The sequence below is a fragment of the Bacteroides sp. AM32-11AC genome (assembly GCF_003603515.1).
Taxonomy (GTDB): Bacteria; Bacteroidota; Bacteroidia; order Bacteroidales; family Bacteroidaceae; genus Bacteroides; species Bacteroides uniformis.
The window spans coordinates 1113-58783 of record NZ_QTNH01000021.1 but is presented as its reverse complement, the minus strand read 5'-3'; the positions used below and the strand labels follow the sequence as shown (position 1 = coordinate 58783).

At 46.9% G+C, this 57671-nt stretch carries 46 protein-coding genes (1 of these 46 only partly in view); 19 read left to right on the top strand and 27 right to left on the bottom strand.

From position 1 onward, the window contains the following. Positions 1–1592, top strand: partial view of an MGH1-like glycoside hydrolase domain-containing protein gene (locus DW800_RS18620; protein WP_117704100.1) — the 3' portion only. Its footprint begins 337 nt before the window's first position; only the last 1592 of its 1929 coding nucleotides appear in the window; its start codon lies beyond the left edge, outside the window; the stop codon is at positions 1590–1592. A gap of 154 nt (positions 1593–1746) precedes the next feature. Here DW800_RS18620 and buk read toward each other — a convergent pair whose 3' ends face one another. Together buk and DW800_RS18610 are read right to left on the bottom strand one after the other, a co-directional pair. Continuing rightward, on the bottom strand, positions 1747–2829 hold the full coding sequence (gene buk, locus DW800_RS18615) for a butyrate kinase (protein ID WP_005830498.1): 1083 nt from the start codon (positions 2827–2829) through the stop codon (positions 1747–1749). Between the two features lie 44 nt (positions 2830–2873). Beyond that, the gene (locus DW800_RS18610; RefSeq protein WP_117704101.1) at positions 2874–3794 is read right to left on the bottom strand and encodes a phosphate acyltransferase; all 921 of its coding nucleotides are present in this window, start codon (positions 3792–3794) and stop codon (positions 2874–2876) included. A 258-nt stretch (positions 3795–4052) separates the two neighbouring features. On the opposite strand from DW800_RS18610, the gene DW800_RS18605 reads away from it, so the two are divergent. The 3 genes from DW800_RS18605 to DW800_RS18595 are packed head-to-tail and all read left to right on the top strand — an operon-like array spanning position 4053 to position 6469. Continuing rightward, positions 4053–4991 carry an LD-carboxypeptidase gene (locus DW800_RS18605; protein ID WP_117704102.1) on the top strand — a complete coding sequence of 313 codons (939 nt, stop codon included), beginning with the start codon at positions 4053–4055 and terminating at the stop codon, positions 4989–4991. Further along, positions 4988–6001: a M20 family metallopeptidase gene (locus tag DW800_RS18600; protein ID WP_117704103.1), complete on the top strand. Its 1014-nt coding sequence runs from the start codon at positions 4988–4990 to the stop codon at positions 5999–6001. Before DW800_RS18605 ends, DW800_RS18600 begins: the two co-directional genes overlap by 4 nt. Before the next feature lie 45 nt (positions 6002–6046). Then, complete coding sequence (locus DW800_RS18595; RefSeq protein WP_034523308.1) at positions 6047–6469, top strand: SufE family protein; 423 nt, start codon at positions 6047–6049, stop codon at positions 6467–6469. Positions 6470–6709: 240 nt separating this feature from the next. On the opposite strand, the gene DW800_RS18590 is transcribed toward DW800_RS18595, so the two are convergent. From DW800_RS18590 to DW800_RS18545, 10 genes are all read right to left on the bottom strand, one after another. Continuing rightward, positions 6710–6913: a helix-turn-helix domain-containing protein gene (locus DW800_RS18590; protein WP_005830522.1), complete on the bottom strand. Its 204-nt coding sequence runs from the start codon at positions 6911–6913 to the stop codon at positions 6710–6712. Positions 6914–6956: 43 nt separating this feature from the next. Next, positions 6957–7598: a DUF2975 domain-containing protein gene (locus DW800_RS18585; RefSeq protein WP_005830526.1), complete on the bottom strand. Its 642-nt coding sequence runs from the start codon at positions 7596–7598 to the stop codon at positions 6957–6959. Positions 7599–7613: 15 nt separating this feature from the next. Then, the gene (locus DW800_RS18580; protein ID WP_005830530.1) at positions 7614–8219 is read right to left on the bottom strand and encodes a DUF2975 domain-containing protein; all 606 of its coding nucleotides are present in this window, start codon (positions 8217–8219) and stop codon (positions 7614–7616) included. 23 nt (positions 8220–8242) lie between these two features. Beyond that, positions 8243–8911 (bottom strand): DUF2975 domain-containing protein, encoded by a 669-nt coding sequence (locus tag DW800_RS18575; RefSeq protein ID WP_005830532.1) that lies wholly within the window; start codon positions 8909–8911, stop codon positions 8243–8245. Then, complete coding sequence (locus DW800_RS18570) at positions 8908–9702, bottom strand: CPBP family intramembrane glutamic endopeptidase (RefSeq protein ID WP_016272429.1); 795 nt, start codon at positions 9700–9702, stop codon at positions 8908–8910. Before DW800_RS18570 ends, DW800_RS18575 begins: the two co-directional genes overlap by 4 nt. 181 nt (positions 9703–9883) lie before the next feature. Next, positions 9884–10369, bottom strand: coding sequence for a DUF3836 domain-containing protein (locus DW800_RS18565; protein WP_117704104.1), 486 nt, complete (start codon positions 10367–10369; stop codon positions 9884–9886). A 225-nt stretch (positions 10370–10594) separates the two neighbouring features. Beyond that, positions 10595–11536 (bottom strand): bifunctional riboflavin kinase/FAD synthetase, encoded by a 942-nt coding sequence (locus DW800_RS18560; protein ID WP_117704105.1) that lies wholly within the window; start codon positions 11534–11536, stop codon positions 10595–10597. Next, positions 11520–12140, bottom strand: a complete 621-nt coding sequence (locus tag DW800_RS18555) for an HAD family hydrolase (protein WP_005830542.1) — start codon at positions 12138–12140, stop codon at positions 11520–11522. The genes DW800_RS18560 and DW800_RS18555 overlap by 17 nt, the downstream gene beginning before the upstream one ends. Positions 12141–12142: 2 nt before the next feature. Beyond that, the gene (locus tag DW800_RS18550; RefSeq protein WP_117704106.1) at positions 12143–14827 is read right to left on the bottom strand and encodes a calcium-translocating P-type ATPase, PMCA-type; all 2685 of its coding nucleotides are present in this window, start codon (positions 14825–14827) and stop codon (positions 12143–12145) included. A 90-nt stretch (positions 14828–14917) separates the two neighbouring features. Beyond that, positions 14918–16084: a sensor histidine kinase gene (locus tag DW800_RS18545; RefSeq protein ID WP_022402160.1), complete on the bottom strand. Its 1167-nt coding sequence runs from the start codon at positions 16082–16084 to the stop codon at positions 14918–14920. Between the two features lie 107 nt (positions 16085–16191). Here DW800_RS18545 and rd point away from each other — a divergent pair, with 107 nt between their 5' ends. Next, positions 16192–16353 carry a rubredoxin gene (gene rd, locus DW800_RS18540; protein WP_005830549.1) on the top strand — a complete coding sequence of 54 codons (162 nt, stop codon included), beginning with the start codon at positions 16192–16194 and terminating at the stop codon, positions 16351–16353. On the opposite strand, the gene DW800_RS18535 is transcribed toward rd, so the two are convergent. Next, complete coding sequence (locus DW800_RS18535; protein ID WP_005830551.1) at positions 16350–18047, bottom strand: Na/Pi cotransporter family protein; 1698 nt, start codon at positions 18045–18047, stop codon at positions 16350–16352. The two genes, rd and DW800_RS18535, sit on opposite strands and share 4 nt — an antisense overlap. 83 nt (positions 18048–18130) lie before the next feature. Between DW800_RS18535 and DW800_RS18530 the strand changes: the two genes are divergently transcribed. The 9 genes from DW800_RS18530 to DW800_RS18490 all read left to right on the top strand — a co-directional run bounded on the left by DW800_RS18530 (position 18131) and on the right by DW800_RS18490 (position 31293). Beyond that, a complete protein-coding gene (locus tag DW800_RS18530; RefSeq protein ID WP_005830553.1) occupies positions 18131–19804 on the top strand; it encodes a nucleoside kinase in 1674 nt (557 codons plus the stop codon). Between the two features lie 42 nt (positions 19805–19846). Further along, on the top strand, positions 19847–21352 hold the full coding sequence (locus tag DW800_RS18525) for a sensor histidine kinase (RefSeq protein WP_119958259.1): 1506 nt from the start codon (positions 19847–19849) through the stop codon (positions 21350–21352). 615 nt (positions 21353–21967) lie between these two features. After that, positions 21968–23662 (top strand): tetratricopeptide, encoded by a 1695-nt coding sequence (locus DW800_RS18520; RefSeq protein ID WP_008662642.1) that lies wholly within the window; start codon positions 21968–21970, stop codon positions 23660–23662. A 106-nt stretch (positions 23663–23768) separates the two neighbouring features. Beyond that, positions 23769–24182 carry a DUF3244 domain-containing protein gene (locus tag DW800_RS18515; RefSeq protein WP_008662641.1) on the top strand — a complete coding sequence of 138 codons (414 nt, stop codon included), beginning with the start codon at positions 23769–23771 and terminating at the stop codon, positions 24180–24182. Between the two features lie 143 nt (positions 24183–24325). Then, the gene (locus DW800_RS18510) at positions 24326–24526 is read left to right on the top strand and encodes a TIGR04149 family rSAM-modified RiPP (protein WP_080782247.1); all 201 of its coding nucleotides are present in this window, start codon (positions 24326–24328) and stop codon (positions 24524–24526) included. A 322-nt stretch (positions 24527–24848) separates the two neighbouring features. Beyond that, positions 24849–26174: a TlpA family protein disulfide reductase gene (locus tag DW800_RS18505; protein ID WP_371413548.1), complete on the top strand. Its 1326-nt coding sequence runs from the start codon at positions 24849–24851 to the stop codon at positions 26172–26174. Between the two features lie 9 nt (positions 26175–26183). Further along, on the top strand, positions 26184–27785 hold the full coding sequence (locus DW800_RS18500; RefSeq protein ID WP_057256692.1) for a vitamin K epoxide reductase family protein: 1602 nt from the start codon (positions 26184–26186) through the stop codon (positions 27783–27785). 9 nt (positions 27786–27794) lie between these two features. Next, positions 27795–29981: a peptidase domain-containing ABC transporter gene (locus DW800_RS18495; protein WP_057256693.1), complete on the top strand. Its 2187-nt coding sequence runs from the start codon at positions 27795–27797 to the stop codon at positions 29979–29981. 16 nt (positions 29982–29997) lie between these two features. Then, positions 29998–31293, top strand: coding sequence for an HlyD family secretion protein (locus tag DW800_RS18490; protein ID WP_008662637.1), 1296 nt, complete (start codon positions 29998–30000; stop codon positions 31291–31293). A 134-nt stretch (positions 31294–31427) separates the two neighbouring features. Here the strand turns inward: DW800_RS18490 and DW800_RS18485 are convergent, their stop codons facing one another. Then, entirely contained in the window at positions 31428–32801 is a 1374-nt protein-coding gene (locus DW800_RS18485; protein WP_057281410.1) for an aminopeptidase P family protein, read from the bottom strand. Positions 32802–33128: 327 nt separating this feature from the next. Here DW800_RS18485 and rpoN point away from each other — a divergent pair, with 327 nt between their 5' ends. The 5 genes from rpoN (at position 33129) to DW800_RS18460 (ending at position 38440) form a co-directional block, all read left to right on the top strand. Continuing rightward, on the top strand, positions 33129–34619 hold the full coding sequence (rpoN, locus tag DW800_RS18480) for an RNA polymerase factor sigma-54 (RefSeq protein ID WP_005830563.1): 1491 nt from the start codon (positions 33129–33131) through the stop codon (positions 34617–34619). Positions 34620–34712: 93 nt separating this feature from the next. Then, positions 34713–35375 carry a hypothetical protein gene (locus DW800_RS18475; protein WP_119958258.1) on the top strand — a complete coding sequence of 221 codons (663 nt, stop codon included), beginning with the start codon at positions 34713–34715 and terminating at the stop codon, positions 35373–35375. Between the two features lie 75 nt (positions 35376–35450). Further along, complete coding sequence (gene gcvH / locus DW800_RS18470) at positions 35451–35831, top strand: glycine cleavage system protein GcvH (protein ID WP_005834498.1); 381 nt, start codon at positions 35451–35453, stop codon at positions 35829–35831. Between the two features lie 116 nt (positions 35832–35947). Next, positions 35948–36457 (top strand): 5-(carboxyamino)imidazole ribonucleotide mutase, encoded by a 510-nt coding sequence (gene purE / locus DW800_RS18465; protein WP_008662630.1) that lies wholly within the window; start codon positions 35948–35950, stop codon positions 36455–36457. A 114-nt stretch (positions 36458–36571) separates the two neighbouring features. Continuing rightward, positions 36572–38440, top strand: coding sequence for a 4-hydroxy-3-methylbut-2-en-1-yl diphosphate synthase (locus DW800_RS18460; RefSeq protein WP_081029006.1), 1869 nt, complete (start codon positions 36572–36574; stop codon positions 38438–38440). A 3-nt stretch (positions 38441–38443) separates the two neighbouring features. On the opposite strand, the gene DW800_RS18455 is transcribed toward DW800_RS18460, so the two are convergent. The 13 genes from DW800_RS18455 to DW800_RS18400 all read right to left on the bottom strand — a co-directional run bounded on the left by DW800_RS18455 (position 38444) and on the right by DW800_RS18400 (position 57582). Beyond that, positions 38444–39445: a metallophosphoesterase gene (locus tag DW800_RS18455; RefSeq protein ID WP_005830571.1), complete on the bottom strand. Its 1002-nt coding sequence runs from the start codon at positions 39443–39445 to the stop codon at positions 38444–38446. Beyond that, positions 39442–40185 carry a prolyl oligopeptidase family serine peptidase gene (locus DW800_RS18450; RefSeq protein WP_369738710.1) on the bottom strand — a complete coding sequence of 248 codons (744 nt, stop codon included), beginning with the start codon at positions 40183–40185 and terminating at the stop codon, positions 39442–39444. The genes DW800_RS18455 and DW800_RS18450 overlap by 4 nt, the downstream gene beginning before the upstream one ends. 47 nt (positions 40186–40232) lie before the next feature. Then, positions 40233–40472 carry a hypothetical protein gene (locus DW800_RS19995; protein ID WP_229095737.1) on the bottom strand — a complete coding sequence of 80 codons (240 nt, stop codon included), beginning with the start codon at positions 40470–40472 and terminating at the stop codon, positions 40233–40235. Between the two features lie 16 nt (positions 40473–40488). Continuing rightward, the gene (locus tag DW800_RS18445; protein WP_243634929.1) at positions 40489–41892 is read right to left on the bottom strand and encodes a sulfatase; all 1404 of its coding nucleotides are present in this window, start codon (positions 41890–41892) and stop codon (positions 40489–40491) included. A gap of 19 nt (positions 41893–41911) precedes the next feature. Next, positions 41912–43648: a family 43 glycosylhydrolase gene (locus DW800_RS18440; protein WP_119958256.1), complete on the bottom strand. Its 1737-nt coding sequence runs from the start codon at positions 43646–43648 to the stop codon at positions 41912–41914. Positions 43649–43732: 84 nt separating this feature from the next. After that, a complete protein-coding gene (locus tag DW800_RS18435) occupies positions 43733–45466 on the bottom strand; it encodes a family 43 glycosylhydrolase (protein ID WP_119958255.1) in 1734 nt (577 codons plus the stop codon). 56 nt (positions 45467–45522) lie between these two features. Beyond that, the gene (locus DW800_RS18430) at positions 45523–47088 is read right to left on the bottom strand and encodes a sulfatase (protein WP_034532747.1); all 1566 of its coding nucleotides are present in this window, start codon (positions 47086–47088) and stop codon (positions 45523–45525) included. 33 nt (positions 47089–47121) lie between these two features. Continuing rightward, positions 47122–49392 (bottom strand): glycoside hydrolase family 3 N-terminal domain-containing protein, encoded by a 2271-nt coding sequence (locus tag DW800_RS18425; RefSeq protein ID WP_057281414.1) that lies wholly within the window; start codon positions 49390–49392, stop codon positions 47122–47124. Positions 49393–49403: 11 nt separating this feature from the next. Then, entirely contained in the window at positions 49404–50255 is an 852-nt protein-coding gene (locus DW800_RS18420; RefSeq protein WP_117704111.1) for an endonuclease/exonuclease/phosphatase family protein, read from the bottom strand. 62 nt (positions 50256–50317) lie between these two features. After that, positions 50318–51649 (bottom strand): glucoamylase family protein, encoded by a 1332-nt coding sequence (locus tag DW800_RS18415; protein ID WP_057256703.1) that lies wholly within the window; start codon positions 51647–51649, stop codon positions 50318–50320. 67 nt (positions 51650–51716) lie between these two features. Continuing rightward, entirely contained in the window at positions 51717–53225 is a 1509-nt protein-coding gene (locus DW800_RS18410; protein WP_227239046.1) for a RagB/SusD family nutrient uptake outer membrane protein, read from the bottom strand. A 25-nt stretch (positions 53226–53250) separates the two neighbouring features. Then, positions 53251–56256: a SusC/RagA family TonB-linked outer membrane protein gene (locus DW800_RS18405; protein WP_119958254.1), complete on the bottom strand. Its 3006-nt coding sequence runs from the start codon at positions 56254–56256 to the stop codon at positions 53251–53253. 174 nt (positions 56257–56430) lie between these two features. Beyond that, positions 56431–57582, bottom strand: coding sequence for a glycoside hydrolase family 172 protein (locus tag DW800_RS18400; RefSeq protein ID WP_064774935.1), 1152 nt, complete (start codon positions 57580–57582; stop codon positions 56431–56433). Between the last annotated feature and the right edge of the window lie 89 nt (positions 57583–57671).

The following is a 57671-nucleotide window of genomic DNA, read 5'->3' as shown; positions in this document are numbered from 1 at the left end:
GCTATTACCCCGGCGAGCTCTATATGTCGGCACATTCCACCCACGGGAGCATCACGCAACGGCTCAACTTCACAAGTGCCTCGACCGCCTTGCTGCGCATCGAAGCCGACACGGCTGAAGACCTGCTGCTCTCCGGTAGCCAATGGGGCAAAGACATCACCGTCAGCGTAGAACAGAACTCCGTCATCGCCCGTCATCCCAGTGGCGAAACCGTAACCGTGACCTTCACTCCTAATGTAGAGCTGGCCAAGACCGACAATAACTATACAGCCCTCGTCCGCTCTCCGCGCTACCCTGTCAACGTAGCCATCTCTTTCTTCACTTCCGAAAAAGAGATGACTGCCAACCTGCAAAACCTGCCGAGCCTGCTCAACAATCCCGCCCCCGCCCTGCAAGCCAATGCCGAACGTTGGGAAGGTTACCTCACCAAGATACTGCGCAAGGACATGAAGCCCGAATATGACCGTATCGCCGTGAAAGCCGTCACCACGCTCATCTCCAATTGGCGGACACACCGCGGTGGATTGCTTCACGAAGGTATCATCCCGAGCCATGCCGTAGGCTATTTCGTCGGCTTTTGGGCATGGGATAGCTGGCGCTTCAGTGCCGGAACCGCCAAATTCGACCCCGAACTGGCCAAGAACAACATCCGAGCCATGTTCGACTACCAGCAACCGGACGGCATGATTATCGACTGTATCTACACTGACCCCTCCGAGAACAATGCCCGTGACAGCAAACCTCCCTTGGTATGCTGGGCTGTCGATGAAATATTTATCCATACGGGTGACACCGCCTTCGTTGCCGAGATGTATCCGCAACTGCTCTCCTATTATAAATGGTGGTACGAGAAGCGCGACCACAACCGCAATGGCATGTGCGAATACGGTGCTACCGACGGAACACTGGAAGCTGCCGCCTGGGAAAGCGGCATGGACAACGCCATCCGTTTTGACGGCGCCGTGATGCTGAAAAACGAAGGCTACGAGGATGCCTGGAGTATGGATCAGGAGAGTGTGGACTTGAACGCTTATCTGGCACTGGAATGCAAACTGCTGAAGAAATTCTCCAGCCTGCTGAAGATACCTTTCGACGCACCGGACTACAGTAGTCAGGTAGCCGACTATTTCTTTGACAAGAACATCAACTTCTTCTGCGATCGCCGCCTGAAGGACGGTTCATTCATCGAAGAGCCGGGCTGCGAAGCCTACACTCCGTTGTGGACCCGGATTGCCACACAAGCGCAAGTGGACAGCATGCTGCCCATGCTTCAAGATACGGCAAAGTTCTCCACGTATATCCCCTTCCCGACCATTGCCGCCGACAATCCCAAATACAATCCGCGCGGCTACTGGCGTGGCCCCATCTGGCTGGACCAGACCTACTTTGCCATCCGTGGACTGCGCAACTACGGCTACAACCAGCTGGCAGATGAATATACGCTGCAAGTCTTCGACCGCCTGAGTGGGCTGAAAGAGGGTGCTCCCATCCACGAGAACTACGGAACCCATACCGGCGAACGCCTGAAAGCTCCCCATTTCAGCTGGAGCTCCTCACATCTGTTGATGATGTACGACGATTACGGTAAGTAAACCGGGATTCCATATATGTCATAACTCACCACAGATTACACAGATTCACACAGATAAATATGTCAGATATCAATAAACTAAAAAAATCTGCGTGAATCTGTGTAATCTGTGGCGAGTTATGACACTTTCATGAAGAACAAAAGCGATATGATTATTATCGGTAAACCTGCACCGGAAGCTCTCCACGCAAAGCTCCCAGCGCATTCATTACCAATGCTTCCAATTCGTCTTCTCCGGGATAGACGTGGACGGGAGCAAGGAAAGACACGCGCTCCTGCAACCGCGAAGTGATGTACTCGGAATGTGCCATACCTCCCGTAAGCAGAATGGCGTCCACCTTGCCATAAAGCACAACAGCAGCACCGCCTATCTCCTTGGCAATGCGGTAAATCATGGCATCAAGCACCAAAGCGGCATGGGTGTCTCCCTCAGCGATGCGCCTCTCTATGGCGGGAATGTCGGTAGTACCCAAATGGGCGGCAAGTCCCGCCTTGCCGGAAATACGTTTCTTCAGTTCTTCGGTAGTGTAACGCCCCGAGTGACAAAGGTCTATCAGCTGCCCGGCGGGCAGGGTACCTGCACGTTCGGGCGAAAAAGGACCGAAACCGTCGAGGGCATTAGGCACGTCCACCGCACGGCCGTGGCGGTGGACTCCTACGGAAACGCCTCCACCCAAGTGACAGACAATCAGATTGAGGTCTTCGTAATGCACGGGAGCTTCGGGCTGCAGGGCACTACGCTCGGCAGCATAGCGCCGGGCGATGGCTCGCTGGTTCAAGGCGTGCCAGATGGTGATGCTGGGCATCAGAGGCGAACCGGTGATGCGTGCCACATCGTCCAGTTCGTCCACCACGCCGGGATCGGCTATGAAAGAGGGGCAGCCGGGCAGCATGGCGGCAAGTTCGTGGGCTATCAGACAACCTAAGTTGCAGGCGTGGGTACGCATGGCGTGGAGCATATCGTCCAACATGGCATCGTTCACGGCATACACACCGCCAGGAATGGGTTTCAACAATCCCCCACGGCCGACGATGGCATCGAACTTAAAGGGAATGTCATTGGCCTCCAGCGCTTCCAGCACCAAGTGCTTGCGGAATTCGAACTGGTCGATGATGCGGGGAAATTGGGAAAGCTCCTCCACCGAATGCCGGATGTTGAGTACCAGACGGGGAGTTTCATCCTCATAGACAGCAATTTTTGTCGAGGTGGAACCGGGATTTACTGCCAGTATTTTCATTGATTACGATTTACAAATTACGAACTACAAATTACTAATTACAATCAAGGTTCTTTCACCCCGCTGGTCAGGCAAGCCATGGCAATGCTGTAATATTTGGACAAACCGGAATCGCTACGCGACGGTAATACCACCGGACATGAGGGTCCTTGCAGCAACCCGGCCATATCGGCATGAGAAAACAGAGATACAGCCTTATAAAAAGCATTGCCCGATTCGATGTTTGGGAATATCAACACATCCGCCTCCCCGTCAATCGGTGATACAATGCCTTTGATGTTGCCGCTCGTCTTCTCACAAGAGGTCTTCACATCCAGCGGGCCGTCGATGATGACATTGCCGAACTCTCCGGCTTCCGCCAGTTCCACAATATTCACATAGTCCAATGAATGGGGGAATTTGGCGCTGACCTTCTCTGTGCAATGAATCAGCGCGATACGTGGCTGCTCTATCCCGAAATGGTGGCAAGTATGGATGGCATACCAAATCATTTCAATGCGCTGTTGCAGCGTCGGGCGGGGAATGACCGCAGCATCGGAGAAAAAGAGCAGTTTATCGTAAGTAGGTATCTGCATCACGGCCAGATGGGTCAGAATCTTTCCTTTAGGCAACAAACCATGTTCCTTGTCCAGAATGGCACGTAGCAAATTGTCGGTATTGATGATGCCTTTCATCAGGATGTCCGCTCCACCCTCGCGTACGATACGCACCGCCTCACGTGCAGCCTCATCGGAATCTTCTATATGCAAGGTACTGACATATTGAGGATATTTCTTCAAGGTGGGATATTTTTCCAATATGGCAGAATCGCCAATCATCAAGAATTCCGCAATCCCTTCCTCCAAGGCACGGGATATGGCATATTCTGTATTAGGGTCATTGGCACAAACTACCGCAATACGTTTCCTCTTATTCAAGGTTTTCAGGTGGGCTGTTAACTGGGCAAAGTTCCGTATCGGTTCCATAACGTTAGATTTTTAGCAAATATCTAAAAAAATGTCGAGAAATACAGCATTTGCCCCGTTGAAATTTTACATGTTTAATATCATTTTGATATGTTCACCACAGATTACACAGATTGACACGGATTTGAACAGAATTTGAGTTACTCTGTTGATTATATATCATATATAACCTCCCCCTCTTCTGTTAAAAATCCGTGTTAATCTGTGATATCTGTGGTGAATTGTGTACTTTTGCCCAAAATAGATTGATAATATAATATGGGTAGTCTTATTTTCCCTCCGTATCTGCAGGAAGGTGATCGTGTCATTGTTCTCTCCCCTTCCAGCAAGATTGACAAATCTTTCCTGAAAGGCGCCTACAAACGTTTGAAGTCCTGGGGGCTGGAAGTCGTATTCGCAAAGCATGCGGGGAATTCCAACGGAACGTATGCAGGAAGTATCCGGCAACGCCTCGAAGACCTGCAGGAAGCCATGGACGATGAAGAAGCCAAAGTCATATTCTGTAGCCGGGGCGGTTACGGAGCCGTGCATCTGATAGGCAAACTGGATTTTACCAAGTTCAGGCAGCATCCCAAATGGCTCATCGGATTCAGTGACATCACCGCCCTCCATAATCTGTTCCAGCAGAATGGCTTCGCGTCGTTACACGCCCCCATGGCGCGCCATCTCACAGTAGAACCGGAAGACGACTTCTGCACACAAGCACTAAAGGATGTACTGTTCGGGCAGGCATTGGGAGGAACGGAAGCATTCAGTTATGTCTGCCCGGGGCACAAACTAAATCATAAAGGAAAGGGAAAAGGCGTGTTGCGCGGTGGCAATTTGTCAGTGTTCTACGGGCTGCGCGGCACTCCGTACGACATTCCCGCCGAAGGCACCATTCTCTTCATCGAAGATGTGGGAGAACGCCCGCATGCGGTGGAACGCATGATGTACAATCTCAAACTGGGCGGTGTCCTCGACAAGCTTTCCGGCCTCATCATCGGACAATTCACCGAATACGAGGAGAACAAGTCCCTGGGAAAAGACCTATATGGTGCATTGGCCGATTTGGTGAAGGAATACGATTATCCGATATGTTTCGATTTTCCCGTCGGACATGTCAGCATGAACGTACCGTTGATAAACGGTGCTGCGGTAACATTGGAAGTTGGAAAGAAAGAAGTGAAACTAAGTTTTAATACAGAAAGAGAATGAAACGGAATTATACATTCATCCCGTTGCTGCTGTTGCTGATTGTAGCGATAGTGGCATGCAGCAACAACAGCAGCAAGTCTGCAGCCGATAATAACAGTGAGGGCGATGCGACCCAAGCGACTGTCCAAGTGCCTCAGTTCAGTGCAGACAGTGCATACCAATACATACAGACCCAAGCGGATTTTGGTCCGCGCGTGCCCAACACCGCCGCCCACAAAGCCTGCGGAGAATTCCTTGCCAAGAAACTGGAGGAATTCGGCGCCAAAGTATACAACCAGTATGCCGACCTGGTGGCTTACGACAACACCATCCTGAAGGCGCGCAATGTTATCGGCGCCTATAATCCGGAAAGCAAAAGGCGTGTACTGCTCTGTGCCCATTGGGACAGCCGCCCTTATGCCGACCAGGATGCCGACAAGACGAAGCATCACAACCCCATCCTGGGTGTGAACGATGGAGCCAGCGGTGTAGGCGTATTGCTCGAAGTGGCCCGCCAACTGCAACAGCAGGCTCCAGCCATCGGCATCGACATCATCTTCTTTGACGCTGAAGACTATGGCATCCCCTACTTCTATCAAGGTGCATACAAGAACGACACTTGGTGCCTGGGCTCGCAATATTGGGGACGAGTACCCCATGTAGACGGCTATAATGCCCGCTACGGCATCCTGCTCGACATGGTAGGTGGAAAGAACGCCACCTTCTACAAGGAACAGTTCTCTCAAAGAACCGCCGGTAAGTACGTGAACAAGATATGGAACACAGCCCACCGCCTGGGCTTCGGCAACTTCTTCCCCAAAGAAAAAGGCACCGAAGTGACAGACGACCATATGTATGTATACAACCTGCGGCAGATTCCCTGCGTAGACATCATCAACTATGACCCGAACTGCGACACCGGCTTCGGTGACTTCTGGCACACGATAGACGACACCATGGACATCATCGACAAGGGCACTCTCAACGCAGTGGGACAGACCTTGCTCGAAGTCATCTACAATGAGAAATAGACAATCAAATAGTAAATCGTAAATAGTAAAATAGTAAATTCAATGATAAGTATCAACGAAGTACAAGATGAAGTAATTGCCGAATTCAATGATTTCGACGATTGGATGGACCGGTACCAACTTCTTATTGATTTAGGAAACGAGCAGGAACCGCTCGACGAAAAATACAAGACGGAACAAAACCTGATTGAAGGTTGCCAGAGCCGCGTATGGCTGCAGGCAGACGAAGTGGACGGAAAAATTATTTTCCAGGCCGAAAGCGACGCACTGATTGTGAAAGGAATCATTTCACTGCTTATCAAAGTACTCTCCGGGCACACACCGGATGAGATACTGAACGCCGACCTCTATTTCATTGATAAAATAGGACTGAAGGAACACTTGTCGCCCACCCGTAGCAACGGACTGCTGTCTATGGTAAAGCAGATGCGAATGTATGCGCTGGCCTTCAAAGCAAAAGGCATCTAAAGGTTACGACCGACAATATATAAGCTAATAATCAGCAGATTATATTTACCGGATGTTTACCCTATAATGTAAAAGCCGTTACTCCAGAATGTAACGGCTTTTACATTATGAAGTAACGACGTTTACCATAGTATGTAAAGGCGTTTACTGTAGTATGTAAAGGTGTTTACTATAGTACGTAAACGGAGTTTCTTAAGGCGGTAAGCATTTCAACCTCTACTTGCGCCTTCTTCTCCCTATTTATCCCTCCTTAAACTCCAGTATATCCCCCGGCTGGCAATCAAGTTCCTTACAGATTGCTTCCAGTGTAGAGAAACGGATGGCCTTAGCCTTTCCGGTTTTGAGAATAGAGAGATTGGCAGGCGTAATATCAATCTTCTCCGCCAGTTCGCCCAAAGATATCTTTCTTCGGGCCATCATTATGTCAAGGTTTACTATAATCATATAATTGTGTTCTATTTATCAATTATTCTTTTCCCACTCACACCTAAATAGTTAAGTCCTGTTCTTCCTTTATCTTCACCCCGGCGGCAAATATCTCGGTGAAAAGAATTATAATAACCAGGGATGTGAAATCCGTATCATGCGATGCAACCACTTCATAGCCCAGCAGAGCCACTTGCTTCACTGCTTCAAGATGATTCAGCCAATCGTGCAAAGTCATCAAGCCGTACAATGCAGCAAACGAATAAGTAAAGAAACGCAACCGGGCTACATTATCCGAAGTAAACACTTCCCGCTTTGAGATGGATACCAGCAAACGTATCAGGCAATAGATTCCTACAAAGAAAGGAATGATGGCAAACATGGCAAAGAAGTTCACTATGGAACTCCAGACAGTGGGGACAATCACAGTGCCTATTCTCTTTACCTGATAAGGTACTGACTTATCGGCAAAACGATTCGTCAAGGAATCGACTGCTGTCGTTTCCAAAGGTCTTACATCCACATATACCTTATCAAATAAACCGGAATACTCCGGCTGTGGAGTTCCCGAATGCACATTTACACTATTGTAACCCTCAAGAAAACTATTCTTCATATCCACCCAGCCCGCTATCATCGCATAGGTAAACTCTGCAACAATGACCAATATAGCCAGGATACCCAATATACTTATCTTTTTCATAATCCTCCCCCCACATTAAACCGTTAAATCCTGCTCTTCCTTTATCTTCACGCCGATGGCGAATATCTCGGTGAACAATGCCAACAGCATATAATTGAACCAAGCATACTTGAAAGAATAAGGCAACACCTCGTATCCCTCCAGCCGCACTTGAGAAGCCAAGTCATGATAGATGCCCCATTGCTGCAACTCGAATAAAAGACTCACCGAAATCAGCGCATAGACAAAGATGCGCATCCGACGCACATTCTTGTGCACAAACACCTCGCCTTTCGTGGCAGTAAGCACCAGCCGCGCCACACTATAGAACCCGTAAAGCGCAAACAGTCCCGCAGGAAACAGCAAGAACGATACCCACCGCCACTTCGTACTACGGAAACCTTGCACCGATACCTCACTTGTATTGCAATACATGGGCGTATCCTGTGCCGCACTAATCAAAGTATCAGCAGGCAGCGTATCATCTGCCCGCACCAAAAGTGACACAGAGGGTAAGGCATGAAAATCCTTCTGGTCGCCCGCCTCATTCCAGCCGTCCATAAATCCACTAAACATATCCGTTACAACACTACCAATAAACACTACCAAAGCCAGGAAGGCACATACTCTGATTTTATTCATATCTCTGTCCGTTCTTCTTATTATTAAATCGTCAAATCCTGCTCTTCCTTCATTTTCAATCCAATGGCAAACACTTCACCTACAATCAGCGAACAAAGCCCAAGTACCAGCGTGGTAGTGCTCACCAATTCTGAGAGGCTCAGCTCGTAACCATGCAGCGAGAATACGGTATCGATACCTATAAAATCAAGATATGATGACGCAAAGGTACAGCAGAAGCTGACAACCAGTGCCATTCCCAACCGACGCAGCCGACGTACATTCCGCCAGTTGAAGATGTCGGACTTGTTGATAGAGATTATCAAGCGGATAAACAATACTACCGCCCAAAGGGAAAAGCCCAAATGCAGATATATCAGCAAATACTTTGCCACCACTTTCCCGACAGAATCATGAGAATCTACGCTGACCATCAACGAAGAGTAGGCTGCAGGCACATAACTCCTGCTTTTCTCATTGTAGACGGAATCCCTGAAGAAATCAAACGACTCCATGGAAGAAGGTATCAGGTTGACAACCTTCAGGTTCATCAGTTCCTTGTAGGCAGCAATGTCACTCCCTTTCTTTCCCAGCTCCAGTCCGGTCTGCGCCCCCATCTTGGCTCCCAGAAAGATATAGTACCCCTGCTCCAATACCGAGTAACTCAGTACAAGCATTACCACCAGGCAGAGAATGTTCAATCTTCTTTTCATAATTCAGTTGTTGTTGTATTAGTATCAGATATATTATATTTATTCAGTTGTTTCAAGGAGAGTAGAAGCAACAATATGAAAACCACTGCCCAAACCAGTACATACGGGTTACTCAGCAGATGTGTCACATCCTCCATTTCAGGATGTTTCAGGCTCAGATAGACAGACAAGCCGTTATTCATGATATGTATCAGAATACATGCCATAAGACTCCGTGTCTTATAATAAAGCCAGGCAAGCAAGAAACCGATGAGGCAAGCACCTATTATCTGAACCGGATTCAGATGAAAGATACCGAATATCAACCCGGAAAACAAGATAGCCTTTGCCGGGCTATATCTGCGAAGCAGCTCCTTGGTAATGGCACCACGGAAAAGCAGTTCTTCCAGTACGGGTCCCAAAACAGAAATACAGAGAATACCCAGCCAACCGGATTGCAGTATATCAAATGTCTGGTCCAACAAATTGGGCAAAAAAGTAAGTTCGGACATCAGAAGACCTATTATACATATGGAAGTCATTCCGGCAAGCAGGCTCCATGCCAGATAAGGGACTGACACCGGAGAATACAGATGCTTGTCTCCCGTCAGGTAGTTCTTGCGCCACAAGTACAGTCCCATGAAAACAAAGCCCAGCAGCATGGTAGGCGCCACAGCAATCTGACCAGCCTTGTCCATGTCGAAAGTTCCATAAGCGAAATACGTATACAGCAGACAGAAAGGTCCTGCAAACAGTGCTCCTATAAGCTGCATCAAAAAGTAAATCAATACTAGTTTTATTGCCGTTTTCATTGTTCTATTCGTCTAAAAGTTCGCAAAGATACACATTTTCTCTGTCAATCCGTCAAGCTGTGGCAACAAGTCCCATCAGCAGCACCATCACTGTAGAAAGTGACAATACCAATAGTGTAATACTCATAAATGCTCTTCTCATAACCTAAGCCCCTCCCTCATTTCTATATTTGTTCTTCATTTATTTCACTGCCAGGAGCAATACGTCTTCCTCTGCAGTGGCATGTTCCACCAACAGATTCCAGTCGTTGTCCTTCTTACTCCATTTGTAACTCAAGTAGTTGATGTCATCTCCCGCCTGCAGATAAACTGCTTTTTCTTTCACATCGGAGTAGGCATGCGTCTTGTTGTCCCACAAGGCATATTCCACATCCGTACCGGTTTCTGTATAATTGTAGTTCAAGCAATAGAAGCGTTCAAACGCCTGCTCAATCTCGTTCCATTTCAACGCTTCCTTCTGTATCGTACGCCCTTGGGTATCATAGATGAAATTGTATTTCAAATGGTTCTGCAGAAACTTACCGTTCTCTACTTTATATACAATCTGGGACTCCACCTGATTTCCGTTCATCACTTCATTATAGGCAAAGTTTTCCTGGATATTACCACCAAAAGCATTTATCACTACTGTCACTACAAAGATTGTTGTCATTACTAAAGTTTTCATACCGTTATTGTTTTATTAGTTCTTTATTTTGTTTTTCGATAATCATTTATCGTTTTTCGATATGCAAATAAAAGACCTTTTTTTGGTATGACAAAGAAAAACAGAAAATATTTATCGAAAAACAATAAAAAAAACGCGTTTTACGATAAATATACAGAAAGCAAACACTTCAAACGGGAAAATACATAGAACTGCAAGGGGATAAATGACCTTATTGCCTTATGTTTATAAAGCAAGAATGGATTTAATCTCCACCTCGTCACGGTGAAGCTGGGCAATAAGTTCTTCTATACTGTCGAATTTCAGTTCAGGACGGGTGCGGCGCACAAAGGAAAGACGCATCGGCTGCTGATAAATGTCAGCATCAAACCGGAATATATGGACCTCAATACTGCGATCGGGGCCGTTCTCCAACGTAGGTCGGTAGCCAATGCTTAGCATACCGCCGTACTCCTTGCCTTCAACACAGACACGGACGGCATACACACCATCGCAGGGAATCAGCTTGTCAGAATCGGAAACACGGAGATTAGCCGTAGGAAAACCTATTTTACGCCCCACTTGATAGCCGCCGACAACCGTACCGTCCAAAAAGAAATCATATCCCAGATACTCGGCAGCTTCCGAAACGTTTCCCTCCAGCAACAGACCGCGAATAGCCGAGGAGCTGACAGTAACCTCCGTTACCGATGTCTCCTTACTATAAGAATACGCGCGCGCAAGAAGCACCTCCATACCCAATTCGCGACCATAGTGCACATAGTCTTCAAAACCCTCGCTGCGGTTATGCCCGAAACGATGGTCGTACCCCACTACCAAAGCTTGTATCTGATAGCGATCCTTCAGTATGGACATGAATTCCCGTGCCGAAAGCCGGGCTATTTCAGGAGTAAAATCAAGCATCATGCAATAATCCACCCCAGTCTTGGCAAGCAGGGAAACTTTCTCATCACAAGTGGTCAATAACTTCGGATGATAATCGGCCTGCATCACTTTACGCGGATGTACCGGAAAAGTCACGACCGACGAAGCAAGCCCACGCCCGGCAGCTACCGCACACACTTGCTCTATCAGGTAGCGGTGTCCCCGATGTACTCCGTCAAAGAAACCGATAGTGGCTACACTTGGACGGGAACCAATGTCCGATGTTTCACAAAACAACTGCATGTCTCCAATCCTCGTGGGCCTTTGGCGTATAGGTAGAAATACCCAACGCCTCCGCTGTCCGGCAATTGGCCTCAGAATCGTCAATGAAAAGAGTCTCGTTGGGAAGAATACCGGTCTCATCCAGTACTTTCTGAAATATATCGGCATCCGGTTTTGCCATCTTCATCTCATAAGAGAGATAGATATGCTCAAAAAAGTCCTCCGCACGGAAAGCCTTGTAGCGAAACGCGTGCAGACACGACCATTGCCAATGGATTTCATTGGTGTTGCTCAGCAGATAGACCACATATTTTTTGCGCAGTTCCAACAGTAAATCCAATTTAAAAGTAGGAATACTCACCAGGAAACTGTTCCAGGCGTCATCTATCTGGGCATCAGTCACCGGTTTCCCTATCTTTCCACGAATCACTTCCCGGAACTCCGCACTGGTAATCAACCCTTTTTCATATTTCTGGAAGAAATCCTGCTGGTGATAGAGGTCCAACATGACTTCCACGTCCGGCAATCCCAGCTTTCTGAAATTCTCTAAACAGCGCTGGCGGTCCAAATCAATCAGAACTCCGCCAAAATCAATAATAAGGTTCTTGATTCCTCTTCTTTTCATCACTATTTCTGTGTTAAACGTCGGATAAGGCGAACCAGTTCACCTATCCACAAAACAAACGAAGTAGAAACGACAATCGTCATCCAAGTCATAAAATCGAGCGGCACTGTGCGGAATACAGCTCCACCAAACTGTACAATCAGTATCTGTCCGCCCAAAATGGCAAGTATAATCAGCTCCATGCCATAAGATTTGGAAATGCCCTTGAACGCCGAGTCCGAAGTGCCGAACACACGCGCATTGAACAAGTTCCAGAACTGAAGCATAACAAAGAATGTGAAGAACACAGTCAGCCGATAGGTAGTCATCCCTCCCTCCTCACTGTTAAACCAGAAGAGCATTCCCATAAGTAACACCAGGAAGGCAGTCCCCATTCCCAGAATGTAATACCTCATGGACTTGGTTATAATGAAATCCGTACTCTTACGCGGCTTTTCCTTCATCACGCTCTCACTGGGTGGAATGGACGCCAGGGCCAGGGCCGCAAACGTATCCATAATCAGGTTCACCCACAACATCTGCGTGACGGTCAAAGGAAGCGTCGTACCCACCAGTGAGCCCAGAAGAACGATAAACAAAGCCACAAAATTGATAGTCAGCTGAAAAACAATGAAACGCTGTATATTCTTATATAGAGAACGTCCCCACATCACGGCCGTACCTATACTGTTGAAGGAGTCATCCAGCAGCGTGATGTCGCTGGCCTCCTTGGCAACGGAAGTCCCGGTACCCATCGAAAGTCCCACTTGCGCATGGTTCAACGCAGGAGCATCATTCGTGCCGTCACCCGTCACAGCCACTACCGCACCTTTCTGCTGCAACAGTTGCACCAGACGCTGTTTGTCTGTGGGGCGTGCACGCGACATTATCTTCAAGTCCATCACACGGTCCAATGCCTCCTCATCCGTCAATTCGGCAAATGCAGCTCCCGTAATGCGGTTCTTTTCCGTATCCTCCGGTTTCCACAGACCAATCTGGCGTGCTATCTCGGTAGCCGTACCCGGTGTATCTCCCGTCACAATCTTCACTCCGATACCTGCCGACTGGCATTTGGCAACGGCCGCAGGCACATCCGGACGGATAGGGTCACTGATGGCAACCACACCGAGGAACGACAAGTCATTTTCAGCAACCAATGACACACAATCAGACGCTTCCGCATCATCCACAATCTTGAATGCAAAGCCAAGTGTACGCATAGCCATATTCTGATAGTTGAGCAACTGAGCCTCCACTGTAGAACGGTATTCCACCGCATCCACACGCTTGCCGTCCAACATGACATCCTTGCATTTACCCAAAACAATCTCGGGAGCTCCCTTCACATACAGCACCTTCTTCCCAATCAGGGGAGATTGCACCAGGGTAGCCATGAATTTCCTTTCCGTAGAGAAAGTCAGCTGGTCGATAACCGTAGCTTTCTCACGCAGTGCCAGGTAGTCGCATCCCTGACTGCTCAGCCAAAGCAGCAGTGCCACCTCCGTGGGATTACCCACCCCTTTCGGCTTCTCTCCAGTCACCTCTTCTTCCAGGAAAGCAGTGGAGTTAGCACTGATACCTTCCATTACCAGCTTGCTGAGGTCATCATTCCCCAGCTGCCCGTTATTCTTCAAACTATAGAAGTTGGGTTCATGCACCTGCATCAGATTTTGGGTCAATGTCCCGGTCTTGTCGGTACAAATCACTGTAATGGCTCCCATCGTCTCGCATGCATGCATCTTGCGCACCAGATTGTTGGTGGAGAGCATACGCCGCATGTTCAACGCCAGACTGAGTGTCACGCTCATCGGCAATCCTTCGGGCACAGCCACCACAATCAGGGTAACTGCCATCATAAAGTATTGCAAAGTAGCCTGCAAGGCCGGCAGCCAATCACGGAAGGTGTGGAATGAAGAAAAATCATAGACCAGTACCACATCCTTTACAAAGAAAATGAGAAAAGCCAGACCCGCTACGGAAAAGCCAATCTTTCCAATCAGATTGGCCAATTTGGTCAACTGAATATTCAGCGGAGTAGGTTCCGTATTCTGTTCGGTACTTTGACGTGCCACTTTACCGATTTCCGTAGCATCGCCCACAGCCTCCACACGCATGGTGCCATGTCCGTCCACCACCGTTGTACCGCGCAAAATGCGGTTGGAAGCATACGTAGCCTCTTCGTCAAAGTCAGCTTCTACGGTAGTTTTCGTCACTACCGGCTCACCGGTCAGATTCGATTCGTTCACTTGCAGGGAAATGGCTTCCAGCAATTCACCGTCCGCCGGAACCTCTTCACCGGTTTCCAGCACCACTATATCACCCACCACTACATCTTTACGGGGAATCTCCTGCACATGTCCGTTACGAATTACTTTCACCAAAGTTTCTTCGTTCACTGCATTCAGCAGGTCAAACTTCTTTCCGGCATCATACTCAAAGAAGAAACCGATACCGGTAGCCAGCAGAATGGCTACTATAATGCCGATAGTCTCGGCATATTCATTCTCTACAATGGAAATAATCAAAGAAAACAGAGCGGCAACCAGCAATACCCTTACTACGGGGTCCTCAAACTTCTCCAGATACAATTTCCATAAGGAAGGCCGTTTAGGAGGCGTCAATAAATTTACTCCATGTTCGTCGCGGCTCTTCCGCACTTGTTCGTCGGTCAGTCCGACATGATAATAATCATCCTTTATTGCAGTCATGCAAGTCTTTAGGTTTAATTTTGGAACGCAAAAATACAATAATAATCCGGGAAAACAATACCTATATAATGATTAGTGATTAATTGACTGTCATTGATTCTCTTTTTCCCTCACCAGTTTCGGTCTGGTTGCAGGCTCCCACGGCAATGTGAACCAGAAAGTCGAACCTGCCCCTTCTTCCGATTCCACGCCTATTTCGCCCCCCAATTTGCGGACAATGGTCTGGCAAATGGAGAGTCCCAGTCCGGTACCGTTCTTTTCCTGCTTCAGCTTGACGAAACGTTCAAAAACATGTGGCAACTTTTCCTGGGGAATACCGGTTCCCGTGTCTTTTACGTAGAAATAGAGACCTTCCTCATAGGGTCTGAATCCGAGGGTAATACTGCCTTCCTGGGTGAACTTCAGGGCATTCGTCATAAAATTGGATACCACTTGTGCAAGCCGGTTTCTGTCTGTATGCATGGTATATTCCTTCTCAGAAGCCTCCCGGACAATCTGCACTCCACTACCCAGCTCGGCCACCCGCATACGGAACTGTTGTTCCAAATCGAACATCATCTGGTTGATGTCCACATCCGAGAACACAAATTCCAATGTTCCGGCTTCTATCTTCGAGAGGTCCAGAATATCAGCAATCAGCTGTTGCAGCATTTCATTGTTACTTTGCACAATTTCCAGGAACTGTGTCTTCTCCTCGTCTGTCGATGCAGAGGCCAGCAATTCCGAGAATCCGACAATTGCGTTCAGCGGGGTACGGATTTCATGGCTCATATTCGCCAGGAACACCGATTTGGAGCGGTCGGCATTCTCTGCCTTCTCACGTGCCAGTTTCAATTCAGCTTCCACTTGTTTCAGCCGGGTAATGTCATGCACGGTAATCACCATGCAGTCGCGGTCCTCAATCTCCATATACTCGCCGGAAACATAAGCATTGCATTCCGTAGTTCTGCCTTCGCTATCCCTAAGATTCAGAATAGCTGCCAAATCCGTGAAGTTCTTTTGCACCACAAAGGCATTCTCTATGGCATTCCGCACGGGGCAGTGCTCACACAAATCGTGAGTGCCGCAACCTCCTGCTGCCGACAAGGCATTGTTACAGCGCAGAATATCTCCCACCCGTCCAGTTTCGGCAGGCTTTACAGCTCCGGTAATATCGTAGTAATTGGTGTAGAATACAGTGAAGTCGCGGTTTATCAGCAGTACGTAGGCATGCAGATTCCGCATAATCGCCCTGAACAGCTTGTCGGTCATTTTCATAAAATGTTGTTTTAATAGAGAACAAAAATAAACTATTTTTGTTCAACAATAGAACAAAAAGGGCTTTTAAACGTTATTATAGGAGAATAAACCTAAAAAGGAAATTTATGGAAAAGTACATTTGCACTGTATGCGATTATGTCTATGACCCTGAATTGGGCGACCCTGAAAATGGAATAGAACCGGGAACATCTTTCGAAGACCTTCCCGAAGATTGGGTTTGCCCCTTGTGTGGAGTAGGCAAAGAAGAATTTGAGAAAGCGTCCTAAGACGCTTTCTTTTCTTTTATATCGCTGCTGGCTTCCACTACATTCACCACATAGTCGCCCAGCTTTTCACATTCCGCAATGATGTCCATATAGTAAACACCCATCTGGTAATCATATTCTTTGTTGTTCACATCCAAGATATTCTGGTTCTTCAGCTGATTGCGGTAATTATTGATTTCGTTCTCCAAATTAAAGGACTTGTTCACATCCGCGCCTGCATGCTCCGGATGTTCCACCACGACAATCATCTGCTCCAAGGCATCATCCGTCAGCTTCATCATGAAATGGATATGCTCGTACTGCTTCTCGGTGAAATCCTGATTGGTCTGGCGCTTGCGGTTGATGGTACGTGCCAGGTTATAGCAGCTGTCGCCGATGCTCTCTATCTCCGTCACTTCACGCAGCATGGCACGTATTTGCAACTTACTTTCCGAACTCAGGCGCCCTTCGGACACTTGATTCAGATAATTGGCAATCTCCAGCTCCATGCTGTCACTGATATTCTCGTACTTCTCCACACGGCTGAACACTTTGTTGAAATCATCATCCTTCTCCGTATGCAGCAAGTCCTGCACCATTCCGAACATACGGCGGGTACGTTCGGCAAAAAGATGTATTTCCTTGCTTGCCTGCAGGATGGACAGCTCTGCCGTAGAAAGCATACCGCCCGAGATAAAACGCAAGCGATATTCCTCGTCCTGCTCCTTCATTGGAATAATGGCACAGACCGTACGTTCGATAAACTTCACGAACCATATCAATATCAGCACGTTGCAGATATTGAAGCAAGTATGGAATGCCGAAAGCTTGAAGGATACGGCCACAGCCGGATCTTTAGTACCCATCACGTTCTCTACGAACCATGACACAGCCTCGGTAAAGGGGGTGAAAAGACACAACACCCATATCACACCAAACACATTGAACACCAAGTGGGCCAAAGCAGCCCGCCTTGCCTGCGTATTACCGGTCAGCGCCGCAAGGTTTGCCGTGATGGTTGTACCGATATTCTCTCCCAAAACCAGTGCTGCCCCCAATTCGAAACTAATCCAGCCGTTGGCGCACATAATAAGCGTAATGGCCATAGTTGCCGCAGATGCCTGCACAATCATGGTCAACACCGTACCGATACCCACAAAAAGAAGTATGGAGATAAAGCCCATGTCGGTATAGTCCTGCACAAATGACAGCATATCAGGATTTTGGCTCAAGTCAGGAGCATTGTTTTTCAAATAGGAAAGCCCCATGAACAAGAATGAGAAACCGAAAATAAATTCACCGACAGACTTGCGGTTACTTTTTTGAGAGAAGAGGAGAGGAATGCCGAAAGCAAGAAGAGGAAGAGCAAAGGCGGCAATGTCCACCTTGAAACCTAAAGCTGAAATAATCCATGCCGTAACAGTCGTACCGATATTAGCACCCATTATGACACCTATGGACTGTGAAAGCGTTAACAACCCCGCATTGACAAAACTTACAACCATCACCGTGGTTGCAGAGGAAGATTGTACAAGTGCTGTAATCAGCACGCCCGTCAACATACCGGTCACTCTGTTGGTTGTCATTGCGGTCAATATCTTCCGCAGTCTGTCACCGGCAAATTTTTGAAGCCCCTCACTCATAATCTTCATTCCGTAAAGAAACAGTGCCAATGAGCCGAGTAGCTTTAAAAAATCATAAAAAGAATATTCCATCTTTAATTATTTAAGGTGTTTCATTCCTTCACGTGTTATAATGTCCTATATTTAACGTGTCAACCCACTAAAAACGAGACATCATGAAACACATGTTACAAATTTGTTGCAAAAATAATAATATTTCTAAAGAATTCCCTATAGGGAGCTCACTTTTGGATATTTATTACGGTTTTAATCTAAATTTCCCCTATCAGGTAGTCAGTGCAAAGGTCAACAACCGTTCCGAAGGGCTGAATTTCCGTGTATACAACAATAAGGATGTAGAATTTCTCGACATACGCGACTCCTCAGGTATGCGCACCTATGTCCGTTCCCTCTGCTTCATTCTTTACAAAGCTGTCAGCGAGCTGTTTCCGGAAGGAAAACTGTTCGTAGAGCATCCGGTATCCAAAGGTTACTTCTGCAACCTGCGCATCGGCCGCCCCATAGAGCTGGAAGATGTGGCAGCCATCAAGAAGCGGATGCAGGAAATCATTGCCGAGAACATCCCCTACCACCGTGTAGAATGCCACACCACCGAGGCTGTACGCATCTTCAACGAACGGGGCATGAACGACAAAGTGAAGCTGCTGGAAACTTCCGGCTCGCTATATACCTATTACTACACACTGGGCGACACCGTAGACTACTACTACGGCAACCTGTTGCCCAGTACCGGATACATCTGGCTGTTCGATATCGTGAAGTATTACGACGGCCTGCTGCTACGCATCCCCAACCGGGCAAACCCCGATGTCCTGGAAGAAGTGGTGAAACAAGAGAAAATGCTCGACGTATTCAAGGAACACCTGCGCTGGAACTACATTATGGGACTGGGCAACGTAGGCGACTTCAACATGGCTTGCGAGGAAGGCCATGCCACCGACCTCATCAACGTGGCCGAAGCCCTGCAGGAAAAAAAGATAGCCCAGATTGCCGATGACATCTACCACCGCGGCGAAAACGGAAACCGGGTGAAGCTCGTGCTCATCTCCGGCCCCTCGTCTTCCGGAAAAACCACTTTCAGCAAACGCCTCAGCGTGCAGCTGATGACCAACGGCCTGCGTCCTTACCCCATCTCGCTGGACAACTACTTCGTAGACCGTGAAGACACCCCGCGCGATGAGAACGGCAATTACGATTACGAATCGCTCTATGCCCTCGACCTTGAGCTCTTCAACACCCAATTACAAGCATTGCTCCGGGGCGAAGAAGTGGAGCTGCCCCGCTTCAACTTCAACCTCGGGAAGAAAGAGTACAAGGGAGACAAGCTGCGCATCGACGAGCATACCATCCTCATCCTGGAAGGAATCCATGCCCTGAACCCTGAACTGACACCACAGATTCCCGCCGCCAGCAAATACAAGATTTATGTATCTGCCCTGACCACCATCTCGCTGGACGACCACAACTGGATTCCCACCACGGACAACCGCCTGCTGCGCCGCATCATCCGCGACTTCAACTACCGCGGCTACTCGGCACAAGAGACCATTTCACGCTGGCCCAGTGTACGCGCCGGCGAGGACAAATGGATATTCCCCTACCAGGAAAATGCCGACGTTATGTTCAACTCCGCCCTCTTGTTCGAATTCGCCGTGCTCCGCTGCCACGCAGAGCCCATCCTTACCAGTGTTCCACGGAACTGTCCGGAATACGCAGAAGCCTACCGGTTGCTGAAATTCATCAAATATTTCACCCCCGTACAGGACAAAGAAATTCCACCGACATCCTTGCTAAGAGAATTTTTAGGAGGCAGCAGCTTCAAATACTAAGTTTTTATTCTAACTTTGTGAGCAAATAAAACAAACGTACATATGAAAAAAATTATTTCGACACTTCTCTTAGCGACTTTCTGCATCTTTACTCAACTCCATGCGCAAAACCGTGCAGACGAATTGATGAAACAAGCACAAGAAAATCTTACGAAAAAAGAATATATCAAAGCCCGCTATCTATTCCTGCAAGCCTACAATGCCTTTGCCACGCAAGACAAGTATGTCCAGGCAGTGGAATGCGGCGTCAATGCCAGCGCCCTCTACCATCGGGAGAATTACTATAAAGAAGCTTTTGAACTGCTGCGCGGTGCCGAGCAAGTGGTGGCAACCGGCGAACAGAAAACGGGCAAGGCCATGCCCAACCTACGTTTCCGCATCAACAAGGAACGCCTGCAGATGTACATCAACCTGAAAAATCCCGCACGTGCCAAGGAACAGCTGACCAAACTGGAAGAGACCGCCAAAGCCTTTCACAACGACTCTCTGAGCAACGACCTGCTTTATACGCAGGCCAACTATTACTACACCTTCGGCATGAACACACAAGGTGATGCGGCTACCAACCGCCTGATAGGGCAATATAAGGAACAGAAGAACTACGCCAAAGTAGACGAATGCTACAAGACTCTTATCAGTATCGCCCGCAAAGCAAACAATGCCGGACTGGTGGCACGCACCTACGACAAGTACATCCTATGGACCGACTCCGTAAAGGCGCTTACCGCCCAAGAGGAACTGAACGCCCTGAAGAAGAAATACGATGAAAGCCTGGCCACTATCCAGGAGAAAGATGATTCCCTAAGCGCCAAGCAGTACATCATCATCGGGCTTTGCATACTCGCCGCCATCCTTGCCGCCGCACTGGTATTCGGCGCCATCGTATTGCTGCGTTTCATCATCCTCACCCGTAAACAGAAGAAGGCCATCAGCATTGCTAATGAGCACAATGAGCTGAAAACCAAATTTATCCAGAACATTTCCGCCCAAATGGAACCGACACTGGACACGCTCGACGCCTCACTGCCGGGCGTAAAAGCCCTGCATGCATTCTCCAACCATATCCAGGAACTGTCCGAATTGGAAACCACCTTGTCCGAACCCTACGAAGTGCAGGAGAAGAATATCTCCACTTTCTGTGAAGGCATCATGGACAAAATCAAAGGAATGACACAAGAAGATGTCACCCTGACCGTGAATGCCCCCAAATTGAATGTAAAAATCAACCCTGAGCAACTGGAACGCGTCTTGCTGCATTTGTTGGAAAACGCCGCCGAGTACACCCCTGCCGGAGGAAAAATATGGCTGGACTTCAAGAAACGCGGTGCGCACACCCACCAGTTCATCATCAGCGACACCGGTTGCGGTATCCCCGAGGAGCAACGCGAAAACATCTTCAAGCCTTTCACCGAAGTGAAAGACCTGACGCAAGGCGACGGCCTGGGACTCCCCATCTGCTCACTGATTGCCACCAAGATGAACGGCAGCTTGACACTAGACAGCAGCTACAACAAGGGAGCACGGTTTGTACTAGAACTGCACGCTTAACGGCAGGTCGGTACAGAATAGAGTGGAATTCAGCAGCGAGGAAGCTGAACTCAAGCAAAAGAAAAAAAAGTTTGCAAACCTGCCCTCACTGCCCTCACCGCTTTCCTGAAACGCCCTGCTCATCGGCATTGCAGCGGTGAGTGAGAGCAAATAAAAAGAGTGAGGGCAAAATTTGCCCTCACTCTTTTCAGTTCACCCGGTTGCTTGCTGTCACTCCCCTCAAGACGCACGGGCTTTCGTCCACCTCTCCCCCGTCCTTTATTAAGAAAAGCATATACATTTCTTGTGCCAAACGCAGGGTATTGACAACGGCTCACCCAAGTGGTCTGATTTGTTCACCTTGGTGAGCCGATTCGTTCACCTTAGTGGGCCGACTTGTTCACTACAGTGGAGCATTGGCAAATCAAAGGGCTTTTCGGGAGAAACACGTATGCGGAACACAAAGAAACCCTGCACAGCACACGATGAATACGGTTCAAATTGAAAGTTCCACAAAGGGAATGAGAAGCCTGAAGTTGCTTATTGACAGTATCCGTTCTTTGAAAAAAAGGCAAACAGACAAGGACAAGCTAAACAAAAAACATTATTTTTGCAGTGCATCAAGCTGCAAGCCACATGAAAAAACGAACCATAGCCCTCATAGCCATACTGGCCGCATTATTGACAGCCTGCACCGGAAAGACAGACTACAATACAACATTGGTACAAGCAGACTCGCTGATGGCCTCACGCCCGGACAGCGCACTGCACATGCTGCAAGGCATATCAACCAAGAACCTGAGCACAAAAGCAGACCGCGCCTACCATGCACTGCTGCTGACACAGGCACGGGACAAGAATTACATCCGGCAGACGGATGATTCGCTGATACAAGTGGCCGTGCGCTACTATGACACGCATGAGGATGCCCCACTGCAAGCACGGGCATACTACTATTGGGGAAGTCTTTATAGAGACCAGAACGACTATTCCGGAGCCATAGACAAGTACGCCATAGCCTTGTCGCATATCAACGACCACCCAGGAAACGCAGAGCTAAAAACCTCCTTATACAGCAACCTCGGCTATCTGTACTATACACAAGGCCTTAATTCCGAAGCAGATTCTATCTACCAACGGGCAGAATTATTGGCAAAATCGCAAAAAGACACCACTTCTTTATGCTATACTTTATCACAACGTGGAATGATAAGTCTTACACAAGGAAAAAATTATTACCCAAAAGCAGAACAGCAGATGCAGCAAGCCTTGTCTATTGGAAAAGCTTTTTCTGATAGTATGGTATTAGTTCCTATCTACCACTCTTTGAGTATGCTTTACAATCTTATGCCCAAGCCGGGACAAGCATTGCAGTATGCACGCCTCAACTATTCTGGTTTGAAAGATACCCTGCACTGCTATAGGACATTCCTACTACTTGGCAATGCCTATTTCCTGAACGGTCAGTATGATTCCGCCGACATTTTCCTGCAAAAAATACTCAAAGCAGAAAGATACTACGACACCAAAGCAGATGCTTGTATGCGTTTGTCGGAGATAGCACAAGCAAAAGGAGATATGGAAACATCCATTCTTCTGGAAAGAAAGCGAACAATGTATCAGGACAGTGCACAAATTAATCAGCAAGGGCATGACATTCTCAATACCATAATTGCCCGTGAAAGGAATAACAGCAATACAATAGTCAAGCGGAGCACTCTTTATATATATACAACAAGTGTTGTTTTTCTCGCTATAAGTTTCATCTGCATATTCTATTTCAGGAAGAAACACCTGCAGCATAAAGCCGAAAAGAAAGAATGGGAAGAAACGCTGCAGGCCGAAATTGCCAAGGCGAACTTAAAGAGGAAACAAGCATTTGCCGAAAAAGAACGGGAAAATGCAGCCTTGCAAGAAAAAGTCAGCCGACCGGTTGTGAAAAAACCGGCTCATGGACAAGAAGAATACAAGACTTCTGCACTCTACGCCAAAGTGTCCCGGATAACCAAAGAGCTTCAAAAAGTAGAGACAAAAGAGAACCTGAATGAAGAAGAGTGGAGCCAGTTCATAGCCCTTACAAATGCCGGATGGTATGGAATCATCACCTATCTTGATGAAAGATACAATCTGTCTGCAGAAGAAATTCGGATATGCTGCCTCTATTTGGCGCAAGTTCCCGTCATACATATGGGGCATTTCCTTCATATACAATCCCGCAGTACCATCCAGGCAAGAACGAAGAATATCCTATTGAAAATGGGAGCACCTCAAGGACTTTCATTGAAAAATGTGCTGTTTTCTCTGGCAGAACAGTTGAAAAGTAGTAATTAAGGCACTTTTTGGGCACTCCAAGATGAAAATTGGGCACTTTTTGGGCAGTGGTGAATCATCCGAATCCCTAACTTTGTAGCACAAGAAACGATAAAAACACTTATTTATGAAAGCACTGAAAGCATTAATCTTTATCTTATTCTTCTGCAACGGCCTTTCCACTTCGACTGCCCGGGAATGCCAAACCAATGCGGAAACGATTGTACTGACAAGCTATCCGATAAAACCCAAAGATAGAACCGGAAGTACAAGCGAGGAAGGACTTCCCATCAAACGCAGCATCCAACGACCGATAGCCGATGCTTACCTATATAATAATGTAGTGAATGTCAGCTTCAATGGAGACATTGCAGTTGTCAATGTCACTATCACCAATGAATCTACCGGTGAAACCGTCTATTCGGAAACACACAGCAGTCCTGCTGCCCTCAATATAGACCTGAACGGCGAAAGCACCGGCAACTATCTCATTGAGATTGAAACAGAGGATACACTTTTGACAGGAAGTTTTTCACTATAAGCAGTATCTATTATAGAAATAATTCATATTAGAGATTGAATACACTTTTATAGAGACCATTTTAAATTGTGATATTTTGTGCACCAAATATAGGCGGAATCGAAAAGCCCTAATAGAGTAGAATAAAATTAATCCCAGACATTATGAACTTTAATGTGTTAAAAACGAAAGCTCTCAGCAAGAACCAAATGAGAGCCATTAAAGGAGGTTCCGGAACTTGCGGTTACAAATCGCCAACCGGTACTGTGAAATGTGGTGTAAGTAAGGCTCAGGCCATGCATATGGCCACAGAAGAAGGGCATTGGTGCTGCGACAGTTGCGGATCAAGTAGCTACTGCGGATAACAATGGTTTGCTTTTGAATAGGAGAATTTGTTTGATTAACTGTTCTCCTATTCACTTGTCACAGCCATAACTCTACAAGTGAAAGTTTTTTTAAGCAGCAAGTTATTTCACTTATCCTGCATACCTATTATTTCATTTTTTTATTGCAAACCAAATCTATAGTCCTATGATTATATGCATTGTCTTCCTTTTAATAATAAGTCTTTCATCTTGTCAACAGCATCATGTCGCCACCCAAAAGGACGAAAAGAATATAGTAGTGTGCTTCGACCATTACCATCCCAAACCATACAAAACCCCTGGAGGGATAAAACATACACTCATGCCTAAAGCTCTCTATACCGACAATACGGAAATACTTAAGGAATATATGCCGGAAGCAGATTTCGACACTATAACCCTACAGTCGTCCGAAGACTTTAAGGAGTTAGCCCTGAACTATAGAGATTTTGAGTTCATCTATTACCCTTTAATACAAGGAGATACTGTCACTGTCTCTATGGACAGCCTCGATTACCCAATTTTAAGCAGCAAACATCACCTGGAACGCAATAGAATCTATAATATGAACTATGAACTGCGCAAAGGGAGGACACACTCCGGCTTAGAAGCAAAAACATGTTTGGGAAGCGACTGGGTACGGATTGCCCAAAGCATTGACGTGATACGAGCCAACAACTGGACTTCATTAATAATGGATTATTGTCCTTTGGACTCGTTGCATTCTATGTTCAATAGTTACAAAGCAGCATATACAGACACTATCAACCTCTTTAAGAAGCAGCAAATCATCTCGGACAAGGCATACAATCACTATCAACAACTGCTTGAACTGAAAGACTATGAATCCCAGCGGATGTTGAATGAAGACACCACCTTCTATCGCCAAATGGAAGCCGGCATTTCCGATGAGTACGCCTCCTATCCTTCATACCACGAATATCTGGACTACTACCTTTGGTTTACCAACCAACATATCCCGACGATACGTAAAACCCAAGGAGGAAATAAGGACTGGCGACAAACCTTCGAGGAACTATCTGCCAAACCGTTCCAACCCAAATCAATGCAAATCCTGCTTAAACGTTGCATCAAGGAAATCAGCGAGAATTTTTCCGCACAAGACGTCAATCACTATCTCGACAAATATCTCCATATCACCCAAGATACAACGCTATACAACAATATCAAAGAGCAATACAACCTCTCTGCCGATGCCAACCAATTACTGCTGGAGGACATTCAAGGCAAGACTACCAACCTAAGCCTGCTACTGAAAAAGCACAAAGGCAAAGTAATCTATGTGGATTTCTGGTCAAGTTGGTGTGTACCATGCCGTGAAGAAATGGTTCCTTCGGCAAAACTCAGGGAGTTATATAAAGGGAAAGACGTGGCATTTGTTTACCTGGCCTACAAAGATACGAAAAGTAGCTGGAAAAAGGCGGCAAAGCAAGAAGGCTTAGCGGAGATAGAAAACAATTTCATCATCACCAACTCCAAAAACAGCAAGACCTTGGAAGCAATAAAGTTAGATCTGATTCCTCGCTATATCATTTTTGACAAGCAGGGCAGCCTTGTCGAAATGAATGCCCCAAGGCCAAGCGACAAACAAGTTACAACAATAATAGAGAAATATTTAAGGCAATAAATTAACGGCATGAATGCACATCAGAAAATAATAAAAGACAATGTAAGGAGCATTCTAAAGATCATCACAAATCATTATGGTGTCAAGTACTCTGCTGCATTATATCAAATATTGAAAGAACACCCGGATTTTCCCAGTTTCCTTTCTTTCCAATATATATTGCACAGAATGGGCAAAGATAGTTTTGCCATACATACCAGTTATGAAGAACTGACAAACATGCCTGCTCCTTTCATTGTCCACGGTGTAACGAATGTAGACTTATTCTTATTCATAACAAAAGCCACCGCCGAATCCGTTCAAATCATTGACGAGAAGGGAAAAGAAGAAAGTATAAAAAAAGAAGATTTTGAAAAAATGTGGGACGGCAACATTCTCATTATTGATAATCTGCCGGGAAAAATCAACATACCATCAAAAAGTAAACTTGACCTCTTTATCAAATTAGCCAAGTACCCCTTTCTCATATTGTGCTTAGTAGCCCTATGTACTTATTCACTAATTTTAAAAGGAGTAGGAGATATCCTTTTTTATGTCTATCTTTTAGTTCTATTAGGAGGATTGGGCACGTCTATTCTTTTGTTTATAGAACAAATAGATAAATATAATGTACACATAAAAAGATTGTGCTCATCTAATGGGAGCAAAAGTAACATAGATTGCTCATCTATATTAGATTTCAAAGATGCTTATTTTATGGGGCTTGCTTCCTGGAGCGACATAGGATTTGTATATTTTACATCTCTTTTGACCATATTATTAGTTTTACCATTCGGCACATCACAAGCGTTTATCAACATCCTCTCCTTATTCAGCATTGGATATGTGTGTTATTCACTCTTCTATCAAAAATTTGTAGCACAAAAATGGTGCACACTTTGCCTTTCTGTACAAGCTATTTTTATCTTCTTGTTTATATTAAGTATATGTACCATAACAATCAATGGCATTTACGAACTATTAAACACTAAATCCGTAATAGATATTATAATGATATTCTTGGTTACAGCATCTACTTATGCAGTCACTAAACCGTTAATTGCTTCTCAAAAGGAATATACTGCCTTGAAAAAGAAATTCAACGAGCTTATATACGATGAGAATATTATACAATACCTTTTCCAACAAGAGCTTCATCTTACGGATATAGACGAGGTGAGCAAATTGTCTATAGGGAACACAAATGCAGAGACTTGTCTTACTGTAGTTTTCAGTCCTATCTGCGTTTCTTGTATAAAAGAGCTGCAAATACTGATGCGAATTCTTCAAAGAAAAGATAACATCAAGTTGGATTTGATATTCTTGTTGGACAAAAAGAAACATCCGGAGTCTTTAATAATAGCTAAACACTTACTCTCTGATTATCAAAAGTCTCCTGAACAATTCATAACCATATTACAAAAGTATGTTGATGACTACCCTATCAGCAAGAATAAAATCATGCAGGATACTAAGTTTTTGCAAGAAGCTCCTCAATACGATTCTTATCTTAATGCGCAAGAAAAATGGTGCAGAAACCACAAGCTTTACAGTACACCCATCCTATTTATTAACGGGAATAAACTGCCAAACTATTACAACATTAAAGATATAGACTACTTATATAGTTAATGAAATTAAATGAAATCCTTCCCTCACTACTCCCAGCACGATGTCATGGACTGCGGTCCCACCTGCCTGCGCATGGTGTCCGCTTTCTATGGCAAGCGCTATTCTTTGGAAGGTTTGAGGGAAAAGTCATTCATCACTCGCGAAGGTGTTTCCATGCTGGGTATCAGCGAAGCGGCTGAGAAGATTGGATTTCGGAGCATCTGTGTGCAAGTGAGCTACGAAATGCTGCAAGAAGCCCCTTTACCTTGCATCGTCCACTGGAACCAGCAGCATTTCGTTGTGGTCTACCGGATGAACAACAAGCATGTATGGGTGGCCGACCCCGGAGCAGGCAAGCTGAAATACACCCGGGAAGAATTCTGCCGTTGCTGGCTCAGTGCCAAGAAGGACGGAGAAGATACGGGAGTGGCACTGTTGCTGGAACCTACACCGGAATTCTATGCACAAGAGGATGAGGGGGAAAAGACAGACTATAAAGGCTTCGGCTTCCTCTATTCTTACCTGCGCCCCTACAAGCAACTGGTGGGACAACTGCTGCTGGGACTGCTATTGGGCAGCATGACACAGCTGATGCTCCCCTTCCTCACGCAGAGCATCGTGGACTTCGGCATCAACAACCGGAACCTCGGCTTCATCTACCTGGTACTCATTGCCCAGCTGATGCTCTCCTTCAGCAGCAGCGCCGTGGAGTTCATACGCGGATGGATATTGCTGCATCTGGGCACACGCATCAACATCGCCCTAATTTCGGACTTCCTCGTCAAGATGATGAAGCTCCCCATGGGCTACTTCGACACCAAGATGACGGGCGACATCCTGCAACGCATCAACGACCACACGCGCATACAGAACTTCCTGACCGGAAGCAGCCTCAGCGTGGTGTTCTCCATGTTCAACCTGCTTGTTTTCAGCATTGTGCTGTTGCTGTACAACGGCATGATATTCCTTATCTTTATGGGAGGAAGTGCGTTCTACGTGGCCTATGTCTGGCTCTTCATGAAGAAACGGGCAGAGCTGGACCACAAGCGCTTTGCCCAGCAGAGCGCCAACCAGAGCACCGTAGTGCAACTGGTGAACGGCATGCAGGAGATAAAGCTGAGCGCCTGCGAACGGCAGAAACGGTGGGAATGGGAACGCATACAGGCAAAGCTGTTCAAAGTAAACATCAAAAGCCTGGCGTTGAGGCAGTATCAAGACTCGGGAGCGGTACTGATAAACCAGACCAAGAACATCGTGATTACGGGGCTGGTGGCCTCGCTCGTAGTGCAAGGGGAAATGACGCTGGGCATGATGCTCTCCGTGCAGTACATCATCGGGCAGCTGAACAGTCCGGTGAACGACCTCATCACCTTTGCCCGCGATATGCAGGATGCTCGCCTCAGCATGAACCGCCTGGGTGAAGTGCGCGACAGCCCCGATGAAGAAGACCCCACAAAAGAGCTGATAAGGGAGATACCCGCCGGGAAAGACTTGCGGATAGAAAAGATGAGCTTCAAATACGACCCGTTGAACGAAACGCCCACCTTAGACAACATCAGTCTGGAAATCGCATCGGGCAGGCAGACTGCCATCGTAGGCATGAGCGGAAGCGGAAAAACCACACTGGTGAAGCTGCTGCTGGGATTCTATCCTCCTGCCGGCGGTCAAATCCTGCTGGGCGACACTCCGCTGGAGAACTTCAGCATCCGCGAGTGGCGCAAGCGGTGCGGCGTGGTGATGCAGGACGGGGTCATCTTTTCGGACAGCATTGCCGGCAACATCGCCCCCGGCGTGGAGCACATCGACAAGGAACGCCTGCGCCATGCGGCGGAAGTGGCGAACATACACGGATTCATCGAAGAACTTCCATTAGGCTACAACACCCGGATTGGCCAGGAAGGGCACGGATTGAGCCAGGGACAGAAACAGCGCATACTCATCGCCCGTGCCGTGTACAAGAGTCCGGAATTCATCTTCTTCGACGAGGCCACCAACGCACTGGATGCCAACAACGAGCGCATCATCATGGATAACCTGCAACGCTTTTTTGAAGGCAGGACATCGGTAGTGGTGGCGCATCGGCTGAGCACCGTGCGGGATGCAGACCGGATAGTGGTGATAGAGCAGGGACGGATAGCGGAAACGGGGACGCACGAGGAACTGATAGCGAGGGAAGGAAGGTATTACGGGTTGGTGAAGAATCAGCTGGAGCTTTGAGAATGGAAAGTTGAAAATGGAAAATGGGAGGAAGGACATAGAATTGCGGAGTGAGGAGGTGCAGGAGATACTGACCCGTCCGCCGCATGCACTGGTACGATGGGGCATCACGGTGTTCTTCGTGGTGCTGGCACTCTTCTTCATAGGCGGGTGTTTCTTTAAATATCCCGACGTGATAAGTGCATCCATTACCATCACCACCGAACATCCGCCGATATGGATGGTGGCACGGGGAAGCGGGAAAATAAAGGAGGTGTACCACAAGGACCGGGATTCCGTGTGGACGGGAAACATCATCGCCGTACTGGAGAATCCTGCCGTGACGGAAGACGTGCTGCGCCTGAAAAGGCAGCTGGCATCCTTCAATCCGGCAGACAGCAGCGCCTGCGCCGGGCAGTTCCCGGAAAAGCTGTCCCTGGGAAGCATACAGAATGCCTACGCCTCTTTCTTGAAAAGCCTGACGGACTACCGCAACTTCCTCTCCTTGAACCTCTATGAGCAGAAGGTGGAGGCCACCCGCCGGGAGTTGCAGGAATACCGCAACTACATCGCCCACCTGAACAGACAAGCGGAACTGGACAAGGAACAAGTGCGGATAGCATCTACCGTACACAACCGCGAGAAGAAACTCTTCGATGAGGGGCTGACTGCCCAGTCGGAATACGAGGAAGCTAAACAGACATTCCTCAACAAGCAGCAGAATCGGGAACAGCTGATGACCTCACTGTCTTCCGCCAGAATACAGGAAGCGCAGTTGCAACAGAGTATCATCGAGACACAAATGGAGCAAAGCCGGGAGTCCAACAATCTGAATATAGCCCTGCAGACAGCCTACAACGAATTGCTGGTAAGCATCAATGATTGGGAGTTGACTTGTCTCTTCATCAGTCCGGCAAGCGGCATACTCTCCTACAACCACATCTGGCAAAAGAACCAGAACGTCGGTAGCGGAGACAAAGTGTTCTCCATCGTAGCCAAAGACCCGGGAAACATCATCGGAAAAATAAAACTTCCCGCCGGAGGTTCGGGAAAGGTAATGGCCGGACAACGGGTAAACATCAGCGTAACCGGTTATCCATACATGGAATTCGGTTTCTTGACGGGGAAAGTGACAATTGTCTCGTTATTGGCTGATGAGGAAAGCGCCTATACCGTCACCGTAAGCCTGCCGCAAGACTTATGCACTTCCTACGGCAAACAGCTGGAATTCAAAGGAGAGCTGACCGGTACGGCAGAAGTGATGACAGACGAACGGAGCGTGACCGAGAGGTTGCTCAGTCCGCTGAGGTATTTGTGGGAGAAGTATCTGTAAAAGGACAGTGAAAGTTTGAAGTATAATTAAAACTTTTCGGTATATGAACTTTCCACAAAACCTGAAAAGTAATAAAGCCTGCCGCATCCTCACACAAGATGCAGCAGGCTTTATCATTCTATATCTTAATGAATTCAGCGCAATGCCTCCACCTCTTCCGGTGTCAGCGGAATCTTCTTACCCAAGCGGCGCGCTCCCGTTTCGGTAATCAGATAATCCTCCTCATTGCGGATGCCACCGAAATTGCGGTATTCTTCCACCTTATCATAGTCAATGAAGTCCATAAACTTCTTCTCTCCCCTCCACAAATCAATCAGCTCGGGGATGAAGTAGATGCCCGGCTCAACCGTATGCACAAAGCCCGGTTCCAGAGGGATGGCAAGACGCTGGCTCTTGCGGCCGAACTGCGTACTCTTGGGCTGACCGTCATAGCCTACCCAGAGCTCACCCAGGTTCTCCATATCGTGCACATCCAACCCCATCATATGGCCCAGTCCATGGGGATAAAACAAGGCATGCGCCCCTTCGCGCACGGCATCTTCGGCATTGCCCTTCATCAATCCCAGCTCTTTCAGCCCCTCCACCATCACTTGGGCGGAAAGCTCGTACACCTTCATATAGGGAATGCCCGGGCGAAGCGCTTTAACAGACTCCAGATGCATGGCGTTCTGGATTTCGTAAACGGCACGCTGGCGTGGAGTAAAAGTCTTGTCCGCCGGCACGGTAGACGACATGTCACCACAGTAACCCGAAGGCAGCTCGGCGCCGGCATCAATCAAGAAGAGGTCTCCCGGTTGCACCCGGTTGCCGTGATAGTGGTTATGCAGGGTCTGGCCGTTGACAGTAGCAATCGTGGCAAAAGACAGCTCGCAGTTGTTCATCTCGGCGATACGGTTCATTTCGGCCACAACCTCGTATTCGTACATGCCCGGACGAAGCACCTTCATTGCGGTGATGTGCATGTCAGCAGTCACGTCGCATGCCTTTTCTATTTCCGCTATTTCTTCTGCCGACTTGTAGTTGCGCTGTGCCACCACCGCACGGATAAACGGTACAGACCCTTCCTGACGTGCCGGAGGAACACCCAGCCAGTCCATCAGTTTCAACTTATGCTCGGCACGATAAGGGGGCAAATAATGGATGGTCTGTCCCTTCTGTACAGCCTTGTGCAGATAACCGACGATGTCGGCAAAAGGACGGGTTTCGGAAATTCCCACAGCAGAAGCCTTTTCGTGAAGGGTGGGCTGGGTACCCATCCAGACAATATGGTCGATGGTCAGCTCATCGCCAAAAATGATTTCTTTATCTTCATCTATGTCGATGAGAGCTGACAGCCCGGCAAACGACAAGCCAAAATAGTAGAGAAAAGTGGAATCCTGGCGGTAACGGAAAGTATTGTCCTCATAGTTCAAACCTTGTTCATCGTTACCCAAAAACAGTAACACTCCGGAGCCTATCGTTTTTTTCAGCTGGGCCCTGCGCTGCACATACGTTTCTTTAGCAAACATAACATTCCTTGTTTTAGTAGTTATAGGACAAAGATATAGATAATCTTTGAAAGAAGATAATACAAAAAGGAGATTAATCTATATAGTTCATAATCAGAAGACTATTTTGCCAACGTTTTTCAAGCCTTTGGCAAAGTTTTGCCACCGCGTTGGCAAAGTCTTGCCATAGGCATGGCAAAAGTTTGCCAAGCTATTGGCAAAAGTTTGTTTTCTCTTTTCTTGTTAAATATCATCAGAGAGGTTTCGTGTTATCGAACTATTCACTATTTTTGCGGTAAATATCTGAAAGAAGATGCACAATGAGTGCATTGAATAATTTATAAAAATATGGCACAAGGCTCCCGACAAGTACAGACCCAAGCGCAACAGCAGATACAAACGCTGTCGCCGCAACAAATTCTGGTGGTAAAGCTGCTGGAACTTCCCGCCGTGGAACTAGAGGACCGCGTACGTGCCGAACTTCTGGAAAATCCGGCACTGGAAGAGGGTAAGGAGGATACTCCTGGCGACGAATACCCCGACACACCCGATGCGGAAACCGGCTCAGAAGATGGTGGAGACACTAGCTATGATTCTTTAAGCGATTATCTGAACGAAGACGATATCCCCGACTACAAGCTGCAGGAGAACAACCGCAGCAAAGGGGAGCAGGCAGAAGAAATTCCTTTCTCCGACGCCACCTCCTTCTATGAAACCTTGCGCCAGCAGCTCGGCGAGCAGGACTTGACTCCGCACCAGCGCGAACTGGCCGAATATCTCATCGGCTCGCTGGACGACGATGGCCTGCTGCGCAAATCGCTGGACAGTATCAGCGACGAACTCGCCATCTACGCCGGTATCGACGCTTCTCCCGAAGAGCTGGAAGAAGTATTGAAGATTATACAAGACTTCGACCCCGCCGGTCTGGGCGCCCGCACCCTACAAGAGTGCCTGCTCATCCAGATTCGACGTAAGGAAGCGCAACGGCCCATGCCCTCGCCTCCACAATACTATATAGAAGAAGATATTCTTACCCAGTGCTACGAAGAGTTCACCCGCAAGCATTGGGACAAGATTATGCAGAAATTAGGTATCAGCGAAGATACCCTGCAACAAGCCGTTAAGGAAATCTGCAAGCTGAATCCCCGTCCCGGTGCCTCGCTCGGCGAAGCCATCGGCAAGAACATGCAGCAGATTGTGCCCGACTTCCTGGTAGACACTTATGACGACGGTACCATCAACGTGACACTGAACAACCGCAACGTACCGGAATTGCGCATGAGCCGCGACTTCACCGAGATGGTGGAAGAACACACCAAGAACCGGGCCAATCAGTCTAAGGAGTCCCGCGAAGCCATGATGTTCCTCAAACAAAAAATGGATGCCGCACAAGGTTTCATCGATGCCGTGAAGCAACGCCAGAATACGCTGATGACTACCATGCAGGCCATCATAGACCTGCAACGTCCTTTCTTCCTCGAAGGAGACGAGTCATTACTCCGCCCCATGATTCTGAAAGATGTTGCCGAACGCACCGGGTTGGACATCTCGACCATCTCCCGTGTGAGCAACAGCAAGTATGTACAGACCAACTACGGCATCTACCCGCTGAAATTCTTCTTCAACGACGGCTACACAACCGAAGACGGCGAAGAGATGTCTGTACGCGAAATACGCAAGATACTCAAAGAGTGCATTGACAACGAGGACAAGAAAAAGCCTCTGACCGATGACGAACTGACCGAGCTGCTGAAGGAGAAAGGCTATCCCATAGCCCGCCGCACGGTGGCAAAGTATCGCCAACAGATGAATATCCCCGTGGCAAGACTGAGAAGATGAGAGAAAAGGATGAGCGATTAGGGATTAAGGTTTAAAGATTAGTGCATTCAAATAGTAAATTGTAAATAGTCAAATCGTAAATAAAATTAGGTTGTGGAAGAGCATATTATAGCAGATAAAACTTTAATCAGAACAGCGAAAGTGATTTCGACGGTATTCACACCGTTCTCCATCCCTTTCCTGGCATTTCTGGTTCTGTTTATATTCTCGTACCTGCGCATCATGCCGTTGCAGTACAAGTTGATAGTATTGGGTGTGGTGTATTGCTTCACCATCCTGATGCCTACACTGACTATCTTCATCTTCCGCAAAATCAACGGTTTCAGTCCGGAAGAACTGGTGGAACGAAAAAGGAGATACATTCCCTTTATTCTGACCATCACTTCTTATGTATTCTGCCTGCTCATGATGCACCGGCTCAATATCCCGTGGTACATGACCGGTATCATACTCTCCGCCCTGGTAGTGATGATAATCTGCGTCATTGTCAACTTAAAATGGAAACTGAGCGAACACATGGCAGGCGCCGGAGCCGTAATTGGCGGACTGGTAGCTTTCAGTGCCTTGTTCAGCTACAATCCCGTATGGTGGCTATGCCTCTTTATACTGGTGGCTGGCGTGTTGGGCACCGCCCGCATCATCCTGCGACACCACACCCTGGGCGAAGTTATGGGAGGCTTTGCCGTAGGGCTTATCTGCTCGCTGCTGGTACTCCACCCGCTGAGCAACATACTGTTCCGAATCTTCCTCTTTTAAGAGCCTTGTTTAATTTTTAATTTTTAATTTTCAACTTTTAATTTACATAGTATCAACCCTTAAAAACTAATGATCATGAATTTCCCGACTAATGTAAAGTACACCAAAGAACACGAATGGATTCGCCTGGAAGGTGATGTAGCCTATGTAGGTATTACCGATTATGCACAAGAGCAACTGGGTGACATTGTGTTTGTCGACATCCCGACCGAAGGTGAAACATTGGCTGCCGACGAAGTGTTCGGTACCATCGAAGTAGTAAAAACCATATCAGACCTCTTCCTGCCCGTAACCGGTGAGATTCTGGAGCAAAACGAAGCCCTTGCCGACCAGCCGGAACTGGTAAACCAGGACCCATACGGCGAAGGCTGGCTCATCAAAATCAAACCCGCCGCTGATGCCGACTTCGACAGCCTGCTGGATGCCGAAGCCTACAAAGCGCTGATAAACGAATGAAATGAAAGGATTAGGGGTTAGCGATTAGCACCGGACGGAATGATAGCGCAGTCCCTAACCCCTAATCGTTAATCCCTAACCCTTATAAAATTAACCCTTTAATAATTTAAAGATTCATGTCTCCAATCGTTAGCATCATCATGGGCAGCACTTCCGACCTCCCCGTTATGGAGAAGGCCGCACAATTGCTCAATGACCTGCATGTACCGTTCGAAATGAACGCTCTCTCTGCTCACCGCACACCGGAAGCAGTGGAGGAATTTGCCAAGAATGCCCGCCAACGCGGCATTAAAGTGATTATTGCCGCTGCCGGTATGGCTGCCGCCCTGCCCGGCGTCATTGCTGCCAATACCACACTGCCGGTAATCGGGGTTCCCGTAAAAGGGTCCGTACTCGATGGCGTAGACGCCCTTTACTCCATCATCCAGATGCCTCCGGGCATACCGGTAGCCACCGTTGCCATTAATGGTGCCATGAACGCTGCCATCCTTGCCGTACAGATGCTGGCACTGAGCGATTCCTCATTGGCTGAAACATTCGCCGCCTATAAAGAAGGGCTGAAAAAGAAAATAGTCAAGGCAAATGAGGACTTGAAGGAGGTGAAGTACGAATACAAAACCAATTGATTTACGATTGGATGATTTACGATGTACGATTGAAATTACTTCTTGGTATCTTCAATCGTACATCGTAAATCATCCAATCGTAAATCTTTTAATCCTTTAACTGTAAATATCATCGTGGATCTATTTAACTATTCCCGACGGGAAACGTCAGAAGTAAACATCGGAGCCACCCCTATGGGCGGCTCCAATCCTATCCGCATACAAAGTATGACGAACACCGCTACGCAGGACACAGAAGCCAGTGTAGCGCAAGCCAAACGTATTGTCGATGCCGGAGGAGAGTATGTACGCCTCACGGCCCAAGGCATCAAAGAGGCTGAAAACCTGATGAATATCAACATAGGCCTACGCCAGGACGGATATATGGTGCCGCTTGTGGCCGACATTCACTTCAACCCGAAGGTAGCGGACGTAGCAGCGCAGTATGTAGAAAAAGTCCGCATCAATCCGGGAAACTATGTGGATGCAGCACGTACTTTCAAACATTTGGAGTATACCGATGAAGAGTATGCCCAGGAGTTGCAGAAGATACACGACCGCTTTGTACCCTTCCTTAATATCTGCAAGGAGAACCATACTGCCATCCGCATCGGCGTGAACCACGGTTCATTATCCGACCGCATCATGTCGCGCTATGGCGATACACCGGAAGGTATGGTGGAATCTTGTATGGAGTTTCTGCGCATCTGCGTACAAGAGAATTTCACGGATGTGGTCATTTCCATCAAGGCATCCAATACAGTGGTCATGGTAAAGACAGTACGCTTGCTGGCAGCCGTCATGGAGCAGGAAGGTATGCGATTCCCGCTGCATCTCGGTGTAACGGAAGCCGGAGACGGAGAAGACGGACGCATCAAATCGGCCTTGGGCATCGGCGCCCTGCTGGCAGACGGCTTGGGTGACACCATCCGGGTTTCCCTGAGCGAAGCTCCGGAGGCGGAAATCCCCGTAGCCCGCAAATTGGTGGACTATATCGTGCAGCGCCACGACCATCCTTATATCCCCGGAGCAGATGTGCCGGAATTCAATTATCTCTCTCCCACCCGCCGCGAGACTGCCGCCGTACACAATATCGGCGGAGACAATCTGCCCGTGGTCATTGCCGCACGCTTAGACGGGGACATGGACTTCAATCCGCAATTCATGCCGGACTATATCTATACGGGACGTTCCATCCCGGAACAACTTCCGGAAGGCATGCAATGCATCATCGATGCCGATGTCTGGATGGAGCACAGTAACGGCAGAACGGAACCGGACAATGCCTGGCCTGCCTTTAAAGGAGACCAGCTTCCTTTCCTAAGCAGCTGCGGCGCTTCCTTGAAATTCCTCTTCATCACGTATATGGGGCTGAATGACGAAGCCATCGCCTGCCTGAAGTATCATCCGGAAGTCGTATTGATTTCGCAAAGCAATCATCCCAACCGGTTGGGAGAGCAACGCGCCCTGGCACACCAGATGATGAAGGAAGGCCTGAAGAACCCGGTAGTCTTCTTTGAACACTACGCAGAGAGCGAATTGGAAAATCTGCAAATCAAAGCGGCGGCAGACATGGGAGCACTCATCTTCGACGGTCTGTGTGACGGTATCCTTCTCTTCAACCAAGGAGAAACCATAAGCGGCAAAGTAGTGGATGCCACTGCTTTCGGTATCCTGCAAGCCGGACGTGTACGTACCAGCAAGACCGAATACATCTCTTGTCCCGGCTGCGGACGCACCCTCTACGACCTGGAAAGTACCATTGCCCGTATCAAGGCAGCCACCGGCCATCTGAAAGGACTCAAGATAGGAATCATGGGATGCATTGTCAACGGCCCCGGAGAAATGGCAGACGCCGACTACGGCTATGTGGGCGCCGGACGAGGCAAAATCAGCCTCTACAAGAAGAAGGAGTGTATCGAAAAGAACATTCCCGAAGAAGAGGCGGTAGAAAAGCTGATAGAACTGATAAAAAGTAACGGAGATTACGCTGAAAGGACTTAAGTCTCAGCGCAGATATTCGTCAAAGTCCACCTCTCTGAACTTAAAGTTATGATGTTCGGAGGGGTGGTAGGCTTTATTCCAAGTCGAATAGGTCTTCACATCTATCTCCCTTGTCTTCCGGTTAAAAGTTACAATGCGTAAGTAGCCCTCACCTCCCAATCTACTGCCTTCCACACCACGCTGATAGTTTGCCAGCATCTGATACACTTTATTTCCCTCTTTCCCTATAGAGACCAGCGTGCCGACTCCGCTTTTCAAGACATGCCCACAAAAGACAGCTATCACATTGCGATGTTTGAGAAGCAATTTCTCCCAGATTCCAGCACCATCGTTCACTGTGCGCCCAGACTCTTTGCCGATGCCATATCCTTGAGGGCGCCACCAGTCTTTCCCGTCATGCAACGTACTGTCACAATACAAATAGGCGTGTGTATTCAATATGACAAGCTTATCCGGATGAATACCCACTATGGAATCGGCCCATTGCAGAGCCTCATCAGAAGGCCCGAATTCCAGATTCAAGACCAGCCAATCGGTATCGCCCGACCTAAGGTTTATGTAATAGTTATCCAATGTCTTTCCATCCGCACTGCCTCCCCAATAACTCTTCTGCTTATAGTCAGAAAGAGGGAAATACTTGTTGGCCATTGCAGTGTTATGCACGTCCGAAAACTTACCGGGCTTACTGCCAATATCGTGATTTCCCCATACGACAGAATAAGGTATTCCTGCTTGGCTAATACGATGAAAGGCTTTCTGCATATACGCCCATTCCACCGGAGAATTATCTTGTGTCAAATCTCCCACTTGGAACACGGCATCTATTTTCTTACGATTGGCAACCAACCAGTCCACTTGCGAATCAAAGACCTCCGGACATTGTTCCAGATAAGTCTGCGTATCCGGCAATACCACAAAAGTACTTACCCGACCAGAAGTGATGCAAGAAGTAAAAAAAGCGCCCCCTAAAAAGAGAATTCCGATAACAGACAATACTCTCATCATTTTTTCTTCTGATTAAACAGCCAACCCATAAACTCAGAATCATTGAACGCCGGTGTCCAACTGCCATGATTGACTCCAGGGAATTCGATATACTCAACATCGGCACCGGCAGCCTTCAAGGCCTTGTAAGCCTGACGCGAACCTTCTACCGGAACAATGTTATCGGCATCTCCGTGATAAATACGGAACTTCACGTCTTTGGCGGCAGAAAGCCTTGCCGGATTCACAATACCACAGATGGGAACGGCTGCGGCAAAAACTTCGGGATAACGTATCGCCAAATCAAACGTCCCCATACCGCCCATGGAAAGTCCCATCACATAAATCCGGTCTTTATCCACCTGGGGCATAGCCAAATAGGTATCCAGCAACTCCTTCAATGTGCGGAATATACGCGTAGGCTCCTGTACCTCGGGCATTTCTCCAGGTACAAACGACTTGGGACGACCCACATAAGCCCAATAATCTTCCTTAGGACACTGGGGAGCCAATACAAAAGCCGGATATTCTTCTCTGTTCACCGGATTGAGCCACATCTGCCCACCATGCACCAATTGCTTTTGATTATCATCTCCTCGTTCGCCCGCACCATGCAGAAAAAGCACCAACGGATATTTCTTCCCTGCCTTTTCTGCTTCGGGACGCAGCAAACGGTACTTCAACGAATCTCCCTGCGAAGAGACATACACTTTCTTTTCATACTCTCCATACAACTCCTGCGCATACATACACACAGACATCAACAGCATCAAGGCTGTACAAACTATATTCTTCATATTTTATAAAATTAATGTTCAATCAAGAAGTTTACTATCTCACTTTTCTTATATCCTACCCGGAAAGCCTGCACTGCCACCCGGTCTCCTTTACGGACAGCAAACGGCTCAACATATAGACTCCAATGTTTCTCTCCATTCCGTCCCCGACCATTCAACTGATAGGCATAAGAGACTCCAGGAGTGGAACACTCCAGCTTGACCTGCCCCCCTCTGTACAATCTGCGGAGCTGACACGAGCGGCTGTACACCGTCCGGCCACATAGTTTATACTATTTCCGGTTCTGTCAGCGGACGACATTGCCAATATTTCCTTTCCCACTGCCGATACACCTTCCGCAAACGGTCAATGTCTTTCCGGTAAGCCGAATCATTAATCAGATTGCACATCTCATGAGGGTCTTTCTCCAAATCATAGAACTCTTCACGCTGACGGGGCCAGACAAACCAGCTTTCTTGATTCTCATCGAGTGCGCCTTCTTCATGGAGTTGAAGCATACGGCGCATCATCGGCATGTTCAGACGAAATCCTACCGGCTGATAGCCGGGCTGATTGGGAGTATAATTACAGATATAACGATAACGGCAATCGCGCACGCCCCCCTGCTGGTCATAGCACTTATCCATACGGTCGCGTGCAGCAAAAACATAGCGCCGCGATGGCGAAGCATATTTCCCAGCAAATGCCTTGCCATCCATATAGGCAGGAGGCTTGATACCCGCCAATGAAAGAATCGTGGGTGGAATGTCAATGACACTGCGAAGTCCATCATCAATACTGCCGGCCAATCGTCCGTCCGGATAACGGATAATGAGAGGAATATGGGTACCAACCTCTGTTATTTCACGTTTCTGCCGAGGAAGCGGTCCGCCATTATCCGAATAAAAGATAAGAACAGTATTATCCCACTCGCCTGCAGCCTTCAGTTCATCAATCATCTGGCGGACAAAACAGTCCATGCGGTAAATATTGCTGTACATGACAGCTATGTCGCGGCGCACAATGCTGTCCTCAGGATAATAGGGAGGCAGTACCACATCGTCGGGAGAGACGTATAGCGTATCCTTTGCACTTTCCCATACCTTCTGCTCATGCGAAGCAAGGGTATTGAATATAGCGAAAAAAGGCATTCCCTTAGGACGATTGCGCCAATGCGCCTGCCTACCGCATTCGTCCCAAGCTGTCAAAGGCGATAGAAACTGATAGTCGGTCTTCGGATTGTTCGTACAATAATAACCAGCGGCACGCAACAGCTCGGTATAGCACTTTATTCCCTCGGGTAACACAATATCGTAACCGGTTACCGCCGGTGGACGTGCAATCTGCCCCCCTTGCGTACGCATATAGTTGGCATTGATATGCGTGGGATACATTCCCGTAATAAGTGCCGCACGCGAAGGAGCACTAACACCCACTGTCCCATAAATGCTGGTATAGCGTATACCCTCTGCCGCAAGGGCGTCAATAGTCGGAGTCACTGCCACACTGTCACCGAAACAGTGCAGCCAAGGACCGATGTCTTCACATACCACACAAACAATGTTTGGGCTAACAGCATCTCCATCCTCTGTGGTAGAGACAGGGATCCCACCGGCCTTGACCTCCTGCGATACAGTACAAGCAGCCCAAACGGTACTACCATATAAAAAAGAGTGTATTATCTGTTTCATTACTGTTCATTTTACACAATCAGTGCGCCTCTCGAAGAAAAACACGTTGCGAAATACCATTTTCATTGAATGCCTCGATGGCAAAATAATATTTTTGTCCTACCGTGAGGGCACGTAAGTCTAATGAATTATCGCCATATACCATCCACGAACTATACAATTTATCAGGAGCAACACCCCACAATACATTATAGCCTTGCGCACCCTTCACCGCTTTCCAAGAAATGCGGACATTACGTTCGTCCGCTTCACGCACTACCGTAAAACCTTTTACCGTAGCCGGTTTTTTCCCACGTCCCAAACCGAACACGCGAATATTCCCCATTGCCAGATTCTTGCCCGGCACGTAATGGTGGCGATAACGAATATAGCGTGCTTCTATCGGTTGATCCAGTTCTATGTAATTATGAGGGGCATCACGGAAACTGTTGCGATAGTCCACCAATACCCGCCAACGGGCACCATCCACCGAAGCTTCTACAAGATAGCGTTGCCGGAGGTTTGGCATACGTCCCCAAAATCCGGTTTCCTCATAGTCAAAGAAATTCAGTTGCAAGGCATACACGTCACTCACTTCTTCAAGGTCTATCTCCACCCATTGCTTATCGTCATTTTTTCCGGCCACCCAGAAGGTTTTCAAGTTCTCGTCCGTCACATTTTCCACCGGATAACTTTCCAATTGCGAAGAAGCCTTCACGGGTTTGCCATAAGAAAGCAACATCCAGCCCCGGAAACCACCGCTTGTCGTCTGTCGCGAAACCTGGTCGGGAGAATAGTGAGGATAGTCACCGAAGTAAGTATCAGAGTACATCACACCGTCTTCATCAAAAAATGTAGGAAACATACATAACCTACGCTCAAACTTATAATTAATGGACAGATGGATTGTACCGAAATGCCAGTATATTCCTCCCGGACCACAAACCGTACTTCCATGCCCGGCACCGGTAGCAAATCCTCCCGGCTTGTAGCAGAACGGATTATGAGCCGCGTACTGAAAGGGACCCAAAGGAGATTTTCCTACATAAACACCGTCACCATACACATTGAACTGAGTGCCCGGAGCGGCATATTGCAAATAATATTTCCCATTGTGTTTCGTCATCCACGCACCCTCGATGAATGGCTTGATGTCACTGGTATGATTTTCGCCAAAACGTTCCCACCCATGAATGTCAGGACGGAGAAAGAGCAGTGAATCCGGCTTTTTCGCTATCGGCAGGAATTTATTCTTCATATCAAGTTCCTTACCACGGATAGGCCAACGGTTGGAAGACCCCCAATACATATAAGCACGTTCATCATCATCAATGAAAAGGGCAGGATCCTGAAGGTCGTGGAGTACCGATGGCACTGCCTTCCAGTCCCCCCGTTTGGGATTATCGGTATAAAGTATGCTCATGGCTCCGGATGGATTCCCACAAACATAGAGTACGGAATCTTTATAATTATGGGCAGCAGGAGCATTGCAACCTTCGAAATACCATTTTTCGGGAGTAATAAAGTCCCAATTCAGCAAGTCCTTGGAATGCCAGTAACCCCAGGAACGGGTAACGAACATATAATACTCCCCCCGAAACTCCACTACAGCAGGGTCGGCACCCGAACGATAGGACTTGCCCAAATGGGAATTGTGAAAAGGATAAGTATAGTCCAGATTAAGAGGGTTACAGTAGGTAGTAGTACGATATTGTGCATGTAATGAACCGACGAACAACAACATCAACCAAGCGATGCAATACGACTTTTTATCCATAGCTGACAATAAACAAAATACACATAAAACGACAAATAAGGGTGTGTCAAAACGGTTGATGGCACACCCTCATTTTACAACACATTATTTCACTTCTTTAACGACAGAAATTTGAGATACACCGTTTTCATTGAAAGCTTCGATAGCAAAATAATATTTCTGGTCGGTAGAAAGACATTTCATCAGATGCCTACACTCGTCACCATACACCATCCAAGAACTGTAAAGCTTGTCCGGCGCAATACCCCAAAGGATGTTGTATCCTTGTGCACCTTTCACCGGTTTCCAAGTCAGCGTGATGTCACGGCGATCTTCGTGACGGCGAGGGTCAAATGTCTTCACTTGAGCAGGCGCCTTACCTTCGCCCAGACCGAAAATACGGATGGCAGAAATGGAAAGGTGCGGTGTAGGAACATGAATGTTTTTGTAACGTACATAACGTACCCGAGCAGGGGTTTCCAATTCCACGTAATCGTGCGGAGTATCCTTGAAACTATTGCTGCGGTTGACGAGGCGCGTCCAGTTGATGCCGTCCACAGAACCTTCGATGGTATAACGGTGGCGTAGGCCGGGATAACGGCCATACATGTCACTCTTATAATCGTTGTAATTCACCTGAATAGCGTTTACAGTGGCAGGTGCCTGAAGGTCTATCTCCACCCACTGTGTTTCATCGTTGGAAGAAGCCAGCCAATAAGTCTTGCAATTCTCGTCCGTCAATCCGGCAGCAGTATGACCTTCTACAGCCGAAGAACATCTGGCAGGCTTGTTGTAAGAAAGAAGCATCCAGCCGCGGAACTCACCCTTCTTTCCAGGCACAGTAGGCGCATAACGGGGATAATCACCAAAACGGGTGTCGCAATACATGATGCCGTCTTCGTCAAAATAAGTAGGGAACATGCAGAGACGGCGTTCCCAGTGCATATTAATGGGCAGAGCCATGGAACCGAAATGCCAGTATTGCCCACCCGGTCCGAGCACCGTACTTCCATGACCGGCACCGTTGATATAACCGCCAGGCTTATAGGAAATGGGGTTATGTTTCTGATAGGTATAAGGTCCCATCGGATGGTCGGCCACATATACACCATCGGCATATACATTGAACTGAGTGCCCGGAGCGGCATATTGCATGTAATACCTCCCGTTGTGCTTTGTCAACCACGGTCCTTCGATATAGCCGCCCAGCACGGTATCGGCATGATTTTCTCCAAAACGTTCCCAACCATGTTTCTCTGGGTCGAGATTGAAAAGTTCCAGCTTCTCGCCTTCTTGTATGAAACGATGGTTCTTGTTGAGCTTCATGCCGCGAATGGGCCACTTGTTGGAAGAGCCCCAGAACATGTAAGCACTGCCGTCATCATCAAGAAAAAGGTCAGGGTCTTGCAAGTTGGTGATGATGGCAGGAGTGGCTTTCCAGTTACCCGACTTGGGGTTGTCGGTATAAAGCACACTCATCACACCCGAAGGATCGCCACAGACATAAAGTACTGAATCCTTGTAGTTATGTGCCGCCGGAGCGTTACAACCTTGTGGATACCAGTTTTCCCCCGGATTGATAAAATTCCAGTTTTGCAAATCCGTAGAATGCCAGTAGCCGTGCGTACGGGTAACGAACATATAATATTCTCCACGAAACTCTACTACGGCAGGGTCGGCACCCGAGCGGTAGGAGATATCTTTCGAAGAATTGTATATCATATAGGTATAGTCTACATTCAGCGGATTACAATAAGTATCCATGCGCATGTCCTGCGCCAAAAGGGGAGACGCCAAGCATAATAATGCCAGCAGCAGATTAGTAATCAGTCTTCTCATTATCTTTTATCTTTATTATCAGGTTATTAATGTTCAATATGTCTTCCGGTAGCTTTTCAGCGGCATAACTCCTGCGGCACATCGTATTCTTTTTGCAAGCGTGCCAGTTCAGCCTTCAGTTCGGTGGTAATCTTCTCCATTCCCTTCTTCCCATAAAGATTGTGCATCTCTTCAGGGTCTGTCTTGAGATCATAAAGTTCCCAATTGTCATCCACGTAGAAGTGCATCAGCTTGTAGCGTTCCATCTTCACACCGTAATGGGCACGCACGCTGTGGAAGCCGGGAAACTCATAATAGTGATAGTACAAGGACTTACGCCAGTCGCGCGGTGTCTTGCCTTTTTCCACCAGTTCCTTGAACGAAACGCCCTGCATGTCCTGCGGAATGGAGATGCCGCACATATCAAGGAAAGTAGGAGCGAAGTCGATGTTCTGGGTCAGACCTGTAACTTGCGTACCCGGTTTGATATGTCCCGGCCAGCGCATCACCATCGGCATACCAAAAGACTCTTCGTACATGAAACGCTTGTCAAACCAGCCATGTTCGCCCAAGTAGAAGCCTTGATCGGTGGTATAGACTACAATCGTATTCTTGTCCAACCCCGTACGTTTGAGATAGTCCAGTATCTCGCCCACACTCTCGTCCACACTTGCTACACAAGCCATGTAGTCTTGCAGGTAACGTTGGTATTTCCATTCAGCCACTTCCTTAAATGAACGTGGCTTGGAATAGAACTCATTATTTCGATCGCGGTAAGCATCAAGGAAACGGCGGCGTTCTTCCGGTGTCATTGTTCCCATGAAAGCGTGCGGCCAAGGGTCAAAGAGCAGGCTGTCGCTATCGATACCCGCAACCATCTTCAAATCGTGACCTTCGTACATGTCACGGTATATATTCATCTTCTGCATCTGTGCTGCGTAACGTCCCTCATAGGCATCGTAATAATTATCGGGAAGCGGGAACTTGGCGTGTTCATACAAACGATAATGCCGTTCGGCAGGTACCCAATTGCGGTGAATGGCTTTGTGGTGCATCATCAGGAAGAACGGCTTGTTCTTGTCACGACCGTTGTCCATCCATTCCTCACAATATTGAGTAATGAGGTCGGTCACATATCCTTTATGAATAGTAGTGTCCCCCTCGGTAATGAACTGTGGGTTACAGTATTCGCCTTGGTCATTGAGAATCATCCAATGGTCAAATCCCGTCGGCTTGGAAATAAGATGCCATTTACCGATGACGGCAGTCTCATAGCCGCCTTGTTGCAACAGTTTAGGCAACGTCTGCTGAGAGCCGTCGAAACCTAGTGCCCAATTCTTCATGAAGCCGTTCTTATGGCTATGCTTGCCAGTAAGTATCGCGGCGCGACTGGGGCCTGAAATAGAATTACAGCAATAATTATTCCAGAACACAGCTCCTTCCTGCCCGATACGGTCAATATTAGGAGTAGGTGCCACTTTACCTATAGGATGACCATAGATACTCATAGCCTGCTGTGCATGGTCATCACTCATGATAAAAATAATGTTAGGACGTTCACCGTCTTGCCTGCCTTGTTCCTGAGCCTGAACAGCAGGAACCAATGGAAGCATGGCAAGTCCTAAAGATAGTTTATGATTCATCATCTTCAATGATTTATAAGATTTTTCAATTTATCATATCAACGTAAAAACAGATTCATTCCGCTCATCTGCCGACGATGTTCCTACCCAGAGCCGGAATTCCCCCGGTTCCACCTGCATCTTCATATCAGCACCACAAAAGGCAAGGTCTTCTTCAGTCAGCACAAATGTCAGCGACTTCTTCTCGCCAGCCTTGAGATACAGCTTTTGAAAACCCTTCAATTCTTTCACCGGACGAGTCACACTTCCCACAAGGTCGCGAATATAAAGCTGTACCACCTCTTCACCACCGACTTTACCGATATTGGCTACATCCACTGTAACGGTAAGTGTTTCCCCCTTTTTCAGCTCCTCCTTGTCCAACTTCAAGTTATCCACCTCAAAGCTAGTATAACTTAAGCCATATCCAAAAGGATAAAGCGGAGAATTGGGACAGTCAATATAAGAAGACTTGTAATCCATCTTCGGATTGTCCGGAGGAAGCGGTCGTCCGGTGTTCTTGTGGTTATAGTAAAGCGGGAGCTGCCCCACCGAACGTGGAAAACTCATTGTCAGCTTTCCGGCAGGATTATAGTCGCCTGCGATGACATCGGCAATGGCATGACCACCCATCGTGCCCGGATACCAGGCTTCGAGAATAGCATCCATATTCTCGTCCTCCCAAGTAAGTTCCAGCGGACGACCGTTCATCAATACCAATCCGATGGGCTTACCCGTTTTCTTAAGTTCCTTCAGCAAGTCGCGCTGCGAAGCAGGCAGGGTGATGTCCGTGCGGCAAGCAGCCTCGGCACTCCAGTTCTGGTCTTCACCGGCAGCAACCAGAATGACATCTGCCTGACGAGCCACGGACACAGCTTGTGCAAATCCTGCAGTTCCAGGCTTGCGAAGATCGCAGCCTTCGGCATAAAGAAAACGTACGTTCGAGTTTCCGTACTTTTTTTCCAACCCTTCAAAAAGAGTGACACTCCGTTGACGGTCTCCCCGTCCACCCCAACCACCGTTCACACTGTTACGTTCTTTCACCATAGGGCCTATCAAAGCTACAGTCTTACGTTCGGAGGGTTGTATCGGGAAAAAGTTATTCTCATTCTTCAACAATACTACCGACTTACGAGCAGCATCGCGCGCTGCTTCCAAGAACTCGGGTTTCATGATAGTAGCCTTCTCACGCTCCTCATTCAGATAGCGGTAAGGATCGTCCATAATGCCTAAAAGGAATTTCATCTCCAGAATGCGGCGTACGGCATTATCAATGGTTTCTTCGTTCACCTTGCCCTCTTTCACGGCTTGCAGCAGATGTGCATGAAACACACCTCCGGTCATATCCATCTCGATGCCCGCATTGGCAGCCAACTCGGCGGCATGAGCCTCGTCGCGTGCCACGCCATGGGGAACAAGCTCATTGATAGCCGTATAATCCGTCACTACAAAACCGTTGAACCCCCACTCATCACGAAGCACATCCTGATAAAGGAATTTACTGGAAGTGCAAGGCACACCGGAAATCTCATTGAAGGCAGTCATGAAAGTAGCCACACCCGCATCTTTGGCAGCCTTGAAAGGCGGGAAATAAATATCGCGCAAAGAGCGCTCAGACACATCAGTCGTATTATAATCACGACCAGCTTCAGCAGCACCATATGCACAGAAGTGTTTGGCGCAAGCCAGCATCTTGTCCAGCCGCATCAAGTCTTCGGGCTTCTCACCCTGGAAACCGCGTACACGTGCGGCAGAGAGCAATGAACCCAGATAAGGATCCTCACCAGAGCCTTCCATTACCCGTCCCCAACGTGCATCACGTGAAATGTCCACCATGGGGGCAAAAGTCCAGTTAACACCCACTGCCGAAGCTTCGGCAGCGGCAATGGACGCACTTCTTTCTGCCAGTTCGGCGTCCCAGGCACACGACTCGGCCAAAGGAATAGGGAATATCGTTTTAAAACCGTGTATCACATCGAAAGCAAAGAGCACTGGAATCTTCAACCGGGATTCCGCTAGTGCCGTCTCTTGTGTCTTGCGGATGGCGGCAGAAGAAGTGGCATGGAAAAGACTGCCTATGTATCCTTTCTTCAATAGAGGTTCAATGTCCGTATTTACTTGCGGACCGGTCACAATATCGCTCTTGGCAGAATATTGGGTCATCTGACCTATTTTCTCTTCAAGTGTCATCAAGGCAAGTACAGAATCGACACGCTCTTCTATCCGTTTGTCACCGCTGTAACTCTGCCAATCACCGGCTCCTGAAGTACATGCCATACCCACAGAAAGTATCAGGGCAGCTCCAATCAATAATTTCTTTTTCATAGTAAATGCTTTTATAGTTTTAAGATAGCCATTACGGGAGCATGATCGGAGAGATAGCCGTTGTCCGGCTTATCATCAATGGTTCGGTAACGCTCCACCTCTACAGCACCTTTTATAAAAATAAAATCTATCAACCTACGTTTCTCTACCGGGATGCGCCCGAAGTCATGGAAACTCCATGTCGGTCCGTAAGCGACTTTCGCCGTAACGCAAGCATTCTTCATTCCACCTTCCGTCAATACAGTGACCGGCTCGGAATCTACCGTTCCATTAAAGTCTCCGGTAACAATTACCGGAAGGTCACCCGCCATTTGTTTTATCTTCTCAAGTATCAGCACGGCACTTTCGCGACGTGCCACTTTACCTACATGATCGAAATGAGTATTGAAAGCAGCTATTTCCCTACCACTCACCTTGTCTTTCAGTACCGCCCAAGTCACAATACGCTCGCAAGCCGCATCCCAGCCTTTCTTTCCGATGGAATCAGGAGTTTCACTCAGCCCAAAATTTCCACTCTTCAATAGTTCGAAACGGTCTGTCTTATAGAAAAGAGAGCAATACTCACCTTTCTCTTCTCCATCTACACGACCTACACCGAGAGCGGTATATTGCGGAAGACGCTCCTTCAAGTCATCGAGTTGGTTCTTCACCACCTCTTGCATGCCTATAATGTCCGGAGCATAATAAGCAATCATTTGTGCCGCATGGTCCTTGCGGTATTTCCAATTGTTCATACTGTCCGCCACATGATCCAAACGGATGTTGAACGACATCACCTCTACTTTGGCTTCCGGTTGCCTGCCGCACGAGGCGACAAGCAATGCGAAAACAACCAATACACTATTGACAAACACGTTTTTCATGGTTACAAACCTTTTTAATCTATGTAAAACCTAATCAGAATCAAAGAATCCTATCAAACAACCTAATCGACCTTGTTCAAATAAGGAGAAGTAAAGCCTAATCTCCTCAAACCCTTCTGGACATCGGGATGACTCATGAAAAGTTTCCAAATCAAACCGGTACGATAGTTCTCTATCATCACAATAATCGGCCCTTGGTCAATGGCAAGATACGAAGGTGCAAACCAATTCTCCGTCAAATTGAACGCATCCTTGAAACCATATTCACCCCAAAGACGGTCACCCAACTCTTCATAGAAATAACGCATGGCTTCCAAAGAATATTCAGGTGCATATGGAATAGAGGAAAGAGCAGCGGTAGGTGTAATCACACCACGGTCATTACCGGGACTATGGGCAGAATAACCTTTGTCACCGTCACTGGCAGTCAATCCCCAACATTTTTCGCCGTAACCCTTGTAACCCTTCGGATTGTCAATGCAGTAGGCACGGTTAATCAAGGTATGAGCCTTCATCTGTTCCTCGTAATCGGCATAACGATCTTTCAAGCCACGTGGGTCAAGCCCCATGTAAGAATAATGAGTGAAGAAGAGAGGACCTCCCTTTCCGTGGTTGTTTCCAAGAGGAAGCTTGATGCCGTAATACTCCCGACCGTTCAGAAAAGTATTCGCATTGGCCCAGCCTTTATGATAAACGCTCTCGGCAATCGGATAAGTAGGGGAAGACGCGCCCAAAATGTAAACAATGTGACACTCGTTATGACCTTTAATCTGATGATTCATCGCCCATCCGTTGTTTGGCGACCAATGCCAATACATCACATCTTGTCCCTGAGTAAAAAAGTTCCATTCTGCTTGACGCCACAGATTATTGATTATCCCGCGGATACGGTTTTCCGTTGGATTATCCTTTGTAAAATACTGATGGGCAGCCAACAAGCCTTCGAACATGAAAGCGGATTCTACAATATCCGCTCCATCGTCCTTACGACTGAAAGGAATGGTCTTGCCGGTTTTACCGTTCATCCAATGTGCCCACATGCCGTGATAGCTGTCGGTATTCTTGTCGCTCAGAAAGCGGACTATCTTCAACATACGTTCAGCGCCCTGTTCGCGAGTGACAAAACCACGCTCTATACCGACAATGATAGCCATCACTCCGAAACCCGAGCCACCGATGGTAGCTGTCTCGGCACCTCCGTTGCTCCGTTCATGCGCCAATCCTGATTCGGGATGGGCAAAATCCCAAAAGTAACGGAAAGTTTGCTTCTGGACAAGGGTCATGAGTTCATCATCGGAGAGTTGCTTTTCTGTCACACCAGATGGTGGATTTATGGCATTTACCGAGCACGAACAAACCCCAAAAAACAAGAAAAAAAGAAATATATTTTTCATAATACCTATTTTAAACATTTTAATCACATAAGAAGTAGGAGTAGCCTTAGGCTACTCCTCACACACCTTATTTATTTTGCTTCAATATTCCTTGAGAAATATCAATCTGCTTCTGTGGAATGTAGAATGTGGAATGCTGGCTCATATTGAAGTTTGTCTTTCCATGGGCCTTCAGCATCTTTTCTGCATATCCGGGAACAACTTTATCAGCCCGAATCAAATCAAAGAAACGGTGTCCTTCCATTGCTAATTCAATGCGGCGCTCATTCCATATGATTTCACGCAACTTTGCCTTATCCCTCTCTGTTATTTTAGGTAATACAGTGGGATCATCACCGGACTTACGAGCACGGTCTCTGACCAATTCCAATTTAGCCAGGGCGTCATCTACTAATGGGTCGCTTTCACCATTTGCCAACTCATTGCAGGCCTCAGCATACATTAACAGTACATCCGCATAACGCAGAAAATACAAGTGGCAATTTTGTTTAGCAAAATTATTGGCATTCCAATAAGTTGTAGGCCACATTGTCTTTTTATTGGCACGCGGTTGTACTCCCGGTTCGTCCTTGAAGTTTATAACCCCAACTCCTTCCATATTTTCGCCATCGTAAATGATAGTAGCCTCCCGTCTCGGATCACCTGATTCATAAGCCTTATCCAAAGATTCTGACGGAGAACAGAATCCCCAACCTTTGAAACCTCTGACACCTTGCCACTTCACATATTCGGAAGCCTTATCTCTCGTCTTGTCTGATCCCCACAAATACTGGTCGGCCAGCATCACTTCATCAGAATAATAAGAATCCGGGCTAAACAAATCACGGTAATTGTGATGCAGGTTATATTCTCCCCTACTTATTACCTGCCCTGCATATTGTTTTACACTTGCATAATCTTGACGGAACAAATAAACTTTAGCCAACAAGCCTTCTGCAGTTCCTTTCGTAACTCTTCCTCTCTCAGCAATCCCCCATTCATCACGGGTTGGCAAATTCATTGCCGCATAGGACAAGTCATCAATAATCTGCTGATAAATAGCTTCTTCAGAAGCGCATGGCTGATCATATTCATCGGGATTCTGAACTTTAGTAACCAAAGGTACGCCACCGTAAGTTCTCACCAAGTTAAAGTAAAAGAAACCACGGAAAAAACGTGCCTGTGCAATGCTTCTAATCTTTAACTGCTCATCTTTCAACACATCCAAGTTATCCAATGCTACGTTACAGAATCCGATTCCTTTATAATTTCCGGTCCACCAGCCGTTCAATTCAGAAGTATAAACATCATAAGTAAAATCATTCAATGAATTCACGCGAGCATAACTACCATCTGCCGGTGAACTTCCTGTATCAGAATTGTCACTCGGCACCTCCATAATGCCAAACCAAGAAAAGCCGATCAAGTCCCAACTTTTCATTTGAGAATATATAGCATTAATTCCCATCAAAGCACCTTCTTCTTCCCCGAAGAAAATATCTTGCGTCAATTTCCCTTGCGGCTTTGTATCCAAAAAATCAGAACAAGAGGTAAAAACCAATGCTGAAGCTAATAAAAGTGAATATATCTTTTTCATAATCATTTCCTATTTTTATTTTCCATTAGAATGTAAGATTCAAGCCAAAACGGCAGGTAGCGGTAATCGGATAAATATCACGGTCAAGCCCCCCTAAGATTTCAGGAGTAAATCCGTTATAATTCGTAAAATAAAGCAGGTTATTACCTGAGAAGTACAATCTCAAATTCTGGATATGCACTTTTTGCATCAAGTTTTTTGGGAATGTATATCCAAATTCCACAGTCTGTAACTTCACATAGTTGCCACTCTCAACATAACGGTCGGAAACAAAATAATTGTTACCCTCAAATGTCATGCGCGGAATGGAAGTATTCCTATTGTTTTCAGTCCATCTATCCAAGAACGAACGATCCCAGTTATCAACACCAGCATTTCTTTCAGCTTGTTTGGCATTATAAATCTTATTACCAAAATTACCCTGCAAATCAATTGACAAATCAAAGCCTTTCCAAGCGGCAGTTATGCCCAAACCACCGATAAACTTCGGAGTAGGAGAGCCTAAATCCGTACGGTCTTCAGCAGTTATATATCCATTGCCATCCGTATCTGCATAAATCAGATCACCCGGAGCTACATTTGCCTGATACTTCTTCTTCGCATCACCGGAAGCAGCCGCAGCCATCGCATTATACTGCTCAATCTCCTCATTACTTTGGAAAATACCAATAGTCTTGTAACCATAAAAATACTTGATTGGCATTCCTTCTTCTGTCATATGAACACTTTTTCCGGAACCTATATCCCCACTGGTGATACGTTTACCTCCCAAATTAGTCACCTCATTCTTAATTGTAGTTCCAGTCAAGCGGATGCCATAACGAAAATCCTTAAACGAGTCTTCCCATTTCACCGTAAAATCAAGTCCAGAGTTACGTACTGATCCCACGTTTGTTTCTACAGAGGCAAGTCCTACAGAAGCAGGAACATCCACATTTACCAACATTTCTTTTGTATCTCTTCTGTAATAGTCAAACTCTAAAGAAAAGCGATTATTGAACAAGCCTAAATCAAAACCAAGATCCAACTGCTCTGAACGTTCCCAATGGATTTGTGTATTATAAAGAGAAGTTACAGTACCACCAGAATAATAATCACCACCAAATACAGCATCATAAGTAGGGTCTACATTAGCCAATGCATAATATTTGTCATTACCAATCTTATCATTACCAATTTGCCCCCAGCTACCTCTAATCTTCAAGTTACTCAACCATTCAACATTATCTTTAATAAAAGCTTCTTCAGAAATCCTCCATCCGGCAGCTACTGACGGAAAATATCCCCAACGGTTATCCGGTCCAAACTTCGAAGAGCCATCGGCACGTATAGAAGCCGTCAACAAATATCTGTCCATTAAAGCATAGTTGGCACGGAACAAGTAAGACATCATGGCTTCATGTTTTCCATTATTCTCAAGTCCACGTGTATCGCTTGAAGACTGATCCAAATACCAATAGTCTTCCACTTCTGAGAAGAAATTACGTCCTGACCCGCCTAACTTTTCATTAGTGTATTTTTGAGCAGTAATACCACCCAAAAGATTCAGACGATTTTTATCATTGATTTGCCAATCATAAGTCAAGATATTCTCCCACAGCCAAGTAAAATCTCTAGTCCATGTTTTAGACAAGCTGTTCTCATCTACCTTTTGATACTCCGAGATATAATACTTAGGAGTAAAATTACGACTTCTACCATTAATATAATCAATGCCCAAGCTGGTCTTAAAATTCAACCCTTTAATAACTTCCCAATTCAAGAATGCACTACCCACAATTCTATCTTTCCAATTATCACTATTCATATAATGGAGGGTAGCAAGCGGATTAGCAGTAGATGCCACCTGAGGATCGGAGAAATTACCATTCTCATCATAAGGAGTAATGATAGGGCTCAGTTTATAAGCGGATTTTACAACTCCCTTATTTTCATTTTTTGTATGACTGAAAGAAGCCGATAAGTTATGCCCGATAGTCAAATGTTTGTTTATTTTATATGAATTATTGGCACGCAAAGTAAAACGGTCATAAGAATTTTCCTTTATGATACCATCCTGTTGGAAATATCCGGCACTCAAATTATAACGTACCTTTTCTGTTCCGCCACTAACAGCAACTTGATAATCACGGACAGACGCTACTCGGAAAATCTCATCGAACCAATTGGTCCCTTTTCCGAAAGAAGCCGGGTCATCATAAACAAGACCGCCATCTGGATTAATATTCAAGTTAGCTTCATTTTGCAGCATAGCATATTCAGAAGCCGTACACATCTCAAATTTACCGCTATTTTGGAACTGAAATCCTTCACTGGCAGTAATGTTCACCTGTGCTTTACCTTCAGCACCTTGCTTGGTGGTAACAATGATTACACCGTTAGCACCGCGAGAACCATACATGGCAGTAGCAGAAGCATCCTTCAATACCTCCATGGACTCAATATCATGGTTACTCAGGAATGATATATCGTCCATAAACATTCCATCAACCACATAGAGCGGATTGCTATTATTAGTAGTACCGATACCACGAATGCGCACTTCAGGAGAGCTACCCGGAGCACCGCTTGCAGAGATAAATACACCGGACACACGACCTTGCAACGCGTTAGTCACATTAGGTGTAGAAATCTTTTTCAAATCATCGCTCTTGATAGAACCAACAGCACCGGTCAAGTCTGATTTACGCTGTACACCATAGCCTACAACTACAACTTCATCGATCAACATATTGTCTTCTTGCATTACTACATTAATAGTAGTACGACCATTCACTGCTATTTCTTGGTCTTTCATACCAATATAGCTATAAAGCAAGACAGCGTTACTGGGAACATTGGTAATCTTATAATCACCATCAAGTCCAGTAACGACTCCTTGCTGAGGAGCCCCCTTTACCGAAACTGTAGCACCAATAACAGTCATTCCCGTCTTGTCGGAAACGACACCCGAAACCGTAATTTTGTTCTGCGCCATCGAAACAACGGCAAACAGCAACATCACACATGTAATTAATAAATTTTTCTTCATTTTGTATTGATTTAAAATTCTTTTGCAAAAGTATAGGAGCAATTGATGTATGTCAAAAAACAAACTATCACAAGATTACCACAACCTGCTCAAGCACTACAACGTAACTACTACAGCATTGTATAAAATACTAATTTCCAATAATATACACTAGGAAGTTATTTAAAAAATTATTCAGACTGCAGGCCTATCCAAATAGAAATATGCTGTTGAAGTTACATGATCTTGGCGGTAGAAATTAACAAATCCTGGCGGAAAGTCTTTATCCGTGATATGTAGGTCTGAATTTTCATCTAATAAACGATAGAATTTCAGTTTACCGCTTCTATCTATAGTAACCGGTACAAGAGGAACCTTCGCCTTGTACAGTTCGAGTACCTTTTGATATGGAGCACCTCCAATCTGCTGCAATGTAACTCTTATATCATGATGAAAATAAATCGGGTCCTGCACGTGGAAACGATACATACTCCACCAACAACTGTCCGCATTTGCAATCGGACAACCTTGATAACGGTGGGAATACTCGCCCTGCCCCCAAGCCGTACCAATATAGTCTTCAACTCCCGTACCACTCAATGTGGGAAATTCCTTATCTCCGTCAATGTAGAACTTGATTTCACCTTCTCCCCACCAAGTAGTTTCATACGCCTTATTGGCAAAGATACCCAAGCTTACCCCCAAAAAGCGCCCCCTGCCCGATAGTTGGGGAAGAACAGTATAATCCACTCCCAACTTGGTGGATTTGTCTTCACGCCAGACAGCATGAAAATAGCTCATCTCCGAATCCCATTCCGGCAATTTAGTAAAGTTAATATCATAAAACAAGTGTGTCAGGTCCTCATCCGAGGTATTCACAAACACCACTTTGGCACCGGTGCGGTAAGGCATCGGAATAGAACAGTTAAAAGAACGCTTCTCCGGATTAGAAAAGAAACAGTTCTCAAAACGAGATGTACGTGACAGCGGATTCCCAAAAAAATCTCCCAATGGGACATCCACTGCCGGAACAACAGAATTATCCCAATAAAACTTGATACGCAACGCACGAAGCATCTTAGGGTTACGTTTGCTGACTGTCAGCCAAATACGGTTAATGATCCCGGGTCCTTGCTGAGACAACAAAACACAGCTGTCTCCCGCCATGATTCTGCCGAAAGCACTTCCTTTTGCACCTTTATTGACTTGAGCTGCCGTTCCCTTGGCACCGGTAGGATTTTCAAAACTTGTCCACCGCGTTTCATGACCTTCAGGCACTTTCCATATTTGGGCATGCCCCAAAAGAGTAAATGCTAATAAAACAGATATAACTAATAATGTCTTCATTTCATATCCTCCAGCAATTTATTCATTTCCCCAAAGGTCCGCTTTGTTCCCCTTGTTCTTTCTCCATTCATGACGCCATTTGTGCATCA

Excerpts from the sequence above, each read along its gene's own strand:
- buk (WP_005830498.1), bottom strand. The coding sequence starts at position 2,829 with ATGAAAATACTGGCAGTAAATCCCGGTTCCACCTCGACAAAAATTGCT.
- DW800_RS18610 (WP_117704101.1), bottom strand. The coding sequence starts at position 3,794 with ATGGAACCGATACGGAACTTTGCCCAGTTAACAGCCCACCTGAAAACC.
- DW800_RS18605 (WP_117704102.1), top strand. The coding sequence starts at position 4,053 with ATGGGTAGTCTTATTTTCCCTCCGTATCTGCAGGAAGGTGATCGTGTC.
- DW800_RS18600 (WP_117704103.1), top strand. The coding sequence starts at position 4,988 with ATGAAACGGAATTATACATTCATCCCGTTGCTGCTGTTGCTGATTGTA.
- DW800_RS18590 (WP_005830522.1), bottom strand. The coding sequence starts at position 6,913 with ATGATTATAGTAAACCTTGACATAATGATGGCCCGAAGAAAGATATCT.
- DW800_RS18585 (WP_005830526.1), bottom strand. The coding sequence starts at position 7,598 with ATGAAAAAGATAAGTATATTGGGTATCCTGGCTATATTGGTCATTGTT.
- DW800_RS18580 (WP_005830530.1), bottom strand. The coding sequence starts at position 8,219 with ATGAATAAAATCAGAGTATGTGCCTTCCTGGCTTTGGTAGTGTTTATT.
- DW800_RS18575 (WP_005830532.1), bottom strand. The coding sequence starts at position 8,911 with ATGAAAAGAAGATTGAACATTCTCTGCCTGGTGGTAATGCTTGTACTG.
- DW800_RS18570 (WP_016272429.1), bottom strand. The coding sequence starts at position 9,702 with ATGAAAACGGCAATAAAACTAGTATTGATTTACTTTTTGATGCAGCTT.
- DW800_RS18565 (WP_117704104.1), bottom strand. The coding sequence starts at position 10,369 with ATGAAAACTTTAGTAATGACAACAATCTTTGTAGTGACAGTAGTGATA.
- DW800_RS18560 (WP_117704105.1), bottom strand. The coding sequence starts at position 11,536 with ATGCAGTTGTTTTGTGAAACATCGGACATTGGTTCCCGTCCAAGTGTA.
- DW800_RS18555 (WP_005830542.1), bottom strand. The coding sequence starts at position 12,140 with ATGAAAAGAAGAGGAATCAAGAACCTTATTATTGATTTTGGCGGAGTT.
- DW800_RS18550 (WP_117704106.1), bottom strand. The coding sequence starts at position 14,827 with ATGACTGCAATAAAGGATGATTATTATCATGTCGGACTGACCGACGAA.
- DW800_RS18545 (WP_022402160.1), bottom strand. The coding sequence starts at position 16,084 with ATGAAAATGACCGACAAGCTGTTCAGGGCGATTATGCGGAATCTGCAT.
- rd (WP_005830549.1), top strand. The coding sequence starts at position 16,192 with ATGGAAAAGTACATTTGCACTGTATGCGATTATGTCTATGACCCTGAA.
- DW800_RS18535 (WP_005830551.1), bottom strand. The coding sequence starts at position 18,047 with ATGGAATATTCTTTTTATGATTTTTTAAAGCTACTCGGCTCATTGGCA.
- DW800_RS18530 (WP_005830553.1), top strand. The coding sequence starts at position 18,131 with ATGAAACACATGTTACAAATTTGTTGCAAAAATAATAATATTTCTAAA.
- DW800_RS18525 (WP_119958259.1), top strand. The coding sequence starts at position 19,847 with ATGAAAAAAATTATTTCGACACTTCTCTTAGCGACTTTCTGCATCTTT.
- DW800_RS18520 (WP_008662642.1), top strand. The coding sequence starts at position 21,968 with ATGAAAAAACGAACCATAGCCCTCATAGCCATACTGGCCGCATTATTG.
- DW800_RS18515 (WP_008662641.1), top strand. The coding sequence starts at position 23,769 with ATGAAAGCACTGAAAGCATTAATCTTTATCTTATTCTTCTGCAACGGC.
- DW800_RS18510 (WP_080782247.1), top strand. The coding sequence starts at position 24,326 with ATGAACTTTAATGTGTTAAAAACGAAAGCTCTCAGCAAGAACCAAATG.
- DW800_RS18505 (WP_371413548.1), top strand. The coding sequence starts at position 24,849 with ATGCCTAAAGCTCTCTATACCGACAATACGGAAATACTTAAGGAATAT.
- DW800_RS18500 (WP_057256692.1), top strand. The coding sequence starts at position 26,184 with ATGAATGCACATCAGAAAATAATAAAAGACAATGTAAGGAGCATTCTA.
- DW800_RS18495 (WP_057256693.1), top strand. The coding sequence starts at position 27,795 with ATGAAATCCTTCCCTCACTACTCCCAGCACGATGTCATGGACTGCGGT.
- DW800_RS18490 (WP_008662637.1), top strand. The coding sequence starts at position 29,998 with ATGGAAAATGGGAGGAAGGACATAGAATTGCGGAGTGAGGAGGTGCAG.
- DW800_RS18485 (WP_057281410.1), bottom strand. The coding sequence starts at position 32,801 with ATGTTTGCTAAAGAAACGTATGTGCAGCGCAGGGCCCAGCTGAAAAAA.
- rpoN (WP_005830563.1), top strand. The coding sequence starts at position 33,129 with ATGGCACAAGGCTCCCGACAAGTACAGACCCAAGCGCAACAGCAGATA.
- gcvH (WP_005834498.1), top strand. The coding sequence starts at position 35,451 with ATGAATTTCCCGACTAATGTAAAGTACACCAAAGAACACGAATGGATT.
- purE (WP_008662630.1), top strand. The coding sequence starts at position 35,948 with ATGTCTCCAATCGTTAGCATCATCATGGGCAGCACTTCCGACCTCCCC.
- DW800_RS18455 (WP_005830571.1), bottom strand. The coding sequence starts at position 39,445 with ATGATGAGAGTATTGTCTGTTATCGGAATTCTCTTTTTAGGGGGCGCT.
- DW800_RS18450 (WP_369738710.1), bottom strand. The coding sequence starts at position 40,185 with ATGTCTGTGTGTATGTATGCGCAGGAGTTGTATGGAGAGTATGAAAAG.
- DW800_RS18445 (WP_243634929.1), bottom strand. The coding sequence starts at position 41,892 with ATGAAACAGATAATACACTCTTTTTTATATGGTAGTACCGTTTGGGCT.
- DW800_RS18440 (WP_119958256.1), bottom strand. The coding sequence starts at position 43,648 with ATGGATAAAAAGTCGTATTGCATCGCTTGGTTGATGTTGTTGTTCGTC.
- DW800_RS18435 (WP_119958255.1), bottom strand. The coding sequence starts at position 45,466 with ATGAGAAGACTGATTACTAATCTGCTGCTGGCATTATTATGCTTGGCG.
- DW800_RS18430 (WP_034532747.1), bottom strand. The coding sequence starts at position 47,088 with ATGAATCATAAACTATCTTTAGGACTTGCCATGCTTCCATTGGTTCCT.
- DW800_RS18425 (WP_057281414.1), bottom strand. The coding sequence starts at position 49,392 with ATGAAAAAGAAATTATTGATTGGAGCTGCCCTGATACTTTCTGTGGGT.
- DW800_RS18420 (WP_117704111.1), bottom strand. The coding sequence starts at position 50,255 with ATGAAAAACGTGTTTGTCAATAGTGTATTGGTTGTTTTCGCATTGCTT.
- DW800_RS18415 (WP_057256703.1), bottom strand. The coding sequence starts at position 51,649 with ATGAAAAATATATTTCTTTTTTTCTTGTTTTTTGGGGTTTGTTCGTGC.
- DW800_RS18410 (WP_227239046.1), bottom strand. The coding sequence starts at position 53,225 with ATGAAAAAGATATATTCACTTTTATTAGCTTCAGCATTGGTTTTTACC.
- DW800_RS18405 (WP_119958254.1), bottom strand. The coding sequence starts at position 56,256 with ATGAAGAAAAATTTATTAATTACATGTGTGATGTTGCTGTTTGCCGTT.
- DW800_RS18400 (WP_064774935.1), bottom strand. The coding sequence starts at position 57,582 with ATGAAGACATTATTAGTTATATCTGTTTTATTAGCATTTACTCTTTTG.